The sequence below is a fragment of the Limnohabitans sp. Rim8 genome (assembly GCF_945869175.1).
GTDB lineage: Bacteria > Pseudomonadota > Gammaproteobacteria > Burkholderiales > Burkholderiaceae_C > Limnohabitans_A.
Window position 1 is genome coordinate 1 of record NZ_CAMBNZ010000014.1, and the last position, 42,581, is coordinate 42,581.

The following is a 42,581-nucleotide window of genomic DNA, read 5'->3' on the forward strand; positions in this document are numbered from 1 at the left end:
TTGCGCGCTTACCTGAAAAGCAAAGGCGTGGCTGACAAAGACATCGACGAAAAATACACCCCGTTTGGCCACAGCGATTACCAAACCATCGTGGCCGATGTGAAGAAATTCTCTGCCGGCGGCAAGACCGCGGTGGTGTCCACCATCAATGGTGACTCCAACGTGCCTTTCTACAAAGAGTTGGGCAATGCGGGCCTGAAGGCCAAAGACGTTCCAGTGGTGGCTTTCTCGGTGGGTGAAGAAGAATTGCGCGGCGTGGACACCAAGCCTTTGGTTGGTCACTTGGCCGCATGGAACTATTTCATGTCGATCAAGAACCCCGCCAACGACGAGTTCACCAAAAAGTGGGCGACCTATGCCAAGGCCAAAAACATCGCCGGTCACAAAGACAAGCCTTTGACCAACGACCCGATGGAAGCCACTTACATCGGCATCAACATGTGGAAGCAGGCGGTTGAAAAAGCCAAGTCCACCGACACCGACAAAGTGATCGCGGCCATGGCCGGCCAGACCTTCAAGGCACCGAGCGGCATCACCAGCAAGATGGACGAGAAGAACCACCACTTGCACAAGTCGGTGTTCATTGGCGAGATCAAGGCCGATGGCCAGTTCAACGTGGTGTGGAAGACACCTGGCCCCGTCAAAGCCAAGCCATGGAGCCCCTTCATTCCTGGCAACGACGTCAAACCTGACGAACCCGCCAAGAAGTGATCGTTTGAATCCGTTCTGAAAAAGGGGAGGGCGTGGTCCCTCCCTATTTTTTTGAAAGTTGACCGAAGGGGCCGCCGTGTGCCCGACCAAGAGATGTTCAAGATGAAACGATGGATTTTGAAAGCCGCGTGGATGGCCGGTGCTTTGTGGGGCCTGACGGCCGCACACGCGTTGACCATGGACGAGGCGCTGGCGATTTCAGTGGGCGAAAGCGATGCGCGTGTGCAGGCTTTGGCGCAGGCCGTGGCCCAAGGCAATGAGAAGACCGCCGCATTTTTGCAAGCGCTGGCCGATGATGTGGTCAAGGTGGCCAAAGACCAGGTGCTGGTGGTGCGCGATGGGCAAGGCCTGAATCCTGTGACCGGACAAGCGGTGACCGTGCCCGCAGACGCCGAAGATGTGATGCTGAACAACCGCCTGCGAGGCGAACTGGACACCGCCCTGGCGGCCTTGAAGTTGTTCAGTCCTGAAGTGAAGGTGCGCCGGTTGGCGGCCTTGTCGCTGCTCAAAGAGCCTGACGCCAGCCGCAAACCGCTGCTGGAAAAAGCCTTGGCGGCTGAAAAAGACCCGCAAGTGCAAAGCCTGGTGCGACAAGCGCGTGCCGCAGCCCTGCTCGGCAGCGAGGTGCCCAACGACCGTTTGCTGGCCGCGCGCGAACTGGCCGACAGCCAACAACCCGAAACCTTGCTGCTGCTGAACCAGCAACTGGCCCAAGAGCAAGAGCCTTCGGTAAAAAAACAAATTCAGAGCTCTTTGGCCACCGTGCAAGAGAGCTTGCGCTGGGGTGAACGCTTGGGCACTTTGTTCACCGGCGCCAGTCTGGGTTCCATCTTGCTGCTGGTGGCTCTGGGTTTGGCCATCACGTATGGCCTGATGGGTGTGATCAACATGGCGCACGGCGAGTTGATGATGATCGGTGCCTATGCCACCTATGTGGTGCAAGCCTTGTTCCGCCAATACATGCCAGGCGCATTCGATGTGTACTTGGCGGTGGCGATCCCCGTGTCCTTCCTCACCGCCGCTTTGGTGGGCGCTGTCATGGAGCGCACCGTGCTCAAACATTTGTATGGCCGCCCGCTGGAGACCTTGCTGGCCACCTGGGGCATCAGCTTGGTGCTCATGCAAGGCGTGCGCAGCTTGTTTGGTGCGCAAAACGTGGGTGTGGAAAACCCCTCCTGGATGAGCGGCTCGCTGCAGCTCTTGCCCAATCTGCAACTGCCTTGGAACCGTGTGCTCATCATCGTCTTTGCGGCAGCGGTGCTCATCGGTATGGCGCTGTTGATCGGCAAAACACGTCTGGGTCTGTTTGTGCGTGGTGTGACCCAAAACCGATCCATGGCCTCGTGCATGGGCGTGAACACGGCCCGCATCGACACCTATGCGTTTGCCTTGGGCTCTGGCATTGCCGGTTTGGCCGGCTGCGCCTTGAGCCAAGTGGGTAACGTCGGCCCTGATTTGGGCCAGAGCTACATCGTGGACTCGTTCAGGGGGGTGGTGCTGGGCGGCGTGGGGCAGCTGGCCGGTACGGTTTATGCGGCTTTGGGCCTGGGCTTGGCCAACAAATTGCTCGAGGGTTGGACCGGTGCGGTGCTGGCCAAGATTGCGGTGTTGGTGTTCATCATCGTCTTCATCCAGAAGCGCCCGCAAGGCATCTTCGCGATGAAGGGTCGCAGCGCTGAAGCGTGAACAGGGGCATGAACATGAACAAATTCGAACTTCCAACCCATGCGCCTTTGCTCGGCAGAAAAGCCTGGACGGCGTTCCTCTTGGCGCTCATCGTGGTGGGCGTGCTGGCCCCGGTGCTGAACTTGTGGGTGCCTGCAGGCAGCCCCTTGCACATGAGCGACTTTGCGGTGTCCTTGATCGGCAAGATCATGTGCTACGCCATCTGTGCGCTGGCCATGGACCTGATCTGGGGCTACACCGGCATTTTGTCGCTGGGCCATGGCCTGTTCTTTGCCTTGGGCGGCTACGTCATGGGCATGTACCTGATGCGCCAGATCGGCCAGGACGGCAACTACAAAAGCGAGCTGCCCGACTTCATGGTGTTTCTGGACTGGAAGGAGCTGCCTTGGCATTGGACGCTCTCGGACAGCTTCATCGCCACATTGCTGCTGGTGGTGCTGGTGCCGGGTTTGATCGCCTTTGTGTTCGGGTACTTTGCCTTCCGTTCGCGCATCAAAGGGGTGTACTTTTCCATCATCACCCAGGCCATGACTTATGCGGCCATGCTCTTGTTCTTCCGCAACGAGACCGGGTTTGGTGGCAACAACGGCTTCACCGATTTCAAGCGGATTTTGGACTTGCCCATCGCCACGCCCAGCATGCGCATGACGCTGTTTGTGCTGACAGGTTTGACGCTGTTGGGCTTCTTTTTGTTCTCACGCTGGTTGGTGGGCAGCAAATATGGCCGGGTGTTGATGGCGATTCGCGATGCCGAAACGCGGGTCATGTTTTCGGGCTATTCGCCACTGCCGTACAAGCTGAGCATTTGGGTGATTTCGGCGGTGATGTGCGGCATTGCGGGCGCTTTGTATGTGCCTCAGGTGGGCATCATCAACCCCGGTGAGATGAGCGCGGCCAACTCGATCGAGATGGCGGTTTGGGCGGCGGTGGGTGGGCGTGGCACCTTGATCGGCCCGATCGTCGGGGCTTTCTTGGTCAATGGCGCCAAAAGCTGGCTCACCGTCACCGCGCCCGAGTTTTGGTTGTACTTTTTGGGTGCGTTGTTCATTGCCGTGACTTTGTATTTGCCGAACGGGGTGGTCGGCTTGCTCGCGAAATTCAAAAACAAGAAAGGCGGTGCGGCATGACGCCCGATCTGCTGAAACAAGGCGCTGAGCGTGTGGCCCGTTTGGCCCAGCAGCGCGTGGAATCCACAGAATCCGGTGGCCGCAATGCGGGTTACGGCCGTGTGGTGCAAGACACTTCCGAAGTGGATGTGACGCATGGCCGTATTTTGTACCTCGAAGACGTGAGCGTGAGCTTTGATGGCTTCAAGGCCATCAACAAGCTGTCCCTGGACATCGCGCCGGGTGAGTTGCGTTGCATCATCGGCCCCAACGGCGCGGGCAAAACGACGATGATGGACATCATCACCGGCAAGACCCGACCCGATGAAGGGACGGTGTTCTTCGGCAGCACCATCGACTTGCTGCGCCACAACGAGCCCGAAATCGCACAGTTGGGAATCGGTCGCAAGTTTCAAAAGCCGACGGTGTTCGAGCACTTGAGCGTGTTTGAAAACCTGGAACTCGCCTTGAAGACCCCCAAAGGCGTGAAAGCCTCCATGCTCTTCAAGCTGGATTCTCGCCAAAGTGACCGCTTGGCCGAGGTGCTGCACACCATCCACCTGGCCGACAGCGTTCGGGTGCAGGCGGGAACGCTGAGCCACGGCCAAAAGCAGTGGCTTGAGATCGGGATGCTGCTGATGCAAGACCCCAAACTCCTGCTGCTCGACGAACCGGTGGCCGGCATGACCGACCAGGAAACCGAACGCACCGCCGAGTTGTTCCTCACGCTCAAAGGCAAGCACTCGCTGATGGTGGTGGAGCACGACATGGGTTTCATCCGCACCATCTCCGACATTGTCACCGTGCTGTGTGACGGCTCGGTTCTGGCCCAGGGCACGCTCGATCAGGTGCAAGCCGACGAGCGTGTGATCGAAGTGTATTTGGGGCGTTGAAGATGCTTGAAGTAAAGAACATCCATCAGTACTACGGCGGCTCGCACATCCTGCGTGATGTGAGCCTGAGCGCCGAACAAGGTCAGGTCACGGTGCTGCTCGGGCGCAATGGCGTGGGCAAAACCACCTTGCTCAAATCGCTCATGGGCTTGGTGCCCATCAAAAGCGGCAGCGTCACGCACAGTGGACGTGACCTGACGGTAGCCAAGCCTTACGAACGCGCGGCAGCCGGTATCGGCTACGTGCCGCAAGGCCGAGAAATATTTGCGCGGTTGACGGTGGAAGACAACTTGCGCATGGGCTTGGCGACGCAGCCTGGCGGCACCCCGATTCCCACTGAGTTGTTTGAGTTGTTCCCTGTGCTCAAGCAAATGCTGCACCGCCGGGGCGGTGACTTGTCGGGCGGCCAGCAGCAGCAACTGGCGATTGCCCGTGCCTTGGCCGCCAAGCCGCGTTTACTCATCTTGGACGAGCCCACCGAAGGCATTCAGCCGAGCATCATCAAAGACATTGGCCGCGTGATTCGCCAACTGGCCGATGTGGGCCTGCAGGGCCAACGCATGGCGGTATTGTTGTGCGAGCAGTACTACGACTTTGCCGAAGAGCTGGCCGACCAGTACCTGGTGATGGAGCGTGGCGAGGTGATCGCACGCGGTCCGGGCAGCGAGATGAAGGAAAAGAACATTCAGCAGTTGGTGGCGATTTGATTCTTTAGGAGCGACGCGCCTACAGATTCCACAAGCGGGGCAAGGTTCCACCCAGGCCCCACATCTCATGCCGCCAAGCCGCCCACACTTGCCTGAGTAATTGCATTGCAGGTTCGGTCACCGGTGAGAGTGCGCGCATCACAATGACTTGCTTGTGCGGTGAGGTGACCCCTGCCGTCAAACGCAAAGGGGATGCCTCCAAAAGCTCGCGCGCGCAAGCCAAAGCCCGTTCGCTGCGTTCTGGCGCAATCGCGCTGCCCGCTGCAAACACCAGCGTGGCCATGCAGCGCTGGCCGGCCAGGCCCAGTGGGCTGTTCATCAGCCGGGTGTCGGTGGCGCTGAGGGTGCCGCGTTCCAGCCACACGCCGGGAATCTCCAGGTGCTGGCGAAACGTGCCTTGTGCAAAAGGCATGTCGGCTGCAGGCAGGCCCAGTGCCGTGATGTCCCAGGTCATCATTTCGCTGCCCGGGGCCAAATCAAACACGGCGCGGTTCAGGCCATCGCAGCCGTTGTAGGCAATCGCTTCCAGCGGCAACCATTCCAGCCGGGCATCGGCCTCCAGGCGTGCATGCACTTGTTGCGTGGCCAAGCCCGCTTCGCTTCTGTAAAAACGTGTGGCACCGGGTGTGGTCACCAAGCCGTGTGCGCAAGCGCCCACGCTGACTTGCATGTCGAGGGTGTCGCCCCCCACCAAGCCGCTGGGTGGGTGGACCAGCACGTTGTGGCAAATGGCATCGCCCTCAGGGTAGAGGCTTTGCAAGATGCGCAACGGCCCTTGGTGCAGGTAGCGGGCGACGCTGCGCTCGGACTCCAGGGTGTAGTCCAGCTTCAGACTGGCGTGCCAGGTCATGCCGTGAGCCGTGGCAACATCAATGGCGCCCAGTTCATTCGCCTTGAGAACCCCTGTGGGCCCAGCCAGTGGTCCGCTTTTCGATGGCGCTGAACAGTTCGTACATGGCCAGGGCCATCGCACCGACCACCACCAAGCCAGAAAACGCCAGGCCCATTTGCATGGCCGAGCCCGCCGAGATCAGCAGGTAGCCAATGCCTTCGTTCGAGGCCGTCATCTCGGACACGGTGGTGCCCACAAAAGCCAAGGTGATCGCGACTTTGAGCGAGCCGTAAAAGTAAGGCATGGAGCGGGGCAGGCCGATTTTGATCAGGACGTCCCAGCGTTTGGCGCCCAGCACGCGCAGCACGTCTTCCAGCTCAGGCTCCAGCGTGGCCAAGCCGGTGGCGATGTTCACCATGATCGGGAAGAAGCTGATGAGAAAGGCGGTGAGGATGGCGGGCCCGATACCGATGCCAAACCAGACCACCAAAATCGGCACGAAGGCCGCTTTGGGCAGGGCGTTGAAGGCGGTCATGAGCGGGTACACGGCGGCATAAGCCAAACGTGAGCTGCCGATGATGAAGCCCAGCAACACGCCCACCACGATGGCGATGCCAAAGCCCACCATGGTCACCCAATAGGTGCGCCAGGCGTGGCCCGCGATCACGTCGCGGTATTCCACGGTTTGCTGTGCGATGCGCCAAGGGCTGGGGAAAACGAATTCCGACACGTTGAAGGCGCGGCACAGAACTTCCCAAAGCAGGATGGTCAGCACCAGCAAGATCCAAGGGGACCAGGTTTCCAGTGATTTATTTTTCATGTGCGGCTCCCGCTTATTGATGAATCGCCGCACCGGTCTTGCGCATGGCACCGATGTGGCCGCGCAGCTCGTGCACGATGTTGGTGAATTCGGGGGTGTAGGTGATCTCCAGATCCCGCGGGCGCGGCAGGTCGATCTCGCGCTTGACCACAAAGCGGCCGGGGCTCTTGCTCATCACATACACCGTATCGGCCAGGAACACCGATTCGCGCAGGTCGTGCGTGACCAAAATCACGTTGAACTTTTGCTCTGTCCACAAGTCGCGCAAGATGCACCAGAGTTCTTCCCGGGTGAAGGCATCGAGTGCGCCAAAGGGCTCGTCGAGCAGCAGCATTTTGGGTTCGTGGATCAGGGCGCGGCAGATGCTGGCGCGTTGCTGCATGCCGCCCGACAGTTGCCAGGGGAACTTGTCTTCGTAGCCACCCAGGCCCACCGTGTTCAGCAGTTTGCGGGCGCGTTCCGCGTATTCGGCCTTTTTTTGTTTGAAGTTGGAGCGGTAAGGCTCGACGATTTCCAAGGGAAGCAGCACGTTGTCCAGCGTGGTTCGCCATGGCAGCAAAGACGAGGCTTGGAACGCCATGCCACTGATCTTGAGCGGACCGGTCACGGGCTGGCCGTCGACCAGAATGTGGCCTTTGCTGGGCATCTTCAGGCCTGTGGTCAGTTTCATGAAGGTGGACTTGCCACAACCCGATGGGCCGACGATGGCGATGAATTCGCCTTGCTTGACCTGCAGGTTGATGTCTTCCACCGCAAAGTGGTTTTGAGCCAGCAACTCATCGTTGTAGGCCAGCCAGACATTTTGGAAATCAACGAATGATTCTTGGGTCATGTTGTGGGCTTTAAAATGGTGTTCGAAAGTGTATACAAATATTCCGATTGAAAAGCCCACTGACGCAAAAGGCGTTCCCGTGGGCTTGGGCACCGGTCAAAAACCGGTCTGGGTGGAATTTACTTCTTGGCCTTGGGCAAGATGTCGAGTTCTTTGGCCGTGGGCAAGAAAGCGCCACTCCAAATGTCGTCGACCTTCACGCGGGTTTTGGTGTTGAAGGCATCCGACACTTGCGAGGCCATCAGGCTCAGGCGAGGGCCGTTGACTTGACCGAAACCTTCGGCACGGGCCGATGGGCTGTTGATGACGGTGTCGATGGCCAATTGCAGGCGGCGCGTTTCCAGTGCTACGTTGATGATGCCGTCACGCGCCTTGACCGATTCGATGGCCTTGGCCGGATCGGCGATCACGTCCTTCGCGCCTTTGCTGAAGGCGGTCAAGAAGGCTTTTACGGCGGCTGGGTTTTCTTTCAGGATCTTGGGCGAGGCGATGATCGCATTGCCATAGAGCTTCACACCAAAGTCGGGGTACTGCATCACGACCACGTCCTCGGCTTTGACGCCACGCGCTTCGATGTTGAGCAGCGAGGTGAAGGTGAAGCCAGTGATGGCGTCCACATCGCCGCGCACCAACATGGTTTCACGCAAAGGCGGGTCCATGGCAGTCCAAGCCACGTTGCCAATGTCATTGGCTTTTTGGAAGATGGGGAAAGCGCGGCGGCCTGCGTCAAACACCGGGGCACCCAGCTTTTTGCCAGCCAGGTCAGCCGGGGTCTTGATGCCGGACTTCTTCAAGGCCATCACCGAAGCGGGGGTGTTGTTGTAGACCATCATGATGGCCACGGGCTTGTTGGGGGCGTCCGGGTTGTTGGCGTGGAATTCCATCAGGGCGGCCAAGTCCGCAAAGCCCAGGTCGTAAGTGCCCGAAGCCACGCGGGTCACCGCGCCACCCGAGCCGTTGCCTGAATCGACGGTCACATCCAGTTTGGCGTCCTTGAAATAGCCCTTGGCAACGGGCAAGAGGAAGAAGGCTGAAGGTCCCTCAAAGCGCCAGTCCATCTGGAATTTGATGGGGGTGGTTTGAGCTTGGGCAGTGCCAAAGGCAGCCGCAGCGGCCAATACGGCTGTGGCCTTGAGGAAGAAACGCTTGTTCATGTGGGGCTCCAGAGTCAAATAAACGGTTTAACTTGTCTAGCAAATTCGGTGCCCATTATCGAGCACTGTTGGGTCAGTTGGCCTCAGGGGCATCCCGTAGAAAACCCCAATTTGGAGCATGTATCCAGTAATTTGTCACCAAAATGGGGTGTGTTTTCATTGCAGCAGGTCCAGCAAGGTGCGGGCGACCACCTGGGTGGCCCGGCGCAGGTCTTCAAGCACCAAGTGTTCGTCCGAACGCTTGGCGTTGGACTCGCGCACGGTGCGCGGGCCCGCGCCGTAGATCACGCCGGGGATGCCGCGCTCCACGTACAGGCGCACGTCGGTGTAGAGCGGCGTGCCCAAGGCGGGGATGGGCTCACCAAAGACCTGATCGCCATGTTTCTGAATGGCGTCGACCAGCGGCTGGTTGCCGGGCAGGGGTTTCATGGCATTGGCCAGCAGCATGCGGCGCACGTCCACTTGCAACGCATGGCCGCCGCGTGGGGGCTTGAAGCTGGCGGCCGCCTCGGCAATGGTTTGGCGGATGGCGGCCTCCACTTCGGCCGGGTTCTCTTCGGGGATCATGCGGCGGTCGAGCTTGAAGCTGACTTTGCCGGGCACCACGTTGGTGTTGGTGCCGCCCGAGATCAGGCCCACGTTCAGATAAGGGTGGCTGATGCCCTCGACCTTGGACGTGACTTGCAGGTATTGTGTGTTGAGGGCGTGCAGCGCGTTCAGGATGTGCACCGCGCCTTGCAGCGCGTCGGTGCCGCTGTCGGGGATGGCCGCGTGCGCCATCTCACCTTGCACCGTGACTTCCATTTGCAGGCAGCCGTTGTGCGCGGTGACCACCTGGTAGGAAAAGCCTGCGGCGATCATCCAATCCGGTTTCGTTAGGCCTTTGGCCAGCAGCCAGCCGGGGCCCATTTCGCCACCAAATTCTTCGTCGTAGGTGAAGTGCAGTTCCACACCGCCCTTCAACGGGACATTGAGCGATTCGAGAGCGCGGGTGGCAAAGGTGAAAGTGGAAAAGTCGCACTTGCTCACGGCGGTGGCGCGGCCGTACATCGCGCCATTGTGGATTTCGCCGCCATAGGGCGGATGTGTCCAGCCTTCGCCTGGGGGAACCACATCGCCGTGGGCATTCAGGGCGATGGTTTTGCCTTCGCCATATGGGCGGCGCACGATCAGGTTGGTGATCGACTCCAGGCCGTAGGCCTTGACGTCGGCTTCGGGCACGGTGTGCTTTTCAGCGACAAAGCCCATCGGGGCCAGCAGCTCAGCGGTGCGCTCGGCGTGCGGCGCGTTGTTGCCGGGCGGGGTGTCGGTGGGCACCTGCACCAGCGCCTGCAAGAACTTGACCTGCTCGTCGAAGTGCGCGTCGATCCAAGCGTCGAGTTGCGCGTATTGTTGGGCAGTTGCAGTCATGACAATTCCGATGCGAGTTGGTTCAAAACATGGGTGAAGGCGTCGACACACAGTTGCATGTCGCAGCTGGTGGTCGATTCGCGTGGGTTGTGGCTGATGCCCCCGTTTTCGCCGCGCACAAACAGCATGGCTTGCGGCATGACTTCGTGCAGTTTCATCGCGTCGTGCCCTGCACCGCTGGGCAGTTTGAACAGTGGCACACCCAAGGCGCTGACGGCGCGCTCCCAGCGGGCTTGCCATTCGGGAGCGCTGGGCGCTGCGGCGGCGCACATGGTCAGTTCGGCTTTCACGCGCACGCCACGGCGCTCGGCAATGGCTTGCAGTTGCGCCAGGATGTCGGCCACCAGCACATCACGCTGTGCATCGGTGGGCGCACGCATGTCCAGGCTGAAGGTGCAACGACCCGGCACCACGTTGATCGAGCCGTTGGGCACTTGGAGTTGGCCCATCGTCGCCACGCTGTCGCCGTCTTGGGCGGCGCGTTGCTCCATGTAGAGCGCGAGTTCGGCCACGGCGCAGGCGGCGTCGCGGCGGCGGTCCATGGGGGTGGTGCCCGCGTGGCTGGCGGTGCCGATGACTTCGCACAGGTAGCGCACGCTGCCGTTGATGGAGGTGACCACGCCCAGTGGGATGTTCACTTGATTGAGCACCGGGCCTTGTTCGATGTGCACTTCGACAAAGCCGAGGTATTGCGCCGGGTCGCGCTGGATTTTGGCGATGTCGTCCACGCACAGGCCAGCGTGTTGCATGGCCGCACGCATGGTGATGCCGTCGGCGTCTTGTTGGTCCAGCCAAGCCGGGTTGAACTGGCCAATGAGCGCACCCGAGCCCAGGAAAGTGGCTTTGTAGCGTTGGCCTTCTTCTTCGGCAAAGGCCACGACTTCGATGCCGAAGGGCAGGCGTTTGCCCTGCTGGTGCAACTGCTGCACGCAAACCATGGGCACGAAGATGCCCAGGCGACCGTCGTACTTGCCGCCGTTGCGCACGGTGTCGTAGTGGCTGCCCGTCATCAGGTATTTTCCGCTTGAAGTGGCCGGGTGGTAGCGGCCCACCACGTTGCCCACGGCGTCGGTGTAGACCTCGTCAAAGCCGCAGTCGCGCATGTTCTGCGTGATGCCTTGGGCGCAGGCGCGGTGGGCGTCGGTCAGGTAAGTGACGGTGAGTTGGCCGAGTTCGGCAAAGCCGGGGTCCGAATGCTGGGCCAACTTTTCTTGCCAGTCCCACACCTTGTGGCCCAGCGTGGGCTCCACGCCGAATTTGTCGTTCAGGCGGATCTCGGCGATGCGATGGATATTGCGCAGGCACTCGGCCAACTCAAAGTCGGGGTGGCCATGCAAGCGGCGCTCAAAGGCGTCGATGATTTGCCGTTTGTTGAGCCCCAAGCCACGCGGACCGCGCACGGCCAAGATGAAGGGCCAGCCGAACTTGGCGTTGTAGTCGGCGTTGAGCTTTTGGATTTTGGCGAACTCTTCGGGTGTGCAGTCGGTCAAGCCCGCCTTGGACTGTTCGTTGGTCGATTCGGCCGTCAGCGTTTTACTGACCATGGCTTTGCCCGCCAGCTCCGGGTGGGCGCGGATCAGGGCCAGCTGCGCGTCGCGTCCGGCGTGTGCCAGCACTTCGCACATGGCGTGTTTGAGGTGGGCCAGAGATGTGAACGGACGCTCGTGGAGAGCTTGTTCGGCGATCCATGGCGAATGCTCGTACAAGCCGTCGAGCTGCTGCGCCGCTGCTTCTTGGCTGGCGCTGTTGAGTTGTTCCAAAGTCATGGGCATGCTCAGTTCTTGTAGGGGTGTGTGGCCTTCCAGTGCCGCGCGATGTCGATGCGCCGCGCCACCCAGACCTTGTTGTGTGATTGGATGTGGTCCAAAAAGCGTTGCAGTGCGGTGATGCGGCCCGGGCGGCCGAGCAAGCGGCAGTGCATGCCGATGCTCATCATCTTGGGGGCGTTGTCGCCCTCCGGGTTGCCCTCGGCGTAGAGCGCGTCAAAGGTGTCCTTCATGTACTGGAAAAACGGATCGGCGTGAGAGTAGCCCTGCGGCAGCGCAAAGCGCATGTCGTTGCAGTCCAGCGTGTAGGGCACGATCAGTTGGGGCGCATCGCTGCCGTCTGACTTGCGCACCTTCATCCAGAAAGGCAGGTCGTCGCCGTAGTAGTCGCTGTCGTATTCAAAGCCGCCAAAGTCCGCCACCAGACGGCGCGTGTTCGGGCTGTCGCGCCCGGTGTACCAGCCCAGGGGTCGCTCACCCGTGAGCTTTTGAATGATCTCCATCGCTTCGGCCATGTGCGCGCGCTCGGTGGCTTCGTCGATGTGTTGGTAATGGATCCACTTGAGGCCATGACAGGCGATGTCGTGGCCGAGTTCCTGAAAGGCGGCGGTTAACTCGGGGTGCTTTTGCAGCGCGGTGGCCACCCCAAACACAGTGAGCGGCAGGCCGCGCTTTTCAAACTCTCGCAGGATGCGCCACACGCCCGCACGCGAGCCGTATTCGTAAATGCCTTCCATGCTGATGTGCCGCTCGGGAAAGGACGCCGGGTTGAACATTTCAGACAGAAATTGTTCGGAACCCGCATCGCCATGCAGCACCGAGTTTTCGCCGCCTTCTTCGTAGTTCAAAACAAACTGCACCGCCACGCGGGCACCGCCTGGCCACTGGGCGTGGGGGACGTGGCGGCCGTAGCCCTTCAGGTCACGGGGGTAGGGGAGGGTGCTGTCGTAGCTGCTCATGCTTGTCCTCAAAGGTTCAGGCCAGGGCCAAAGAAATGTCGTGTGTGGGCACTTTGCGGTCGAAAGTCAGGCTGGCTTCAACGTGCAGCAGGTGCTCGTGCATCAGGCGCACAGCCAGGTCCGAGTCCTGCGTTTCGAGCGCGGCCACAATGGCCACATGCTCGTCGGTGGAGTGCTCAGCCTCGTGGCGCGACTGGTACATCAGCGTGATCAGGGCGCAGCGCGAGATCAACTCGCCCAGCACCTGGGCCAGCACATCGTTGTGCATCAGTTCGGCCATGCGCACATGAAAGTCGCCCAATAACTCGGTGCGTCCCGTGATATCGCCTTGCGTCACAGCTTCGCGCTCTTGCTTGATGTGTTCTTTCAGGGCCACGATCTGTTCTGGCTTGACCTGCTGCACAAAGGCGCGGGTCATCTCGGCTTCGAGCATGCGGCGCACGGCAAAAACCTGTTGCGCTTCTTCCACCGATGGGGCCGCCACGAACGCGCCGCGTGCCGGTTCGAGCCGGATCAGGCGGTTTTGCGAGAGCTGAAACAGCGCTTGGCGCACCAGCGTACGCGACACACCAAAGTGGTCGGCCAGCTTTTGCTCGGCCAGTTTGGAGCCCGGCAAAAGTCGGTGTTCCACGATGGCGCGGGTCAGCGATTCGACGATGTGGTGCGTGGTGGAGGTTTCCATGTCTCGCAATCCCTTGGGGCGTTTTACCCAGGTGTTTGGGTGTGGTGGATGTCCATCATAGCCATCCAAAGCAAAATTGTATACACTTCGGTCGACCGATTTGACGGGCTTGTCAAAGCCCTGCAAAACCAATCCGTATCCCCCTTATTCAAGACAAGCGAGCAACACCATGGGATTGAGCACACACGTTCTGGACACCATGCACGGCTGCCCTGCCGCGGGCATGCAGGTCGCTCTGTACACCACGCAGGGCGACCAGGCCACTTGGGTCAAAAGCTTTACCCTGAACCACGACGGGCGCAATCCAGACGGCATGCTCTACGACCATGCCAGTCTGCGCAAGGGCACCTACCGCTTGGTTTTCAATGTGAGCGACTACTTCAAGGCCAAAGGCGTGGAGTTGCCAGAGCCGAACTTTTTGAACCAGGTGTCACTGGACTTCGGCGTCGCCCACGAAGACCAGCATTACCATGTGCCCCTTTTGGCCAGCCCCTGGAGCTATTCGACCTACCGCGGTTCATGAAAACCATGGGGTCCCAACCCCGGTCAAAGCACCCCAAAGACTGTTGAACTTGAAGAGGGCTCAAACCAGCTGGACTTTGGACAGGTCAAAAGCAGGTTGGGGTGTCTTCAGCTTCATGTTTTCCAGGGTTTGCACGATCAGCCCGGCTACAAAAATGTCCCGGTAAGACTTGTTGTCGGCGGGCACCACGTACCAGGGGGATTCGGGTGTGCTGGTGGCGCTCAGGGCCGCTTCGTAGGCCTGGGTGAATTGGGGCCACAAAGCACGGTCGTCAAAATCCGAGGGCTGCAGCTTCCAATGTTTGCGGGGGTCGTCCAGCCTTGCTTGCAAGCGTTTCTTTTGCTCGGATTTGGAAATGTGCAAGTAGCACTTCAACACGCTGATGCCCGCGTCTTGCAGCAAAGACTCAAAGTGCAAGATGTTGTCGTACCGTTTTTGGCAGGTTTTCTCATCGATCCAACCCCGCACACGGGTGACCAGCACATCTTCGTAGTGGCTGCGGTTGAAAATCACCATTTCACCCCGTGCAGGTGCTTTGGCGTGGATGCACCACAAAAAGTCATGGCGCGTTTCCAGCTCGGTGGGCACGCCAAAGGCCTCGGCCCGCACACCCAAGGGGCTGATGTGGGTGAAAACGCTGCGGATCACGCCGTCCTTGCCAGCGGTGTCCATGCCCTGGAACACCACCAGCAAGCCCCGGGTTTTGGCCGCGTGCAGAGTGCTTTGCAATTTGTTGAGTTTTTCGCCCAGTTCGACCAGCTGCTCCTCCAATTGGCTGCCAGAGGGCAATCCTTTTGAGGGGGGCTCGGTGTCAAAGTCCGAAAGTTGGCATTTGCTCTGGGGTGAGACATACCAAGGGGTGAAGTCTTTGGGTTGCATCCGGACAGTGTAGGCAATTTGTGAGTTCAGGCCTGTCTGTTGGCGCACCCATCTATTTTTTTGCCCAGCGGCCGGCGGGCTGGGCATCTTGGGGCCAACTCACTAAAATCAGGCCTTACCGTTTATTTACCCCCCCCGCACCATGACCCAAGTCACCAATACTGTGCGTTTTGTGCTCGACGGCCAAATTGTCGAAGCCCAAGGCGAGCGCCGCACCACCACTGTCCTGGACTATTTGCGTGAGCAAATGCACCGCACCGGTACCAAAGAGGGTTGCGCCGAAGGCGACTGTGGTGCTTGTGTGGTCATGGTCGGCGAACTCAATGCCGCAGGCACGGGCGTGGACTATGTGGCCACCAACTCGTGCATCCAGCTGCTGCCTTCGCTGGATGGCAAATCGGTCAAGACCATCGAAAGCCTGAAAAAAGCCGACGGCACCTTGCACCCGGTGCAGGAAGAAATGATCAAGTGCCACGGCTCGCAGTGCGGCTTTTGCACCCCCGGCATCGTGATGAGCCTGGTGAATTTGGTGCAGTTGTTGCCCACGCCCAACCGCCAGCAGATCACCGATTCGCTCAGCGGCAACCTGTGCCGCTGCACGGGCTACAAACCGATCATCGAATCGGCCACCAAGGCTTGCGCCAAGCCCGATGCCCTGAAGCTCGACGACAGCGCCGATGTGCCGCTCCTCCAGGAAATCAAGCGTTCCAGCGTGCCCACACTGAGCTTGGACGGCGACATCATCGTGCAGCCCGTGGTGCGCACGCGCAAGGGCAACGAATTCGTCTCGCCCGCCACCTTGACCGAAGTGGCCGACTATTTGCTCAAACACCCCGCCACCACCTTGTTGGCCGGCAGCACCGAAATCGGTTTGCAAGTGAACAAGCAGTTCAGCCGACCCGAGCACATCATGTACCTGGGCAACGTCAAAGCACTGCGCCAAGTGTCCGAGACCGCCAGCGCCTGGCGCATCGGCGCGGCTGTGTCGCTCACCCAAGTCGAAGCGCTGGTGGCCAAGGCTTACCCCGACTTCACCGAAGTACTGCGCCGCTTTGGCTCTCCGCCCATCCGGTCCACCGCCACTTTGGCGGGCAACATTGCCAATGGCTCGCCCATTGGCGACTCCATGCCTTGCCTGATGGCGCTGGGCGCCAGCGTGCTGCTGCGCCGGGGCGACAAGACCCGCAAGGTGCTGCTGGACAACTTCTACACCGGCATGAAGAAAAACGTGATGGCGCCCGGCGAGTTCATCGAAGCCGTGGAGTTGCCCAAGCCCGTGGCCGGTCAGGTGTTCCGCGCCCACAAGGTCAGCAAGCGTTTTGAACAAGACATTTCGGCCACCTGCGCGGCCATCAGCTACACGCTGACTGGCGGCAAGCTGAGCGGCGTGAAGCTGGCCTACAACGGCTTGGCCCCATCGCCTTGCCGTGCCCCCAAGCTCGAAGCCGTGCTGGAAGGCCGTGTGCCTGCCGACGTGAAAGCGGCCGATCTGGACGCCGCGATTGCCGCCAGCTTCACCGCCCGCGACGGATTGCGCGCCACTTGGGCTTACCGCGCTTTGGTGGCCCGCAATTTGGCTTTGGAATTCATCGAAGAAAAAACGAAAGAGGTGGCTTGAATGAACGCTCCTACCGCACTCAAAAACCTGATGCCTGTCTCAGGTGTCCAGCAGGGCAAAGAGCTGGTGCATGAATCTGCACACCTGCACGTCACCGGCTCGGCCACCTACATCGACGATATCCCTGAGCATGCTGGCACTTTGTATGCTGCGCTCATCTTGTCGCCCGTGGCGCATGGCGAGTTGATGGGCGACGGCATCGACCGCGCAGCCATTTTGAAAGAACATGGCGTGGTAGCGGTCTACACGGCCAAAGACATTCCCGGCGAAAACAATTGCGGCCCCATCGTGCACGACGACCCGTTCCTGGCTGTGGGCAAGGTCGAGTTTGTGGGTCAGGCCGTGGCCGTGGTCGTGGCGCGTGACATGTTGTATGCCCGCGAAGCCGCCCACAAGGCCAAGGTGTTGGTCAAAGAGTTGCCTCCGATTTTGACGATCGAAGAGGCGATGGCCGCCAGCAGCTTCATCATGCCGCCCAAAGGCATCACCCGTGGCGATGCCACGGCGGCCATTGCCAGCGCACCCCACAAAATCAAAGGCAGCACCAACACCGGCCAGCAAGAGCAGTTTTACCTTGAAGGCCAAATCACGTACGCCGTGCCCAAGGAAGACGGGCAGCTCACGCTTTATGTGTCGACCCAGCACCCCGACGGCAACCAGCGTGAGGCTGCGCACGCGCTGAACCTGCACACCAACGATGTGGAGGTGATTTGCCGCCGCATGGGCGGTGGCTTTGGCGGCAAAGAAGGCAACGCCAGCATCTTCAGCCAAAGCGCTGCCTTGGCCGCGTTCAAACTGCAAAAACCCGTCAAGTTGCGCGTGAACCGCGACGACGACATGACCATCACCGGCAAGCGCCACGATTTCCGGATCGATTACGAAGTGGGTTTTGACAGCAACGGCCGCGTCTTGGGCGCGGACATCACGCTCATGTCGCGTTGCGGTTACAGCACCGATTATTCAGGCCCGGTGAATGACCGTGCGTGCTTGCACATCGACAACACCTACCACCTGCCCGCACTCAAGTTGGTCAGCCACCGCTGCAAAACCAACACGCAAAGCGCCACCGCATTTCGTGGTTTCGGCGGCCCACAAGGCATGTTCGGCATCGAGACGGTGATGGACGAGATCGCGATGACTTTGGGCAAAGACCCTTTGGATGTGCGCAAGCTCAACCTTTACAAAGATCCCGCCATCAGTGGCTCTGCGGACACCATGACCACCCAGTACAACCAGCTCATCGAAGACTGGGTGGGGGACCAGGTGATCGACCAGGTCGAGCGCGAATCGCAATACGCCGAGCGCCGCGCTCAGGTGCAGGCCTTCAACGCCCAAAGCAAGAACCGCAAGCGCGGCATGGCGCTGGTGCCCCTGAAGTTCGGCATCAGCTTCACGGCCACGCACTTGAACCAAGGCGGCGCCTTGTTGGTGGTGTACATGGACGGCTCGGTGAGTTGCAACCACGGCGGCACCGAAATGGGACAAGGCCTGAACACCAAGATGGCGCAGGTCTGTGCCGATGGTCTGGGCATCAGCGTGGACCATGTGCGCATCACCGCCACCGACTCGCAAAAAGTGCCCAACGCTTCGGCCACATCCGCATCCAGCGGTGCCGACATCAACGGCGCGGCCATCATGAACGCGACGATGCAAATGCGCGAGCGCCTCAAGCCTGTGGCTGCCCGTATGCTGGGTTGCGCAGAAGGCGACGTGACGTTTGCGAACAACGAAGTGCACGGTGGTGCCAAGTCGGTCAAGTGGGCCGATGTGACCAAGCAAGCGTATATGGACCGTGTGGGCTTGTCGGTCACGGGCTTTTACATGACGCCCGAAATCAAATACGACTTCGCCACCCTGAATGGCCGTGCGTTTTACTACTACTGCTATGGCGCTGCCGTGAGCGAAGTGGAGATCGACACCCGCACAGGCGAGTGGTGGCTCAAAGCCGTGGACATCGTCCACGATGTGGGCCGCAGCATCAACCCTGCGATTGACAAAGGCCAGATCGAAGGCGCGTTTGTGCAAGGCATGGGCTGGCTCACCATGGAAGAGTGCATTTGGGACAAGAAGGGTAAATTGCTCACCCACGGCCCCAGCACCTACAAGATTCCTGTGGCGGGCGACATTCCCGAGCACTTCAAGGTGTCCTTGTTTGAAAACCAAAACAACAAGCCCACGCCTTTCAACAGCAAGGCCACGGGCGAGCCCCCATTGATGTTGGGCCTGTCGACCTTCTTCGCCTTGCGCGATGCGGTGGCTGCCAGTGCCAACCACAAAGCCGTGGTCCACATGGACGCCCCTGCCACGCCCGAACGCATTTTGATGGCTTGTGAAAAAGCCAAGACCACAGCAGGCCTGTGAGGGTTTATCGAAAGGAAAATACCCATGTCTGACGATCCACGGTGCTGCGGCACCGGCACTTGCATCATCAACGCCGAAGGCCTTTGCTGGTGCGGGCAGCGCTGGGATGGTGAGAAGATGTGTTTTGCGCCCGAGGTTGCGCCAGTGCAAGCCCAAAATCAAAACGCGGAGTCTTCCAATCAGCCTTCGCGGCTTGGGCAAGACTGAGCACTGCCCAGGCATGACCCGCAGCCCCTTTACGTTTGAGGTCTTGCAAAATTTGCAGCTGGGCACAAGGCCGCCACCTTGACCTCTTCAGCCACTCCGGCGCCATCCCCGCCCGCCATGCACTGGCGCGACTCGTTCCGGGTTCGCAGTTTTCGTTTCCAGTGGCCTGCCGATCTGGCCACGTCCTGGGCTTTTGAAATGGAGTCCATCGTGCTGGGCTGGTTCATCCTGGTCGAGTCGGGCTCGGTGATGATGCTGGTGGTGTTTGGCGCCTTGCAGTACTTGGGTTCTTTGGTGTCGCCCATGTTTGGCGTGGTGGGCGACCGCTTGGGTTACCGCCGCATGTTGGTTCTGTCGCGTGCCCTGTATACGGCACTGGCCGCCACCTTCATGCTGCTGGCCTGGTTGCAATTCCTCACGCCCATGATCGTGCTGTTCATGGCTGCTTTGGGAGGCCTGGTACGCCCCTCGGACATGATGATGCGCAACGCCTTGATCGCGCAGACTTTACCGCCTCGGCATTTGCTGGGCACCTTGGGTATTTCGCGCATCACCTCGGATTCGGCCCGCATTGCGGGTGCTTTGGCGGGTGTAGGCGTGGTCGCTTGGCTGGGTATGACCTGGGCCTTTGCCCTGATCACCGCGCTTTACATGCTCAGCTTTGTGCTCTCGCGCGGGGTGTCGGACGATTCCGCTCCAGCTCATGACGCCGTGCGCGTGTCACCCGTGCGCGACTTGCAGTTGGCTTTTGGCTACGTGTGGACGCGACCGGTGCTGATGGCGGCCATGGCCTTGGCTTTCTTGGTCAACCTGCTGGCCTTTCCTTTCTCTTTGGGTTTGCTGCCTTATGTGGCCAAAAACATTTACCTGACCGACCAGACGGGTCTGGGATGGCTGGGCGCCAGCTTTGCCTTTGGGGGGTTGGTGGGCTCGGTGGTCCTGAGTTCGCACCGCTTTGCGTTTCGCGCGGCGCAAACCATGGTGTTGGCCGGGGCGGTGTGGTTTACGGTGGATGTGCTGTTCGCCTTCAGCACACATCTGGGCGTGGGCATGGCCTTGCTGTGGGTGGCGGGCCTGGCGCAAAGCCTCAGCATGACGCCCTTGGCCGCTGTGATGCTGCGCGCCACAGAACCAGCTTACCGGGGCCGGGTGATGGGCATGCGCATGCTGGCCATCTGGGGTTTGCCTTTGGGCCTGCTTCTTTCTGGGCCGCTGATTGACCGCTGGGGCTATGCCGCCACAGCCGGGATGTATTCGGCTCTGGGGCTGCTCTTGACCGGGGCCATGGCAGTGTACTGGCGAGCCCACATCTGGGATGCCAAAGCGCCGGCCAATGCCCCTTTGTAACTTGTGTAGGATGAGCCGCCGCTGTGACCAAAGCGACAGCGTTCAATCGACCTTGGCCGCACAGTGCTGGTGCATGGCCGGGTTGACAGCAGCCTGACCTGAAAGCTCAAATTGACCATGACAAACTTGACCTCTGCTGCGGCTCCTGCGCCCGAACAGCTCGCCGATCACCCCCGCATGGTGCGGGGCTTGTTGAACATCGCGCACGCGCTGGACCATTTGTTTTTGCTGATTTTTGCGGCGGCGGTCAGCACCATGGCCGCCGACATGGGCCTGGCCCAATGGCAAGACCTGATGCCGTATGGTGCGGGGGCGTTTTTCATGTTCGGTCTGGGCGCTTTGCCAGCAGGTCGCTTGGGCGATGTGTGGGGCCGCCGCAGCATGATGCTGATCTTCTTTTTTGGCATTGGCGCGGCGTCCATCCTCACGGCGTTCATGCAAACGCCCTGGCAGCTGGCCATCAGCCTGACCTTGATCGGCCTTTTTGCATCAATTTACCACCCGGTCGGGATTCCTATGTTGCTCGAGCGCTCGGCCAACCCGGGTGCGACGATTGGCTTCAATGGACTGGCTGGCAATCTGGGCGTGGCCGTGGCGGCCTTGCTCACCGGATTTTTGATTCAGTGGCAAGGATGGCGTGCGGCTTTTATCATCCCCGGCGTCGTGGCATTGCTTTGCGGCTGGTTCTTTGCACGCGCTTGCCCGCAAGAGGTGTCGTCACCCGCCAAGCGAAAGGGCGGCGCCAAAGTGAATTTACCTGCCCCCTTGCTGGCCCGTGCTTTGGTGGTCATGACTGCTGCGGCCATCACCAGCAGCGTCTTGTTCAACTTCACGACCAATGGCAATGGTCTCTTGCTGGCCGAACGCTTTCAGGGGGTGATGGAAGACCCTGTTGCTTTGGGCCTCTTGCTCGCGCTGGTCTATGCCGTGGCGTCGGTGGCCCAGGTGGTGGTGGGCCACCTCATCAACCGTTTCTCGCTCAAGCGTTTTTTCATGTTCATGGTGATGGCGCAAATTCCCATGCTGGTGTTGGCATCGCAAGCGCAGGGTTGGTGGCTGTTTGCAGCGCTCATTGGGGTGATGGTGTTCATTTTCGGAGCCATCCCTTTCACCGACTTCATGATTGCCCGCTATGTGGATGACCGCCTGCGCTCACGCGTGTCGGGCATGCGCTTGGGGGTGTCCTTTGCAGTCAGTTCCCTGTCGGTTTGGGCCTTGGGGCCGGTGGTCAAGGCCATGGGCTTTGGCAGCTCGCTCTTGCTGCTGGCGTGTTTTTCTGTGACCACCACCTTGATTTTGACCTTGCTGCCGGGTGCCGAGCACGAACAATCGCCCGCCAGTTGACAAGATGTGTTGTTGAGGACTTCAGTCCTGGCCTTCTGTCAAGGTGTCGAGTTGGAATTTGCCGCTCTTGTGCCACAGCCAGACGTCGGTGTAGGTCACTTGACTCAGGTGTTTGGGCACAGGGTAAGGCGCAGAGGCTTTGACCAAGCGTTCGATCTCGGCCATGACGTGTGGTGCATGTTTGGGCGCACGCATCCAGTTCACCGCTTTGACCGAGCCTTTTTGGTCAATGTCCACATTCAAAACCCCCACGGCTTCGAGCATGGGCGGCATGCGCCCTTTGTAGATGCGGTGTGCGTGGACGCCATACAAATGGCCCGCTGCATCCTTGCGGTATTCTTTGCTGCTGCGGGCCAGCGATGTGGGACCGCTGGGCGCTGCGATTTTTTCAGGCACTTTGGCAGCAGCCGGTTGGGGTGCCACAGGTGTGACGGTGACTGGCGCAGGCGCAAGGACAGGCGGGGGTTTCACGGGAGGGGGTTTCACGGGAGGGGGTGGGGTGCTGCAGCCACTGAGCCATGCCAAAGCCGCAGTGCCCAGGGTCAAGCCACTGCGGGTGATGGATCTGTGAACGGTTTGCAAACGTGGTTTCATGGTGAGCCCTTGTCCTTGGCATACTCTCAGTTGGCGTTGATTGTGGCACTGCCAATGCCGGATGAGCAAGCCACTGGCATGCCTCAATTTTGAATGGATACATGAGCGTGAATTGGATCGAGCAAGCCCTCAAGCGGCTGATCACCGACAAGGCGGTGTTGGTGACTGTGCGGTCCACGCAAGGCTCTGTGCCCCGTGGACCCGGAACCCAGATGGTGGTGTTTGCCCAAGGCGAGCAGGGCACGATCGGTGGCGGACATTTGGAACTCCAAGCGCTGGCGCATGCCCGGTTTGTGTTGGCGGGGCAAAGCGAGCGCCTGGACTTGCGCCAGGTTTTGGGGCCCAGTTTGGGCCAGTGTTGCGGTGGTGCCGTGGACCTTGTTTTTGAGCGGGTGAGCCCCGAAGATCTGCCGCGCATGCGAACGCTTTTGTTGCTGCCGCGCACCCCGCTGGCCCTGTTTGGCGGCGGCCATGTGGGCAAGGCCTTGATCCATACACTGGCCCCTTTGCCGTTTGCCGTGCGCTGGATTGACAGCCGAGACGAGATTTTTCCGGCCGATGTGCCCAGTGGTGTGGATTGTGAACACTCCAATCCGGTACAAGCGGCGGTGGCCGATCTGGCCCCCGGCAGCCGGGTCCTGATCATGAGCTTCAGCCACGCCGAAGATCTGGACATCGTGATTGCATGCATGAAGCGCCAAAGATCTCAGGGCGATTTGCCCTTTGTGGGCCTGATTGGCAGCCAAACAAAATGGGCCACCTTCCGACATCGCCTGGAAGACCGGGGCTTTTCGGCCAAGGAGATCGCCCACATCACCTGCCCCATTGGGGTGCCGGGCATTGCGGGCAAAGAGCCCGAAGTCATTGCCGTGGCTGTGGCGGCACAACTCTTGCAAATGCTTTGAGCAGGCGGACTGGATTCGCTGGTAAAAATTGTATACACTTCGGTGCACTGGTCGCAGCGGCGCAAGAACCCTCAGGTTCATGTTCGCGACCGAATACCCGCTCACAGGGCCCGCGGTGGTGAGCAGGTTGGAGATCCTTCATGGAATCGTATTTTCTGGAATGGGCCAATCTGTTGCTCCGATGGGTGCATGTCATCACCGCCATCGCCTGGATTGGTTCTTCGTTTTACTTTGTCTTTCTGGACAACAACCTGCAAAAACCCAACTCGCCCGACTTGCTTGAAAAAGGGGTGGGGGGTGCGATGTGGGCCGTGCACGGCGGCGGTTTTTACAACCCGCAAAAGTACATGGTGGCCCCCAAGGTCATCCACACCAAGCTGCACTGGTTTTATTGGGAAAGCTACTCCACCTGGTTGAGCGGCTTTGCCCTGTTCACGGTGCTGTACCTGTACAACGCCGGTACCTTTTTGATCGACAAATCGCTGATGGATTGGTCGCCTGTCATGGCCGGTTCGGCTGCGGTGGGGCTGCTGGTGGCTTTCTGGTTGGTCTACGACACGATCTGCCGCGTGTTCGGTTTCCGCAAAAACGGCGAGTTGATCGTCGCAGGCCTGATGATTGTCGTCGTGGCCTTTTGCGCTTGGCTGGCCAATGAACTGTTTGCCGGTCGCGCTGCCTTCATGCTGGTGGGTGCGATGATCGCCACCGCCATGAGTGCCAATGTGTTCTTCTGGATCATTCCCGGCCAGCGCAAAGTGGTGGCCGCCATGACCAGCGGCGAAACCTATGACGCCAACGCTTTGGCCATTCACGGCAAGCGGGGCAAACAGCGCAGCGTGCACAACACCTACTTCACGCTGCCCGTCATCTTTGCGATGCTGAGCAACCACTACAGCTTTTTGTACACACACGAGCACCGCTGGGTGCTGTTGTTTGTGATGATGTTGGCCGGTGCCCTCATCCGCCAGTTTTTTGTTCAGCGCCATGGCTATCACTTGGGCCGCGCGGCCAACCCTTGGCCCTTTGCGGCGGTGGGGGTGGTGATGATTTTGGGCGTGATCGTCGCCTTGAAGCCCGCAGCGCCTCAAGTCTCTGCTGGACCCGCAGCGCCCGTGAGTTTTGCCCAAGTGCAAAGTTTGGTGAGTCAGCACTGCATCAGCTGCCATGGTGCCCAGGTGCAAATGAAAAACGTGCGCTTGGACAGCCCTGAGTTGATCAAGCAACACGCTCAAAACATGTACCAGCAGGTGGTGGTGACCAAGCAAATGCCCATGGGCAATGCGAACGGTCTGACCGAGGATGACCGCGCCATGCTGGGTCGTTGGTTCCTGGCGGGTGCCAAACTGGACTGATCAAGTCTGCTGGTCAGGGGGTGTTTCAAACTGGTCTGCGTTTTTCCCCTTGAAGGGGGCGTAGAAAGCTTTGATTTCGACCATGTCTTTGTCGATATCACCGGTTGGGTAAAACAAAGGTCCCAAGCCGCTGATCTTGCGGGTGTAGTCCATGTAGCCCATCACGATGGGCACCTGGGCTTGCAAGGCGATGTAGTAAAAACCGGTTTTCCAATAACGTGTTTTGCTGCGTGTGCCCTCTGGTGGGATCACCAAATGCAGGGAACCTTGAGCGTGCTTCAAGGCTTGAGCGCAACTGTCCACCATATTGGACGCCTGTTCGCGGTTCACGGCGATGCCACCGAGCCAGCGCATGAGAGGGCCAAAAGGGGGCGAGAAAATGCTTTTCTTTCCCATCCAGTTCACATGCAGGCGCAAGTGAAATGCCACCATCAACAGATAAGGCAAATCCCAGTTGCTGGTGTGAGGGGCTGCGATCATCACGCATTTGTCGATGCCGACGGGCAAGCTGCCTTCGATCTTCCAGCCTGTGAGTTTGAGAAAAGTCTTGGAAAACGCCCGCAGGGCGGTGTTCACGATGGGCGTGTCAAAAAGCGTTCGGTGCATGAAAAGTCGATGTGAAAATAAAAATATTCGTTTTCAAGCCGATGCCTTAATTCATCGTCAAACGAAGCGCACAGGGATTATGGCGGTCAAATGATGACCCGCTTTCCCAGTGCGTCAATGCGGCTCAACTGAATGGCTGCGTCAGTTTGTTCCCAGTACCAACTGCAGCGCCAGTTGGTTGTGCCGCTCGATCAACGGCCCCATATCCACTGTCGTAATTTCGCCTTGACTCACCACCACGCGGCCATTGACGATGGTGTAGTCGGTGTTGTCGCTGGCGCACAGCAAGAGCGCACCCACGGGGTCGTGCACCGCGCCGCCTGCCATGCTCAGGGTGTCGGTTCGGAACATCGCGATGTCGGCGCAATAGCCTGCCTTGATTTGCCCGAGTTCGTTGGCGCGGCCCAGCACCTGTGCCCCACCGCGTGTGGCCAGGCGCAGCGCGTCGCGGGGCGTCATCTCGGCGGGGCCGCGGTCACAGCCGTACACCGTGCGCCCGTCTTCGACGCGCGGTAGCTCCATGGCCCTGCCCACTCGCGCCAGCAGCATGGCTTGGCGCGCTTCGTTCAGCAGGTGCGCCGCGTCGTTGCTGGCGCTGCCGTCCACGCCCAGACCAATCGGCACTCCGGCGTCGAGCATTTTGCGCAGGGGCAAGATGCCGCTGGCCAAGCGCATGTTGCTGCAGGGGCAGTGGGCAATGCCGGTGCGGGTGCGGGCAAACAAATACGTGCCCTCTTCGTCCAGCTTCACGCCGTGGGCGTGCCACACATCGTGGCCCACCCAGCCCAAGTCCTCGGCGTATTGCGCAGGGGTGCAGTTGAACTTTTCTTTCGTGTACGCAATGTCGTGGTCGTTTTCGGCCAAATGGGTGTGCAGGCGCACGCTGTGGGCGCGGGCTAATTTTGCAGATTCGCGCATCAAGTCCTGGCTCACGCTGAAGGGTGAGCAGGGGGCCACGGCCACATGCGTCATCGCGCCGAAGCTGGCGTCGTGCCAGGTCTCGATCAGGCGTTGCGTTTCTTTCAGGATGGCGGATTCTTTTTCGACCACGCTGTCGGGCGGCAACCCACCTTGACTTTGGCCCACGCTCATGCTGCCGCGTGTGGCGGTAAAGCGCATGCCTATGGTGTGCGCCGCTTCAATGCTGTCGTCCAGCCGCACGCCGTTGGGGTAAATGTAAAGGTGGTCACTGCTGGTGGTGCAGCCACTCAGCAGCAGCTCGGCCATGGCCACCTGGCCCGACACACGCACCATCTCGGGCGTGAGGCCTACCCAAATCGGGTACAGGCCTTGGAGCCAAGAAAACAGCTCGGCGTTTTGCACCCCCGGTATCGCCCGCGTGAGCGATTGGTACATGTGGTGGTGCGTGTTGATCAGGCCCGGCACCACCACATGGTGGCGCGCGTCGATCACCTCATCGACTTGCGTGAGCAGTGCGTCTGTGTTTTCGGTGGCGGGAATCAGGCGTTCGATGCGGCCGTCGCGGATCAAAAGCGAAGCGTTTTGCAGTTCAGTCTGGGCATCGTCCATCGTGGCGATGCAACGGGCGCGGTGGATGAGCAGCGTGGTCATGGACTTGTCCTGGGCAAGGTGTGAAACAAGTCGCGGCCGAATCCCCTGGCCCCGTAAGAGCGGGGGAGGGCGAGCACCACGTTGCCGCGCGTCCCGGGCTGTGCAGTGGGTCAGATTTTAAGCAGACGCCGCGCTTCGCTCACCACGGCTTCAGCCGTGATGTTGAAAAGCTTGTACAGCGCATCGGCTGAACCGCTGGCCCCAAAGCCGGTCATGCCCACAAAGCCGCCATCGAGTCCGAGATACGCGTCCCAGCCCTGGCGCACGGCGGCTTCGATGCCCACCCGAACACCGCCGCCCAAAACGCTTTGGCGGTAAGCCATATCTTGTGCATTGAAGAGTTCCCAGCAGGGCAGGGATACCACGGCGGTTGCAATGCCCGATGATTCCAGCTGTCCCCGTGCGGTGACGGCCAGCGCCACTTCTGAGCCCGTGGCCAGCAGCGTGACCCGACGCGGGCCGCAGGTGGCTTCTTGCAGCACATAGCCTCCACGGCGGGCCAAGTTGTCGGGCGTGTGCGTGACGCGTACCAGAGGCAATGACTGACGTGCAAAGACCAGACTAACGGGGCCGGTGCGGTGGGCCAGTGCGGTTTCCCAGCATTCGGCAGCTTCCACCGCATCAGCAGGGCGCATGACCAGCATGTTGGGCATGGCACGCAACGAGGCCAGAATTTCCACCGGCTGGTGAGTGGGTCCATTTTTCCCGATGCCAATTGAATCGTGGCTGAACACGAATTTGACGGGCAGGCCCATGAGCGCTGCCATGCGCATGGCGGGGCGCTGGTAATCGGAAAAAGCCAGATAAGTGACCGACAGCGGTAGCACGCCGCCATGCGCGGCCATGCCGTTGACCATGGCCCCCATCACATGCTCCCGTACGCCGCAATGCACATAGGCACCGGTTCGGTCGTCCGCGGTGAATGCCTTCAGGCCCCGCTTGTGGCTGGTGGGCGCTTCCAGATCGGCACAGCCCACCATGCGCTCAGGGATAAGGGGCGTCAGCAGGTCGTTGATTTCAGCCGAGAGGAAGATGCCGCTCGGCGCTGTGGGGGCCTGCAGGGCTTGCTGCTTGTAGTCCAGCAACACCTGTTGCCAACCAGCGGGCAATTCGCCACGCATCACGCGTTCAAACTCGTCGCGCTCGGCTGCAGGCAGAGCAGCCAGCCGCGCTTGCCAGACCGCGTATTCACTCAGGTGGCGCTGTCCCGCGGCGCGCCAAGCTTGCTGCACATCGCTGGGCATTTCAAATGGGCCATGGGCCCAGCCCAGCAGTTCGCGTGCAGCTTGGGCGTCTTCGACAAACAAGCGTGCGCTGTGACCTCCGCGCTGGCCCTGCAAGCGGGCAATGCCCTTGGCGATCACGGTGCGACAGGCCAGCAAGGATGGACGTGGGTCGGCGCGTGCGGCATCCAGCGCGGCAGATACCGCTTCGATGTCATGCCCGTCTATCTCGAGCACATGCCAGCCCGCCACACGAAAGCGCTGTGCCACGTCCTCGCTGATCGACAAGTCGGTACTGCCGTCGTCGGTGATCTGGTTGTCGTCCCAAAGCAGCACCAGCTTGCCCAAGTGCAGGTGCCCTGCCAGCGAGATCATTTCTTGGCCCACGCCCTCTTGCAGGCAACCGTCGCCCACAAAGGCATAAGTGAAATGGTTGACCAGACCGTTGCCAAAGCGGGCGTTCAGATACGCTTCGGCCACTGCCATGCCCAAAGCATTGGCAATGCCCTGGCCCAGTGGACCCGTGGTGACTTCGATGCCGATGGCGGGGTTGCGTTCCGGGTGGCCTTCGCAATGTGAGCCCAGTTCTCGAAAGCGCTGAATTTCTTCGATCGGAAAGCCCGGGTAGCCCGTCAAGTGCAGCAGCGCATACAACAACATCGAGCCATGTCCATTCGACAGCACCACACGGTCGCGGTCAAACCAGTCGGGCTTTGATGGGTTGAATTTGAGGTGGCGTGTGTACAGCGCAGTGGCAATATCCGCCATGCCCAAGGGCACGCCCTGGTGGCCCTCTTGGGCTTTGACGATGGCGTCGATGGACAGAAAACGGATGGCGTGGGCCAGAGCTTGTTGGGGGTGAGTGCTCATGCTGCGGGCGCCGGCCGCCTTGGGCCCGGTCGCCTGTCTCCTGTGTTCTTAAACGGTAGCCGAGATTTTTGCCACCTGGATGCATGAAGGCAAGCGATGAATATTCAGGGTTGCATGAAAGTGGTTCAAGTAAAGATGTGGACAGTTGTCGGCCACGAGCAGGTGGGTAAGCACCATCTTTCTATGCGCGTTGGTCGCATCAACCGGGTATTGGGATGGCAAGACATTCAATTTGCTGCTTCCTCCCGCAACCATTCCACAAAACTTTTAACTTCAGGGCGTGAGGCGTGTCTAGCCGGGTAGACCATGAAGTGCGCTCGCACTTGCATGCACATGTTTTCTGCAAAAACGGGTTGCAATTTGCCGCTGGCGATCAACGATTGACCGATGCTGGTACTCTCAAGGGCCACACCGAGATTTTGGACAGCAGCATCCAAGCTCATCATGGCCCGGTCAAAGCGCAGACCCATGCGCTCTGGGCGCTGATCACCACCGAACTTTAAAAACCATTCGGGCCACTGAACCACGCTGACGCTGGACTGGATCAGTGGCACACGCAAAAGATCTTGCGGCTCATGCAGGGCTAGGGTGCGGATGAATTCTGGGCTGGCCAAAGGCAGGATGTGTTCGGTGAAGACTGGCTCAACCTCCAGGTTGGGCCAGTTGGGCAGGCCGTAGCGTATGTCGATGTCCATCTGCCCGAGCTGAAAATCAGAATGCACATGCGAGGCCGACAGCATGAGCGAGATGTTGGGGTGCCGCTCGCCAAAGCGGGCGATGCGCGGCATCAGCCACAGGCTGGCAAAACTGGGGCTGCTGTGCACATACAGCGTGTCTTGGACGCCATGACGCAGGTCTTCGGTCGCGGTGTTGATCGCACCCAATGCGCTGGCCACACGTTGCAGGTATTGCTGACCGGCAGGGGTCAGTTCCACGCCACGGGCCGAGCGCTCAAACAAGCGTACACCGAGCAAGCTTTCCAGCTTGGCCACCTGGTGGCTCACCGCCGATGGCGTCAGATGCAATTCTTCGGCCGCCAGTGCAAAACTCTTGCGGCGGGCGATGGTTTCAAAGGCCTGCAAGGCACTGAGTGGAGGAATCATGGTTCGAGGATTCAATTAAACAGTTACGTTGCAAGAAGCATCCAATCGGATTGGAAAGGAGTTTAAGTGGTTTGTCATGGCTGAGAGGTTGTATGGCCAGAGGGGATAATGTTTTAACTTTCAAGCCCAGAGCAAACAGCTGGCACAACCCACAGGCTTTTCATACTGTCCAGTTGATAAAGTGACACCCTCCTCTTATTGTTCAATCCTTTTACTTTGATATGACACTTCCTCTGCGGGCGATTGCTGTATTTGATGTGGTTGCGCGTTGCTGCAGTTTGACCAAGGCCGCGGCAGAACTGTATGTCACCCCTTCTGCTGTCAGCCAGCAGATCCATTCACTCGAGCAGCATCTCGGCACGACCTTGCTCAAAAAGGCTGGGCGTGGCGTGGCCTTGACAGAGGCGGGTGAACGTTATTTCGAGATGATTGCGGAGGATGTGCAGCGCATCACCGAGGCGACTCAACGTATTCGGGGCTTTCGTTCCCGTTCTGCTTTGACTGTGCGCACGACACCAACGCTTGGCAGCAAATGGTTGTTGCCGCGTTTGCAAAAATTTCTGGATGCTAACCCTGATGTCGAGTTGCGTCTGAACGCCACCACTGAGCCGACCGACTTCAGCCGAGAGGCTGTAGATGTGGAGATTCGCCATGGGGAAGGCCAGTGGCCGGGCGTTTATGTGGAGGGCCTTGCTGAGGAAAACTTTCTGCCGGTTTGCGCGCCAAGCTATGCTCCGGCAAACAGCATGGATGCGGGCGAACTGGAGCAGCACCGTTTGATTTACTCGGTGAAAGCGCAGTTGCAATGGACGCAATGGTTTGCGTCAGCGGGTGTCACGCCCTCTGCCGAATGGACCCGCTTGCTTTTTGACCGCAGTCACATGGCCATCGACGCTGCAGCCGATGGGCTGGGGGTCGCATTGGACAGCAATTTGATGATGTGGCGAGAACTCCGCGAGGGCACACTGGTTTGCCCCGTGCGCAATTCGCCGCAGTTCAAGCTCACCACGCAATGGGTGGTCTGCCCTTTTGACCATTTGCGTAAGGCCAAAGTCCAACTGTTTTTGGAATGGTTGCGGCAAGAACGCTCGGAATGGCAAAACGAGCAGCGCTTGTTCACATTTTCTCCAGACGGCGTGAACGAAAGCGCTGACAAGCGCTGACATAGGGACAGGCTCCAGGCCGACTCAGCCTGATTGTTGACAGCCATCCGCTGCATCTGCCTGTGCATTGACTGGCGCAGAGCGTCCACTGGCTTGACGAGCAAGCCTTGCTTTTTGGTCTTTTCAGATCGCGCTGTCTTCCCCCCCTTGCCTTGCCGACACCAATGGCTGCAGATCGATGCCCGTACCGGGTATGGCGTTGCACCGACTATCTTTAAGTTTTTCTAAACATAAAAATAATTTAAGTCAATGGACAAGATAAAGGCTTGAAATTAATATTAATTAAATTTCGATTTCCTTGGGAATACTTAAATTATTTAAGTGCAACTCAAGAAAATAATCTTTAAAAATATTAATTGATTATTGAGATAATTTTCAGTTAATTATTAAATTTTATTTTTGGAAATCGATAGTTTTTGATTTAAGTAATTATTCATCATTCAAGGAAATGTCATTTTATGAACCTGGCCTCATTGCTCCAAAAGCGCGCTGCAGAAGCAGGACCTGTCCGTGTGGGCATCATCGGTGCCGGTAAATTTGGCTCCATGATGCTTGCGCAAGCTCGGCACATTGCCGGTTATCACGTTGTGGGGGTGGCAGATTTGAATGTCGCCAAAGCCCGGGAATCGCTCCAACGTGTCGGTTGGGAAGAGGATCAATACAGTGCCAAAACTCTGGGCGAGGCATACAAAACAGGTAAAACATGCATTGTGGATAACGCTGCCGCTTTAACAGAGTTCGAGGGCATCGAATGCGTGATTGAGGCCACTGGCCACCCTATCTTTGGTGTACGGCACGCATTGCTGGCCATTGACCATGGCAAGCATGTGGTCATGGTCAACGTTGAAGCCGATGTGATGTGTGGCCCCTTGTTGGCGGCGCGGGCTAAGGCGAAAGGGGTGGTGTATTCGATGGCCTATGGGGACCAACCCGCATTCATGTGTGAATTGATTGACTGGGTCAGGTCTTGTGGTTTTGAGCTGACCGCCGCCGGCAAAGGCATGAACTTTGAGCCACGGTACCGTTATTCAACGCCCGATACGGTATGGGGGTACTTTGGATGGACTGAGGCAGAAGTCAAAGCGGGTGATTTCAACGCACAAATGTACAACTCGTTCACTGACGGGACGAAGGCGGCGATTGAAATGGCAGCCGTGGCCAATGGCACTGGATTGGATTGCCCTGATGCTGGCCTGGCCTTTTTACCCGCAGGTTTACAGGACTTGGCGAATGTCTTTAAACCCGCAGCAGACGGCGGACGTTTGGCGCGCAGCGGCTTGATCGACATCGCAGCCAGTCAAGAGCCGGACGGACGCGAGGTGCTCAACAATATTCGTTACGGCATGTTTGTGACGTTCAAGGCCCCTGACGAATACACACGTGCTTGCTTCAAGCAGTACGGATTGTTGACTGACAAATCGGGTTGGTATGCCTCCATGTGGCGGCCTTTCCACTTGATTGGTCTGGAAACCAGTGTGAGTGTGTTGTCGGCTGTTTTGAGGGGGGAGGCCACTGGTTGCTCCAAAGAGTTCCGTGCTGATGCGGTGGCCACTGCGAAAACCGATTTGAAGGCCGGAGAAATGCTGGATGGTGAGGGTGGTTTTGCGGTCTGGGCCAATGCCATCCCCGCATCCAAGAGCCTGGCCTTGGATGCCTTACCCATCGGTTTGGCTCACAAGGTAAAACTGATCAAGCCCGTCGCAAAAGACACTCCCGTGAGTTTCTCGGATGTCGAATTGGTGGACAACCTGGATGTGGTCGAATTCCGCAAGGAATACACACGCACGCTGTTCAACCCGACGCTTTGAACGGGGTGCCTGGTTCATGACAAAGGATGCCCATGTTTCTCACGCACCCGATGCGTTTGTGGTGATCGCTGAGTTTGTCGTCAAAGAGGGCTTGCTGGATGCTTTTTTGTCCCATGCGATGGACGACGCCCAGCATTCTCTGTCCGACGAAGTCGACTGTCTGCAGTTTGATGTGCTGCGCACGTCTGACAGTGGCAATGGCGTTTTGTTTTACGAGGTTTACAGGTCGAAAACAGCTTTCGAGACACACCTCGAGACCCCTCATGTGCAATGGTTTAGAAGCATTTTGGCCAAACATGTGGCGGCCGAGCGACCTGTGCGGATGTTGACGCGGTCTTGAGTTTGTTCATTGCTGGGGAGCCCCTTGTCATTTTCTGCAACATGGAGATCGTTGAAAAAGCAGGGCCTATTTCGAGAAGTATTGCTGCAGTGCCGCATGAAAAAAACTAAAGTAGAGATGAGTTTATGTCGCTTGTCTTCATGTTTGAAGCTCTGGAGAATCCCGCCATTCATCATCACCTGCTCGTTAATTGAAGGAGACAAACATGCTGTTAAAAAATAAGGTCGCAGTCATCACTGGAGGCGCGGGTTTAAATGGACTGGGCTTTGCCACGGCGACCATGATGGCTGAGCAAGGCGCCAAGGTGGTGATTTTGGATTTGGAGGTGGCTGACCCCAAGGCAGCCGCAGAGCGGCTGGGATCCGGCCACCTAGGCCTGGTTGCAAACGTCACCGACAAGGCTTCTTGTGAAGCGGCTGTGGCCCAGATCAAAGCCCAATATGGTCGCATTGATATTTTGGTCAACAACGCCGGCATCACCCAACCGGTCAAGTTTCTGGACATCACCGGTCAGGACTATGACCGTGTTCTGGATGTGAGCTTACGCGGCACTTTGTATGCTTCACAAGCCGTGTTGCCAGCGATGATTGCGCAAAACAGCGGCTCTATCGTTTGCATCTCCTCAGTATCCGCACAACGCGGTGGCGGGATCCTCGGCGGCCCGCATTATTCGGCCGCCAAAGCCGGTGTGCTGGGTTTGGCACGCGCTATGGCGCGCGAATACGGCGGCAACAACATTCGGGTGAACTGCGTGACCCCTGGTTTGATTGCCACCGACATCAACAAAGGCAAGATTCCTGAAGACAAGCGCCAAGGCATTTTGGATGGCATCCCATTGGCCCGAATTGGCGAGCCGAACGACGTGGCCGGTTGCGTGGTTTTTTTAGCAAGCGACTTGTCCAAGTATTGCACCGGCGTGACGTTGGATGTTAACGGCGGAATGCTGATTCACTGATTTCGATTTCACCCACCACCACGGCAGCGCCGTGGTTCATTTCAACCAAGGAGACATCATGAAAAATTCAAATACCTTCCGTCGCAGCCTGTTGGTGGCGTCTTTGCTTTTGGCTACCTCGGCAGTCCAGGCTCAGGCGGTCAAACTCACGCTGGGACATGGCACCGCGATCGATAACCCTCGACATGTGGCCTCATTGAAGTTTGCTGAGGTGGCCAAGGCCAAAAGCAATGGCCGCATCGAAGTGACTGTGGCCCCGGCCGCCCAGTTGGGTGACGACGCCGCCATGGTGACGGCCTTGCGCACTGGTGCGCTCGACATGTCGGCCAACTCACAGGGTGCATTGGCCAATGCCGTGCCCGAGTACGCGGCATTCGGTATGCCCTTCCTGTTTTCTAGCCAAGCTCAGGCCTGGAAGGTGATGGATGGACCCACAGGAAAAGAGTTGGCCCAAAAATCGGCCGAAAAAGGCCTGATTGTTTTGGGTTACTGGGACAACGGTATCCGCCACATGAGCAACAACAAGCGCCCACTGCTCAAGCCCGAGGATTTGAAGGGTCTGAAAATGCGCACGCCACCGGATTCTGTGACTGTGGACATCATGCAAAGCGTGGGTGCCGAGGCACAACAGATCAAGTTTTCTGAGCTCTACGTGGCACTGCAGCAAGGGGTCGTCGACGGGCAGGAAAACCCGCTGGTCAACGTGCAAGCAGGCAAGTTGTACGAAGTGCAAAAGTACATCTCACTGACCGGGCACAAGTACGAGATGACGCCCTTCTTGATTGGCAAGCGTGCTTGGGACAAGTTGTCTGATGGCGATAAAAAGATCGTTCAGGAAGCCGCCAATGAGTCGACTGCGCTGCAACGTAAATTGGCACAAGAAGCCGATGACAAGATGTTTGTCGAACTCAAAGCCAAAGGCGTGCAAATCGACAAAGTGGACCAAGCCCCATTTGAAAAGGCCACTGCGCCTGTGTTGGCCAAGTGGGAAGCCAGCCCTATCGGCCCGTTTGTGAAGAAAGTCGTGGCCGCTGCGCGCGCCAAATAAGCAGCATAAAAATAGTCGGCATTGTAAAAATGCGCTGACCACAAGTGCAGGATAAACGGCTGACTTCAACGCGCTATTGCCCTGTTCACGACCCGCATCGTTGCTGGCCAGCGAGGCGGGTCATTTTGGAGATTCATTCATGACCGCAGTCATAGTCGAGCGCAACGCGCTTGAACGGGCGATCGTGGTCATCTGCAGCTTCGTGCTGTGGGTGACGATGGTTTCGATTTTCTTGATCTTGGCCGCCAACACCCTGCTTCGGTATGCATTTGGCACCAGTTTGCAATGGGCCAACGAGGTTCCCGAGTTGTTGTTCCCATGGTTGGTCATGTCCGGTGTCGTACTGGCCGCCGAAAAAGGCTCGCACATCGCGACGGTGTTCCTGGTGGAGTCGGTCAGGCCTGCGGTAAAACGTGTGATTGCTATCGTGTCCTGGAGCGCAGTCGCGGTGTTGTACGCGGTGCTGGTTCGCGCAACTTGGAACATGCTTGAAATCGTGCACGACGAGAAAACGCCCATTTTGCTCATCCCGACATCGGTGACTTACGGTTGTCTAATGGTAGGCATGGGGATGCTGGTGCTGCTGGCACTCCAATCCGCCTCCAGGGCTTGGCGTGGTGTGCGCGTGGTGCGGGACAGTTCAGAGCCAGGTGCGCAAGCCGCGCAAGGATAAGCACCATGACTTTATTGATTTTGATCGTATTTTTGGGTGCGGCAACATTGGCCATGCCCATTGCACACGCCATTTTGTTGGCGGCACTGGCCGCTGCGGTCAGCAGCGACCGGGTTCCGTTTGACCTGCTGGTCCAGCAAATGGTGGCACAGGTGCAAAGCTTTCCATTGATCGCCATTCCGTTTTTCATGCTCACGGGTTCGCTCATGATGGGGGGCAAACTCGGCCAGGCCATCGTGGGCACTTTGACGGTTTTGGTCGGTCGTTGGCACGGTGGGCCTGCTCAGGTCAGCGTGTTGTCGTCAACTTTGTTTGGTGGTGTGTCGGGTTCAGCGGTGGCCGATGCATCGGCCATTGGTTCCTTGGTCATGCCCTGGCACCGCAGGCTGGGTTATCCCATGCCTTTTTCGGCGGCCTCGCTGGCGTCTGCGGCCACCATCGACATCATCATCCCACCCTCGATTCCCATGATTTTGTACGCCATGAGTGCGAACGCGTCGATCGGGGCCTTGTTTTATGCGGGTATCTTGCCTGGTCTTATTTTATGCGGCGGCTTCATGGCGGCTTGCTGGTATGTGGGCAAGCGCGATAACTTACCGCGCGAGACTGGGCCGACTGACCGTGCAGAGTTTCGGCGCAACTTGGTGTATTCGATTCCAGCCATTGCATTGCCGATATTGATCATCGTATTTTTGCGTTTCGGCATCGCCACGCCAACCGAGGTGGCCGTGTTGTCCACTCTCTTTGCCGGCTTGGTGTCGCTGGTGATTTATCGCGACTTAACGATTCGGCGTCTGCACCACGCCATCCTCGAGGCCGGTTTGGCAACGGGTGTGGTGCTGATGGTGATCATGGCCTCAGCGGCCATTGGCTGGTTGCTGACCTTTGACCAGATGCCGCAACTCATCGTGCAGTGGGTGCAGCAAAACGTGAACGAAAAGTGGGTCGTCATCGCGCTGATGAACGCCATGATGCTGTTCCTGGGTATGTTCATTGACCTGCCCGCTGCCGTGCTGCTGCTGACCCCCGTATTCCTGCCCTTAGCGCAAGCGATTGGCATGGACACGGTGCAACTGGGCATCATGATGGTGGTCAACTTGGCCATTGGACTTTACACCCCACCTGTGGGCACCACCTTGTTCATCGCCAGTTCGCTGGCCAGGGTCAAAGTGGGCGAAACCGTGCGTGCCATGGTGCCGTTTTATGTGGTGGCCTTCGGTGTCTTGATGCTGGTTTCATATGTTCCCGCAGTCATTTTGAAATGACCGCATTGACCCTCCGGAGATCTCATGTCAGTGACCAATGACCGTTTGTCAGAAGTGGCGCGCTGCGCTTACCGTATTCGCCGATACGCCTTGCGCATGGGCGAGGTTCAAGGTCAGGGTTATATCGGTCAGGCTTTGGGTTATGCCGATGTATTGGCTGTGGCCTATGGCCACGCGCTGAAATTTCGCCCCGGAGAATCGGGATGGGACGGCCGGGACCGCTTCTTGTTGTCACATGGCCATTACGCCATCGCGTTTTACGCCGCTCTGATCGAAGCCCGAATCATTGGCGAAGAGGAGCTCGAAACCTATGGCAGCGACGACAGCCGCTTGCCCATGTCGGGCATGGCCAGCTACACGCCGGGCATGGAAATGTCGGGGGGCTCTCTGGGGCAGGGCTTGCCCATTGCCGTGGGCATGGCGCTGGCCCTGCGTCACAAAAAAAATCCGGCTTTTGTCTACAACTCCATGTCGGACGGTGAGTTGGACGAGGGCTCGACTTGGGAAGGCGCCATGGCTGCCGCTCACCATGGGCTGGGCAACTTGATTTGCATCGTCGATATCAACAACCAACAAGCCGATGGGGCGTCTTCCAAAGTGTTGGGCTTTGAGCCGCTGGCCGACAAGTGGGCCTCCTTTGGCTGGCACGTGCAGCGCGTGGATGGCAACCATTTGCCCGCTGTGTTGCGCGCGTTCGACACTGCTCGCCAGTTGACTGACGCCAAACCCCGTGTGATCCTGTGCGATACGCTGATGGGCAAGGGTGTGCCCTTCCTTGAAACCCGCGAGAAGAACCACTTCATCCGCGTCGATCCACCCGAGTGGCAAGAAGCCCTGCGTGTGCTGGACGAATCCCAAAACTAAAGGCATCCATCATGAACGCCGTCATAGAAAAGAAACTCCGCCTGACCACCTCGGCCATGATCGCTTCGATTGCGTCCGATGGTCAACGTGTGCAGGCCGCTCCTTTTGGCAAGGCCTTGGTCGAATTCGCTGCAAACCGCCCCGACATCGTGGGCATGACCGCCGACTTGGGCAAGTACACTGATCTGCACCTGTTTGAGCAGGCTTTCCCTGAACGCTTTTTTCAGATGGGCATGGCCGAGCAATTGCTCATGGCTGCAGCCGGTGGCATGGCCAAGGAGGGCCTGATTCCGTTTGCCACCACCTATGCGGTGTTTGGCACGCGCCGCGCTTATGACTTCATTCACCAGGTGATCGCCGAAGAAAACCTGAATGTCAAGATCTGCTGCGCCTTGCCCGGTCTGACCACCGGTTATGGCCCCAGCCATCAGGCCACGGAAGACTTGGCCATGATGCGCGCTATTCCCGGTCTGACCATCGTTGACCCTTGCGACGCACTGGACATTGAACAGGCTGTGCCGCAAATCGCCGAACACCAAGGCCCGGTTTACATGCGCCTGTTGCGCGGTAATGTGCCCTTGGTGCTGGACGAATACGACTACAAGTTTGAATTGGGCAAAGCCAAGATGCTGCGCGAGGGCGCGGATGTGCTGGTGATCTCCAGTGGTTTCATGACCATGCGCACCTTAGAGGTGGCCAAGCAACTTGAAGCAGACAGGGTGAGTGTGGCCGTGCTGCACTGTCCGACCATCAAACCGCTGGACGAATCCACCCTCTTGGCCGAGGTGCGTAAGCCGGGTCGTCTGGTGGTGGTGGCCGAGAACCATTCCATCGTGGGCGGTCTGGGCGAGGCGGTGGCGAGCCTACTCATGCGCGAAGGGGTGATGCCCACCAAGTTCCGCATGTTGGCGCTGCCCGATGCTTTCTTGGATGCAGGCGCTTTGCCCACCTTGCATGACCGCTACGGCATTTCGGCTGAAAAGATGAACAGCCGCATCAAGGCTTGGCTGGCCTGAAGACCTCCGCCACAAAGTCCACAAAAGCCCGCACCCGTGCGGCTGATTTGTGCTGGGCCGGATAGACCGCATAAATGTCCGCATCAGGTGTGTGGTGCTGCGGCAGCAGATGCACCAGCTGGCCTTGCCGCAGCGGGTTGCGAATGTCCCACTCGGCGCGCATCAAGATGCCGTGCCCGTCCAGCGCCCATTGCACGGCGATGCTGCCGTCGTTGGTGGTCAGGTTGCCACGGGTTTTGATGGTTTCAGTTTTGCCATGGCGTCCGCGAATGAGCTTGATCACCCCATAAGCCTCGCCGCCTTGGCGGATGCTGATGAAGTTGTGCCGGGCCAGATCGGCCGTGGTTTTGGGTTCGCCGTGGCGCGCGATGTAGGCGGGCGATGCGCAAAGCAGGCGCTGGTTGCTTGCGATCTTGCGGGCAATCACCCGGGCGTCGGGTGGCGGGCCAAAGCGTATGCACACATCGAAGGCATCGTCACTCAGCGAGGGCGGGTCGACCGAGAGTTGCAATTGCACATCGACCTGCGGGTACTGCTGCGCAAAGCGGCTGATCAGCGGGCCGATGTGACTGCGCCCAAAACCCAAGGTCGCATTCACCCGCAGCAGGCCGCTGGGCGTGGAGCGGCTGGTGCCGAGTTGCTGCTCCAGGTCGGCCATTTCGGCCAGGATGCTTCGCGCGTGGCGCAGCACGGTTTCGCCTTCCACCGTCAGGCTCATGCGCCGTGTGGTGCGGTTGACCAAGGGCAAGCCCAGCCGAGTCTCCATTTGCGACAGGCGTTTGCTGACGGCAGCCGTGGTGATGCGCAGCTCGCGGGCTGCCCCGCTCAAGCTGCCGGCCATGGCCAAAGCTGCAAAAAAGCCCAAATCGGCGGCTTGCAAGCGAGGTTCCATTGTTGATCTCAAGTTAACAGTGAATTGAATTTTAGGGTGTTTATTGAGATGGCTGCACCGCAGAATGTAGCCATCCATTTTTAACCAAAAGCACCAAGCCCATGAAAACCTACCGCATCGCCACCATTCCCGGAGACGGCATCGGCAAAGAAGTCATTCCCGCTGGCCAGCAAGTCATGGAGGTGCTGGCCAAAGCTTGTGGCAACTTTGCTTTTGAATTTGAAAACTTTGGCTGGGGCGGAGACTATTACCGTGAGCACGGCCTGATGATGCCGGCCGATGGCCTGGACGCGCTGCGCAACAAGGACGCGATTCTTTTCGGCTCAGCGGGTGACCCCCACAGCCCGGACCACATCACGCTGTGGGGCCTGCGCCTGAAGATTTGTCAAGGCTTTGACCAGTATGCCAATGTGCGCCCTACGCGCATCCTGCCCGGCATCGACGCGCCCCTCAAGCGCTGCACACCCAAAGACCTGGACTGGGTCATCGTGCGTGAGAACTCCGAAGGCGAATATTCCGGCGTGGGTGGCCGTGTGCACCAAGGCCACCCGATCGAGGCGGCCACCGATGTGTCCATCATGACCCGCGCAGGCGTGGAGCGCATCTTGCGTTACGCCTTCAAACTGGCGCAGTCGCGCCCACGCAAGCTGCTCACGGTGGTGACCAAGAGCAATGCCCAGCGCCACGCGATGGTGATGTGGGACGAGATCGCGTTACAGATCTCCAAAGAATTCCCTGATGTGAAGTGGGACAAAGAACTGGTCGATGCGGCCACTGCCCGCATGGTCAACCGTCCAGCAAGCCTGGACACCCTCGTTGCCACCAACTTGCATGCCGACATCTTGAGCGATTTGGCCGCGGCATTGGCGGGCAGTTTGGGCATTGCACCCACCGGCAACATTGATCCCGAGCGCCGCTACCCCAGCATGTTTGAACCCATTCATGGTTCAGCCTTTGACATCATGGGCAAGGGCCTGGCCAACCCAGTGGGCACCTTCTGGTCGGTGGTCATGCTGCTGGAGCATCTGGGCGAGCACGCCGCTGCACAGCGTTTGATGCAGGCGGTAGAGGCTGTGACGGCCAACCCGGCACTGCACACCGGTGACTTGGGCGGGAAAGCCCTAACAGTCGATGTCACCCAGGCGGTATGCAAGGCCTTGGCTTGAGGCGATGATGCAGTCTGTCCATGTCCTGGCGAATGAATTTTTGATCCCCTAATCTTTGAAAGGTTTGAACATGCGTTTCCCATTTCTGCCGGTTTCCCTCGCTTGTGCTTGGCTCTTGTCAGCGAATGCCTTTGCACAAGACTACCCCGCAGCCAACAAAACCATCACCTTCGTGTTGCCTTATGCAGCAGGCGGCCCGACCGACAAAGCGGCGCGAGACTTGGCCCAGTCCATGAGCAAGGCCATGGGCGGACACAGCATCGTGATCGACAACTCGGCAGGAGCCTCTGGCTCCATCGGTGCCAACAAAGTGGCCAAGGCCAGTGCCGATGGCTACACCCTGTTGTTCACGCACATCGCCCAGGCCACCTTGCCCAGTTTTTTCCGCAATTTGCCTTACAACGTCGAGAAAGACTTTGAGTACATCGGCCTGGTCAGCGAGAACCCGATGAACTTGATCTCTCGCCCCAATCTGCCAGCCAACAACATGACTGAGTTGGTCACCTGGATCAACGCCAACAAGGGCAAGATCAACATCGCCAACGCCGGCCCGGGCTCGGCCTCGCACCTGTGCGGCATGTTGTTCCAGTCCACCCTCAAGGTGGACATGACCTCGGTGCCCTACAAAGGCACGGCACCCGCCATGACCGACCTGATTGGTGGCCAGGTGGATTTGATGTGCGACCAGACCACCACCACGATCCCGCAGATTGAAGGCAAGAAGGTCAAGTCGTTTGCCGTGACAACCCCCACCCGATTGACGGCAGCGGCCCTCAAAGACATGCCCACCATGCAAGAGGTCGGACTCAAAGACTTCTCGGTCACCATCTGGCAAGGCCTGTACGCCCCCAAAGGCACGCCTGCCCCGGTCTTGAAGAAACTCAATGATGCCCTCAAGGTGGCGGTCAAAGACCCCGATTTCATCCGCAAACAAGAAGGCGGTGGCGCCACCGTGATCACCGATGCACGCAATGACCCGGCTGGTCACAAAAATTTTGTGCTGTCTGAAGTGGCCAAATGGGCGCCTGTCATCAAGGCCGGCGGCGTTTACGCTGATTGACCCCAGCTTGCAAACGAAAAAGGGTGCATCGGCTTCGGGGCTGGTGCACCCTTTTGGTTTTTTCGGGTGTTGGTCTGCAGTGCCTTTATCCTTGAAGCCTTTTCAGACCAAGACCTTTAGCCCATGACAGATCCACAAACCTTGTTGCGCCACCTGTACAACGTGGCGGTGAAGCGAGCATTGCCCCTGCACAACACGGTGGCCCATTTGCCCCCACCGCCGAAAGGCCGCACCTTGGTGCTGGGTGCGGGCAAAGCCGGGGGGGCGAT

Annotated in this window: 39 protein-coding genes and 1 pseudogene; 25 read left to right on the forward strand and 15 right to left on the reverse strand. The window is 58.9% G+C overall.

The genetic code is table 11. The features are described from left to right. The 5 genes from Q0O19_RS03705 to urtE form a co-directional block, all read left to right on the forward strand. On the forward strand, window positions 1–711 hold a 711-nt coding region (locus tag Q0O19_RS03705; protein WP_295520169.1), incomplete at its 5' end, for a transporter substrate-binding protein. A 102-nt stretch (window positions 712–813) separates the two neighbouring features. Continuing rightward, complete coding sequence (gene urtB / locus Q0O19_RS03710) at window positions 814–2,397, forward strand: urea ABC transporter permease subunit UrtB (RefSeq protein WP_295520171.1); 1,584 nt, start codon at window positions 814–816, stop codon at window positions 2,395–2,397. Window positions 2,398–2,411: 14 nt separating this feature from the next. Then, entirely contained in the window at window positions 2,412–3,524 is a 1,113-nt protein-coding gene (gene urtC, locus Q0O19_RS03715; RefSeq protein WP_295520239.1) for an urea ABC transporter permease subunit UrtC, read from the forward strand. Next, window positions 3,521–4,396 (forward strand): urea ABC transporter ATP-binding protein UrtD, encoded by an 876-nt coding sequence (gene urtD, locus Q0O19_RS03720; RefSeq protein ID WP_295520173.1) that lies wholly within the window; start codon window positions 3,521–3,523, stop codon window positions 4,394–4,396. The genes urtC and urtD overlap by 4 nt, the downstream gene beginning before the upstream one ends. Window positions 4,397–4,398: 2 nt before the next feature. Continuing rightward, window positions 4,399–5,103: an urea ABC transporter ATP-binding subunit UrtE gene (gene urtE / locus Q0O19_RS03725; RefSeq protein WP_295520175.1), complete on the forward strand. Its 705-nt coding sequence runs from the start codon at window positions 4,399–4,401 to the stop codon at window positions 5,101–5,103. A gap of 19 nt (window positions 5,104–5,122) precedes the next feature. Here the strand turns inward: urtE and Q0O19_RS03730 are convergent, their stop codons facing one another. The 8 genes from Q0O19_RS03730 to Q0O19_RS03765 form a co-directional block, all read right to left on the reverse strand. Next, complete coding sequence (locus tag Q0O19_RS03730; protein WP_295520177.1) at window positions 5,123–5,953, reverse strand: urease accessory protein UreD; 831 nt, start codon at window positions 5,951–5,953, stop codon at window positions 5,123–5,125. A 34-nt stretch (window positions 5,954–5,987) separates the two neighbouring features. Next, window positions 5,988–6,755, reverse strand: a complete 768-nt coding sequence (locus Q0O19_RS03735) for an ABC transporter permease (protein ID WP_295520179.1) — start codon at window positions 6,753–6,755, stop codon at window positions 5,988–5,990. A gap of 13 nt (window positions 6,756–6,768) precedes the next feature. After that, window positions 6,769–7,587: an ABC transporter ATP-binding protein gene (locus Q0O19_RS03740; protein ID WP_295520181.1), complete on the reverse strand. Its 819-nt coding sequence runs from the start codon at window positions 7,585–7,587 to the stop codon at window positions 6,769–6,771. A 119-nt stretch (window positions 7,588–7,706) separates the two neighbouring features. After that, on the reverse strand, window positions 7,707–8,741 hold the full coding sequence (locus Q0O19_RS03745; protein ID WP_295520183.1) for an ABC transporter substrate-binding protein: 1,035 nt from the start codon (window positions 8,739–8,741) through the stop codon (window positions 7,707–7,709). Between the two features lie 156 nt (window positions 8,742–8,897). Continuing rightward, a complete protein-coding gene (locus Q0O19_RS03750) occupies window positions 8,898–10,151 on the reverse strand; it encodes a M20/M25/M40 family metallo-hydrolase (RefSeq protein ID WP_295520185.1) in 1,254 nt (417 codons plus the stop codon). Continuing rightward, complete coding sequence (gene uraD / locus Q0O19_RS03755) at window positions 10,148–11,923, reverse strand: 2-oxo-4-hydroxy-4-carboxy-5-ureidoimidazoline decarboxylase (RefSeq protein ID WP_295520187.1); 1,776 nt, start codon at window positions 11,921–11,923, stop codon at window positions 10,148–10,150. Before uraD ends, Q0O19_RS03750 begins: the two co-directional genes overlap by 4 nt. Window positions 11,924–11,925: 2 nt before the next feature. Continuing rightward, on the reverse strand, window positions 11,926–12,876 hold the full coding sequence (gene puuE, locus Q0O19_RS03760) for an allantoinase PuuE (RefSeq protein ID WP_295520189.1): 951 nt from the start codon (window positions 12,874–12,876) through the stop codon (window positions 11,926–11,928). A 16-nt stretch (window positions 12,877–12,892) separates the two neighbouring features. Beyond that, window positions 12,893–13,558 carry a GntR family transcriptional regulator gene (locus Q0O19_RS03765; RefSeq protein ID WP_295520191.1) on the reverse strand — a complete coding sequence of 222 codons (666 nt, stop codon included), beginning with the start codon at window positions 13,556–13,558 and terminating at the stop codon, window positions 12,893–12,895. A 169-nt stretch (window positions 13,559–13,727) separates the two neighbouring features. On the opposite strand from Q0O19_RS03765, the gene uraH reads away from it, so the two are divergent. Then, entirely contained in the window at window positions 13,728–14,081 is a 354-nt protein-coding gene (gene uraH / locus Q0O19_RS03770; RefSeq protein ID WP_295520193.1) for a hydroxyisourate hydrolase, read from the forward strand. A 60-nt stretch (window positions 14,082–14,141) separates the two neighbouring features. On the opposite strand, the gene Q0O19_RS03775 is transcribed toward uraH, so the two are convergent. Beyond that, window positions 14,142–14,960, reverse strand: a complete 819-nt coding sequence (locus Q0O19_RS03775; protein ID WP_295520195.1) for a PPK2 family polyphosphate kinase — start codon at window positions 14,958–14,960, stop codon at window positions 14,142–14,144. Between the two features lie 142 nt (window positions 14,961–15,102). Here Q0O19_RS03775 and xdhA point away from each other — a divergent pair, with 142 nt between their 5' ends. The 5 genes from xdhA (at window position 15,103) to Q0O19_RS03800 (ending at window position 21,837) form a co-directional block, all read left to right on the forward strand. Then, window positions 15,103–16,578: a xanthine dehydrogenase small subunit gene (gene xdhA / locus Q0O19_RS03780; RefSeq protein ID WP_295520197.1), complete on the forward strand. Its 1,476-nt coding sequence runs from the start codon at window positions 15,103–15,105 to the stop codon at window positions 16,576–16,578. Next, on the forward strand, window positions 16,579–18,939 hold the full coding sequence (gene xdhB / locus Q0O19_RS03785) for a xanthine dehydrogenase molybdopterin binding subunit (RefSeq protein WP_295520199.1): 2,361 nt from the start codon (window positions 16,579–16,581) through the stop codon (window positions 18,937–18,939). 24 nt (window positions 18,940–18,963) lie between these two features. Then, window positions 18,964–19,146, forward strand: coding sequence for a hypothetical protein (locus Q0O19_RS03790; RefSeq protein WP_295520201.1), 183 nt, complete (start codon window positions 18,964–18,966; stop codon window positions 19,144–19,146). A gap of 78 nt (window positions 19,147–19,224) precedes the next feature. Beyond that, complete coding sequence (locus Q0O19_RS03795) at window positions 19,225–20,493, forward strand: MFS transporter (RefSeq protein ID WP_295520203.1); 1,269 nt, start codon at window positions 19,225–19,227, stop codon at window positions 20,491–20,493. A 117-nt stretch (window positions 20,494–20,610) separates the two neighbouring features. Next, on the forward strand, window positions 20,611–21,837 hold the full coding sequence (locus tag Q0O19_RS03800) for an MFS transporter (RefSeq protein WP_295520205.1): 1,227 nt from the start codon (window positions 20,611–20,613) through the stop codon (window positions 21,835–21,837). Window positions 21,838–21,858: 21 nt separating this feature from the next. Here Q0O19_RS03800 and Q0O19_RS03805 read toward each other — a convergent pair whose 3' ends face one another. Beyond that, the gene (locus tag Q0O19_RS03805; RefSeq protein WP_295520207.1) at window positions 21,859–22,431 is read right to left on the reverse strand and encodes a hypothetical protein; all 573 of its coding nucleotides are present in this window, start codon (window positions 22,429–22,431) and stop codon (window positions 21,859–21,861) included. A gap of 101 nt (window positions 22,432–22,532) precedes the next feature. Between Q0O19_RS03805 and xdhC the strand changes: the two genes are divergently transcribed. Both xdhC and Q0O19_RS03815 read left to right on the forward strand, forming a co-directional pair. Beyond that, a complete protein-coding gene (gene xdhC / locus Q0O19_RS03810; protein ID WP_295520209.1) occupies window positions 22,533–23,336 on the forward strand; it encodes a xanthine dehydrogenase accessory protein XdhC in 804 nt (267 codons plus the stop codon). A 140-nt stretch (window positions 23,337–23,476) separates the two neighbouring features. Further along, window positions 23,477–24,688, forward strand: coding sequence for a urate hydroxylase PuuD (locus tag Q0O19_RS03815; protein ID WP_295520211.1), 1,212 nt, complete (start codon window positions 23,477–23,479; stop codon window positions 24,686–24,688). Here the strand turns inward: Q0O19_RS03815 and Q0O19_RS03820 are convergent, their stop codons facing one another. The 4 genes from Q0O19_RS03820 to Q0O19_RS03835 form a co-directional block, all read right to left on the reverse strand. Then, a complete protein-coding gene (locus Q0O19_RS03820; protein ID WP_295520213.1) occupies window positions 24,689–25,294 on the reverse strand; it encodes a lysophospholipid acyltransferase family protein in 606 nt (201 codons plus the stop codon). It lies immediately after the preceding gene. A gap of 141 nt (window positions 25,295–25,435) precedes the next feature. After that, window positions 25,436–26,866 carry an 8-oxoguanine deaminase gene (locus tag Q0O19_RS03825; RefSeq protein ID WP_295520215.1) on the reverse strand — a complete coding sequence of 477 codons (1,431 nt, stop codon included), beginning with the start codon at window positions 26,864–26,866 and terminating at the stop codon, window positions 25,436–25,438. Between the two features lie 110 nt (window positions 26,867–26,976). Continuing rightward, entirely contained in the window at window positions 26,977–28,959 is a 1,983-nt protein-coding gene (gene tkt / locus Q0O19_RS03830) for a transketolase (RefSeq protein ID WP_295520217.1), read from the reverse strand. A gap of 227 nt (window positions 28,960–29,186) precedes the next feature. Then, a complete protein-coding gene (locus Q0O19_RS03835; protein ID WP_295520219.1) occupies window positions 29,187–30,062 on the reverse strand; it encodes a LysR substrate-binding domain-containing protein in 876 nt (291 codons plus the stop codon). A 221-nt stretch (window positions 30,063–30,283) separates the two neighbouring features. Here Q0O19_RS03835 and Q0O19_RS03840 point away from each other — a divergent pair, with 221 nt between their 5' ends. From Q0O19_RS03840 to Q0O19_RS03880, 9 genes are all read left to right on the forward strand, one after another. Then, window positions 30,284–31,225 (forward strand): LysR substrate-binding domain-containing protein, encoded by a 942-nt coding sequence (locus Q0O19_RS03840; RefSeq protein WP_295520221.1) that lies wholly within the window; start codon window positions 30,284–30,286, stop codon window positions 31,223–31,225. 458 nt (window positions 31,226–31,683) lie between these two features. Continuing rightward, a complete protein-coding gene (locus tag Q0O19_RS03845; protein WP_295520222.1) occupies window positions 31,684–33,033 on the forward strand; it encodes a Gfo/Idh/MocA family oxidoreductase in 1,350 nt (449 codons plus the stop codon). Window positions 33,034–33,049: 16 nt separating this feature from the next. Beyond that, window positions 33,050–33,373: a putative quinol monooxygenase gene (locus tag Q0O19_RS03850; protein ID WP_295520224.1), complete on the forward strand. Its 324-nt coding sequence runs from the start codon at window positions 33,050–33,052 to the stop codon at window positions 33,371–33,373. A 205-nt stretch (window positions 33,374–33,578) separates the two neighbouring features. After that, a complete protein-coding gene (locus Q0O19_RS03855) occupies window positions 33,579–34,328 on the forward strand; it encodes an SDR family NAD(P)-dependent oxidoreductase (RefSeq protein ID WP_295520225.1) in 750 nt (249 codons plus the stop codon). Window positions 34,329–34,386: 58 nt separating this feature from the next. After that, a complete protein-coding gene (locus tag Q0O19_RS03860) occupies window positions 34,387–35,376 on the forward strand; it encodes a TRAP transporter substrate-binding protein (RefSeq protein WP_295520226.1) in 990 nt (329 codons plus the stop codon). A 139-nt stretch (window positions 35,377–35,515) separates the two neighbouring features. Then, the gene (locus Q0O19_RS03865) at window positions 35,516–36,049 is read left to right on the forward strand and encodes a TRAP transporter small permease (RefSeq protein WP_295520228.1); all 534 of its coding nucleotides are present in this window, start codon (window positions 35,516–35,518) and stop codon (window positions 36,047–36,049) included. 5 nt (window positions 36,050–36,054) lie between these two features. Continuing rightward, the gene (locus tag Q0O19_RS03870) at window positions 36,055–37,314 is read left to right on the forward strand and encodes a TRAP transporter large permease (RefSeq protein ID WP_295520230.1); all 1,260 of its coding nucleotides are present in this window, start codon (window positions 36,055–36,057) and stop codon (window positions 37,312–37,314) included. Between the two features lie 24 nt (window positions 37,315–37,338). After that, the gene (locus Q0O19_RS03875; protein ID WP_295520231.1) at window positions 37,339–38,178 is read left to right on the forward strand and encodes a transketolase; all 840 of its coding nucleotides are present in this window, start codon (window positions 37,339–37,341) and stop codon (window positions 38,176–38,178) included. 11 nt (window positions 38,179–38,189) lie between these two features. Continuing rightward, complete coding sequence (locus Q0O19_RS03880; protein ID WP_295520233.1) at window positions 38,190–39,194, forward strand: transketolase family protein; 1,005 nt, start codon at window positions 38,190–38,192, stop codon at window positions 39,192–39,194. Here Q0O19_RS03880 and Q0O19_RS03885 read toward each other — a convergent pair. Beyond that, window positions 39,175–40,086, reverse strand: a complete 912-nt coding sequence (locus Q0O19_RS03885) for a LysR substrate-binding domain-containing protein (protein WP_295520235.1) — start codon at window positions 40,084–40,086, stop codon at window positions 39,175–39,177. The genes Q0O19_RS03880 and Q0O19_RS03885 overlap by 20 nt on opposite strands. Window positions 40,087–40,187: 101 nt before the next feature. Between Q0O19_RS03885 and Q0O19_RS03890 the strand changes: the two genes are divergently transcribed. The 3 genes and pseudogenes from Q0O19_RS03890 to Q0O19_RS03900 all read left to right on the forward strand — a co-directional run. Continuing rightward, window positions 40,188–41,252, forward strand: a complete 1,065-nt coding sequence (locus Q0O19_RS03890; RefSeq protein ID WP_295520237.1) for a tartrate dehydrogenase — start codon at window positions 40,188–40,190, stop codon at window positions 41,250–41,252. A gap of 70 nt (window positions 41,253–41,322) precedes the next feature. Beyond that, the gene (locus Q0O19_RS03895) at window positions 41,323–42,312 is read left to right on the forward strand and encodes a tripartite tricarboxylate transporter substrate-binding protein (protein WP_295520238.1); all 990 of its coding nucleotides are present in this window, start codon (window positions 41,323–41,325) and stop codon (window positions 42,310–42,312) included. 123 nt (window positions 42,313–42,435) lie between these two features. Continuing rightward, window positions 42,436–42,581, forward strand: a pseudogene (locus Q0O19_RS03900) (glycerate kinase); the annotation flags it as partial.

What these genes read in the sequence shown, in the direction of transcription:
- Q0O19_RS03730 (WP_295520177.1), bottom strand. Translation starts at nt 5,953, where the DNA reads ATGACCTGGCACGCCAGTCTGAAGCTGGACTACACCCTGGAGTCCGAG.
- xdhB (WP_295520199.1), top strand. Translation starts at nt 16,579, where the DNA reads ATGAACGCTCCTACCGCACTCAAAAACCTGATGCCTGTCTCAGGTGTC.
- Q0O19_RS03875 (WP_295520231.1), top strand. Translation starts at nt 37,339, where the DNA reads ATGTCAGTGACCAATGACCGTTTGTCAGAAGTGGCGCGCTGCGCTTAC.
- Q0O19_RS03815 (WP_295520211.1), top strand. Translation starts at nt 23,477, where the DNA reads ATGGAATCGTATTTTCTGGAATGGGCCAATCTGTTGCTCCGATGGGTG.
- Q0O19_RS03835 (WP_295520219.1), bottom strand. Translation starts at nt 30,062, where the DNA reads ATGATTCCTCCACTCAGTGCCTTGCAGGCCTTTGAAACCATCGCCCGC.
- Q0O19_RS03820 (WP_295520213.1), bottom strand. Translation starts at nt 25,294, where the DNA reads ATGCACCGAACGCTTTTTGACACGCCCATCGTGAACACCGCCCTGCGG.
- Q0O19_RS03765 (WP_295520191.1), bottom strand. Translation starts at nt 13,558, where the DNA reads ATGGAAACCTCCACCACGCACCACATCGTCGAATCGCTGACCCGCGCC.
- xdhC (WP_295520209.1), top strand. Translation starts at nt 22,533, where the DNA reads ATGAGCGTGAATTGGATCGAGCAAGCCCTCAAGCGGCTGATCACCGAC.
- tkt (WP_295520217.1), bottom strand. Translation starts at nt 28,959, where the DNA reads ATGAGCACTCACCCCCAACAAGCTCTGGCCCACGCCATCCGTTTTCTG.
- Q0O19_RS03855 (WP_295520225.1), top strand. Translation starts at nt 33,579, where the DNA reads ATGCTGTTAAAAAATAAGGTCGCAGTCATCACTGGAGGCGCGGGTTTA.
- Q0O19_RS03865 (WP_295520228.1), top strand. Translation starts at nt 35,516, where the DNA reads ATGACCGCAGTCATAGTCGAGCGCAACGCGCTTGAACGGGCGATCGTG.
- Q0O19_RS03775 (WP_295520195.1), bottom strand. Translation starts at nt 14,960, where the DNA reads ATGCAACCCAAAGACTTCACCCCTTGGTATGTCTCACCCCAGAGCAAA.
- Q0O19_RS03850 (WP_295520224.1), top strand. Translation starts at nt 33,050, where the DNA reads ATGACAAAGGATGCCCATGTTTCTCACGCACCCGATGCGTTTGTGGTG.
- urtE (WP_295520175.1), top strand. Translation starts at nt 4,399, where the DNA reads ATGCTTGAAGTAAAGAACATCCATCAGTACTACGGCGGCTCGCACATC.
- Q0O19_RS03800 (WP_295520205.1), top strand. Translation starts at nt 20,611, where the DNA reads ATGACAAACTTGACCTCTGCTGCGGCTCCTGCGCCCGAACAGCTCGCC.
- Q0O19_RS03790 (WP_295520201.1), top strand. Translation starts at nt 18,964, where the DNA reads ATGTCTGACGATCCACGGTGCTGCGGCACCGGCACTTGCATCATCAAC.
- Q0O19_RS03750 (WP_295520185.1), bottom strand. Translation starts at nt 10,151, where the DNA reads ATGACTGCAACTGCCCAACAATACGCGCAACTCGACGCTTGGATCGAC.
- xdhA (WP_295520197.1), top strand. Translation starts at nt 15,103, where the DNA reads ATGACCCAAGTCACCAATACTGTGCGTTTTGTGCTCGACGGCCAAATT.
- Q0O19_RS03745 (WP_295520183.1), bottom strand. Translation starts at nt 8,741, where the DNA reads ATGAACAAGCGTTTCTTCCTCAAGGCCACAGCCGTATTGGCCGCTGCG.
- Q0O19_RS03895 (WP_295520238.1), top strand. Translation starts at nt 41,323, where the DNA reads ATGCGTTTCCCATTTCTGCCGGTTTCCCTCGCTTGTGCTTGGCTCTTG.
- urtB (WP_295520171.1), top strand. Translation starts at nt 814, where the DNA reads ATGAAACGATGGATTTTGAAAGCCGCGTGGATGGCCGGTGCTTTGTGG.
- Q0O19_RS03885 (WP_295520235.1), bottom strand. Translation starts at nt 40,086, where the DNA reads ATGGAACCTCGCTTGCAAGCCGCCGATTTGGGCTTTTTTGCAGCTTTG.
- Q0O19_RS03845 (WP_295520222.1), top strand. Translation starts at nt 31,684, where the DNA reads ATGAACCTGGCCTCATTGCTCCAAAAGCGCGCTGCAGAAGCAGGACCT.
- Q0O19_RS03735 (WP_295520179.1), bottom strand. Translation starts at nt 6,755, where the DNA reads ATGAAAAATAAATCACTGGAAACCTGGTCCCCTTGGATCTTGCTGGTG.
- Q0O19_RS03860 (WP_295520226.1), top strand. Translation starts at nt 34,387, where the DNA reads ATGAAAAATTCAAATACCTTCCGTCGCAGCCTGTTGGTGGCGTCTTTG.
- Q0O19_RS03880 (WP_295520233.1), top strand. Translation starts at nt 38,190, where the DNA reads ATGAACGCCGTCATAGAAAAGAAACTCCGCCTGACCACCTCGGCCATG.
- Q0O19_RS03890 (WP_295520237.1), top strand. Translation starts at nt 40,188, where the DNA reads ATGAAAACCTACCGCATCGCCACCATTCCCGGAGACGGCATCGGCAAA.
- urtD (WP_295520173.1), top strand. Translation starts at nt 3,521, where the DNA reads ATGACGCCCGATCTGCTGAAACAAGGCGCTGAGCGTGTGGCCCGTTTG.
- puuE (WP_295520189.1), bottom strand. Translation starts at nt 12,876, where the DNA reads ATGAGCAGCTACGACAGCACCCTCCCCTACCCCCGTGACCTGAAGGGC.
- Q0O19_RS03840 (WP_295520221.1), top strand. Translation starts at nt 30,284, where the DNA reads ATGACACTTCCTCTGCGGGCGATTGCTGTATTTGATGTGGTTGCGCGT.
- Q0O19_RS03740 (WP_295520181.1), bottom strand. Translation starts at nt 7,587, where the DNA reads ATGACCCAAGAATCATTCGTTGATTTCCAAAATGTCTGGCTGGCCTAC.
- Q0O19_RS03825 (WP_295520215.1), bottom strand. Translation starts at nt 26,866, where the DNA reads ATGACCACGCTGCTCATCCACCGCGCCCGTTGCATCGCCACGATGGAC.
- uraH (WP_295520193.1), top strand. Translation starts at nt 13,728, where the DNA reads ATGGGATTGAGCACACACGTTCTGGACACCATGCACGGCTGCCCTGCC.
- uraD (WP_295520187.1), bottom strand. Translation starts at nt 11,923, where the DNA reads ATGCCCATGACTTTGGAACAACTCAACAGCGCCAGCCAAGAAGCAGCG.
- Q0O19_RS03805 (WP_295520207.1), bottom strand. Translation starts at nt 22,431, where the DNA reads ATGAAACCACGTTTGCAAACCGTTCACAGATCCATCACCCGCAGTGGC.
- Q0O19_RS03870 (WP_295520230.1), top strand. Translation starts at nt 36,055, where the DNA reads ATGACTTTATTGATTTTGATCGTATTTTTGGGTGCGGCAACATTGGCC.
- urtC (WP_295520239.1), top strand. Translation starts at nt 2,412, where the DNA reads ATGAACAAATTCGAACTTCCAACCCATGCGCCTTTGCTCGGCAGAAAA.